This window comes from Butyrivibrio hungatei, assembly GCF_900101605.1.
Lineage (GTDB): Bacteria > Bacillota > Clostridia > Lachnospirales > Lachnospiraceae > Butyrivibrio > Butyrivibrio hungatei_B.
In genome coordinates this window covers 1-55,856 of the sequence record NZ_FMUR01000023.1, presented here as the reverse complement: position 1 = coordinate 55,856, position 55,856 = coordinate 1, and the positions used below count along the sequence as shown (strand labels likewise).

The 55,856-nt window shown below is 41.0% G+C and carries 45 protein-coding genes, 2 tRNA genes and 1 other annotated feature; of the genes, 34 read left to right on the top strand and 13 right to left on the bottom strand.

Features of this window, described 5'->3' with window-relative positions:
- Positions 1-12: 12 nt before the first annotated feature.
- Positions 13-162 (top strand): hypothetical protein, encoded by a 150-nt coding sequence (locus BLP87_RS16615; RefSeq protein ID WP_420314847.1) that lies wholly within the window; start codon positions 13-15, stop codon positions 160-162.
- A 485-nt stretch (positions 163-647) separates the two neighbouring features.
- Here BLP87_RS16615 and BLP87_RS15905 read toward each other — a convergent pair whose 3' ends face one another.
- From BLP87_RS15905 to BLP87_RS14905, 6 genes are all read right to left on the bottom strand, one after another.
- Positions 648-1,418 (bottom strand): hypothetical protein, encoded by a 771-nt coding sequence (locus tag BLP87_RS15905; protein ID WP_074463386.1) that lies wholly within the window; start codon positions 1,416-1,418, stop codon positions 648-650.
- A gap of 63 nt (positions 1,419-1,481) precedes the next feature.
- The gene (locus tag BLP87_RS14930) at positions 1,482-2,003 is read right to left on the bottom strand and encodes a hypothetical protein (RefSeq protein WP_074463385.1); all 522 of its coding nucleotides are present in this window, start codon (positions 2,001-2,003) and stop codon (positions 1,482-1,484) included.
- A gap of 189 nt (positions 2,004-2,192) precedes the next feature.
- Positions 2,193-3,506: a plasmid recombination protein gene (locus BLP87_RS14925; RefSeq protein ID WP_074463384.1), complete on the bottom strand. Its 1,314-nt coding sequence runs from the start codon at positions 3,504-3,506 to the stop codon at positions 2,193-2,195.
- 295 nt (positions 3,507-3,801) lie between these two features.
- Entirely contained in the window at positions 3,802-4,146 is a 345-nt protein-coding gene (locus BLP87_RS14915) for a hypothetical protein (protein WP_074463382.1), read from the bottom strand.
- Positions 4,147-4,169: 23 nt separating this feature from the next.
- Positions 4,170-5,099 carry a ParM/StbA family protein gene (locus BLP87_RS14910; protein ID WP_074463381.1) on the bottom strand — a complete coding sequence of 310 codons (930 nt, stop codon included), beginning with the start codon at positions 5,097-5,099 and terminating at the stop codon, positions 4,170-4,172.
- 33 nt (positions 5,100-5,132) lie between these two features.
- A complete protein-coding gene (locus BLP87_RS14905) occupies positions 5,133-5,879 on the bottom strand; it encodes a helix-turn-helix domain-containing protein (protein WP_074463380.1) in 747 nt (248 codons plus the stop codon).
- Between the two features lie 595 nt (positions 5,880-6,474).
- On the opposite strand from BLP87_RS14905, the gene BLP87_RS14900 reads away from it, so the two are divergent.
- The 6 genes from BLP87_RS14900 to BLP87_RS14875 all read left to right on the top strand — a co-directional run bounded on the left by BLP87_RS14900 (position 6,475) and on the right by BLP87_RS14875 (position 14,994).
- A complete protein-coding gene (locus BLP87_RS14900; RefSeq protein ID WP_074463379.1) occupies positions 6,475-8,310 on the top strand; it encodes an ABC transporter ATP-binding protein in 1,836 nt (611 codons plus the stop codon).
- On the top strand, positions 8,310-10,103 hold the full coding sequence (locus BLP87_RS14895) for an ABC transporter ATP-binding protein (protein ID WP_074463378.1): 1,794 nt from the start codon (positions 8,310-8,312) through the stop codon (positions 10,101-10,103). Before BLP87_RS14900 ends, BLP87_RS14895 begins: the two co-directional genes overlap by 1 nt.
- A gap of 247 nt (positions 10,104-10,350) precedes the next feature.
- Positions 10,351-10,668 (top strand): hypothetical protein, encoded by a 318-nt coding sequence (locus BLP87_RS14890; protein ID WP_074463377.1) that lies wholly within the window; start codon positions 10,351-10,353, stop codon positions 10,666-10,668.
- A gap of 141 nt (positions 10,669-10,809) precedes the next feature.
- Positions 10,810-11,733, top strand: a complete 924-nt coding sequence (locus BLP87_RS14885) for an AAA family ATPase (protein ID WP_074463376.1) — start codon at positions 10,810-10,812, stop codon at positions 11,731-11,733.
- On the top strand, positions 11,730-12,800 hold the full coding sequence (locus BLP87_RS14880; RefSeq protein ID WP_074463375.1) for a DUF58 domain-containing protein: 1,071 nt from the start codon (positions 11,730-11,732) through the stop codon (positions 12,798-12,800). Before BLP87_RS14885 ends, BLP87_RS14880 begins: the two co-directional genes overlap by 4 nt.
- Positions 12,727-14,994, top strand: a complete 2,268-nt coding sequence (locus BLP87_RS14875) for a transglutaminase-like domain-containing protein (RefSeq protein WP_074463374.1) — start codon at positions 12,727-12,729, stop codon at positions 14,992-14,994. The genes BLP87_RS14880 and BLP87_RS14875 overlap by 74 nt, the downstream gene beginning before the upstream one ends.
- Before the next feature lie 72 nt (positions 14,995-15,066).
- Here BLP87_RS14875 and BLP87_RS14870 read toward each other — a convergent pair whose 3' ends face one another.
- From BLP87_RS14870 to BLP87_RS14860, 3 genes are all read right to left on the bottom strand, one after another.
- The gene (locus BLP87_RS14870) at positions 15,067-16,380 is read right to left on the bottom strand and encodes a hypothetical protein (RefSeq protein WP_143002160.1); all 1,314 of its coding nucleotides are present in this window, start codon (positions 16,378-16,380) and stop codon (positions 15,067-15,069) included.
- Positions 16,381-16,751: 371 nt separating this feature from the next.
- Positions 16,752-18,308 (bottom strand): hypothetical protein, encoded by a 1,557-nt coding sequence (locus BLP87_RS14865; protein WP_074463372.1) that lies wholly within the window; start codon positions 18,306-18,308, stop codon positions 16,752-16,754.
- Positions 18,309-18,391: 83 nt separating this feature from the next.
- Positions 18,392-18,464, bottom strand: a tRNA-Gly gene (locus tag BLP87_RS14860).
- Positions 18,465-18,617: 153 nt separating this feature from the next.
- Between BLP87_RS14860 and BLP87_RS14855 the strand changes: the two genes are divergently transcribed.
- The 9 genes from BLP87_RS14855 (at position 18,618) to BLP87_RS14810 (ending at position 32,740) form a co-directional block, all read left to right on the top strand.
- Positions 18,618-19,838: a class I SAM-dependent rRNA methyltransferase gene (locus BLP87_RS14855; protein WP_074463390.1), complete on the top strand. Its 1,221-nt coding sequence runs from the start codon at positions 18,618-18,620 to the stop codon at positions 19,836-19,838.
- Positions 19,839-19,985: 147 nt separating this feature from the next.
- Positions 19,986-20,058: transfer RNA gene (locus BLP87_RS14850), tRNA-Gly, on the top strand.
- A 190-nt stretch (positions 20,059-20,248) separates the two neighbouring features.
- Positions 20,249-20,719 carry a GAF domain-containing protein gene (locus BLP87_RS14845; protein WP_074463371.1) on the top strand — a complete coding sequence of 157 codons (471 nt, stop codon included), beginning with the start codon at positions 20,249-20,251 and terminating at the stop codon, positions 20,717-20,719.
- Between the two features lie 20 nt (positions 20,720-20,739).
- On the top strand, positions 20,740-21,810 hold the full coding sequence (locus tag BLP87_RS14840) for a threonine aldolase family protein (protein ID WP_074463370.1): 1,071 nt from the start codon (positions 20,740-20,742) through the stop codon (positions 21,808-21,810).
- Between the two features lie 76 nt (positions 21,811-21,886).
- Positions 21,887-22,137, top strand: a binding site (T-box leader).
- 53 nt (positions 22,138-22,190) lie between these two features.
- A complete protein-coding gene (gene ileS / locus BLP87_RS14835; protein ID WP_074463369.1) occupies positions 22,191-25,382 on the top strand; it encodes an isoleucine--tRNA ligase in 3,192 nt (1,063 codons plus the stop codon).
- A gap of 281 nt (positions 25,383-25,663) precedes the next feature.
- Positions 25,664-27,580 (top strand): flagellinolysin, encoded by a 1,917-nt coding sequence (locus BLP87_RS15895; RefSeq protein ID WP_176756669.1) that lies wholly within the window; start codon positions 25,664-25,666, stop codon positions 27,578-27,580.
- Between the two features lie 115 nt (positions 27,581-27,695).
- Positions 27,696-30,176, top strand: coding sequence for a glycogen/starch/alpha-glucan phosphorylase (locus BLP87_RS14820; RefSeq protein WP_074463368.1), 2,481 nt, complete (start codon positions 27,696-27,698; stop codon positions 30,174-30,176).
- Between the two features lie 183 nt (positions 30,177-30,359).
- The gene (locus tag BLP87_RS14815; protein ID WP_074463367.1) at positions 30,360-31,559 is read left to right on the top strand and encodes a 5-bromo-4-chloroindolyl phosphate hydrolysis family protein; all 1,200 of its coding nucleotides are present in this window, start codon (positions 30,360-30,362) and stop codon (positions 31,557-31,559) included.
- A 26-nt stretch (positions 31,560-31,585) separates the two neighbouring features.
- Positions 31,586-32,740 (top strand): toxic anion resistance protein, encoded by a 1,155-nt coding sequence (locus BLP87_RS14810; RefSeq protein ID WP_074463366.1) that lies wholly within the window; start codon positions 31,586-31,588, stop codon positions 32,738-32,740.
- A 245-nt stretch (positions 32,741-32,985) separates the two neighbouring features.
- On the opposite strand, the gene BLP87_RS14805 is transcribed toward BLP87_RS14810, so the two are convergent.
- Entirely contained in the window at positions 32,986-33,654 is a 669-nt protein-coding gene (locus BLP87_RS14805; RefSeq protein WP_074463365.1) for a hypothetical protein, read from the bottom strand.
- A gap of 111 nt (positions 33,655-33,765) precedes the next feature.
- On the opposite strand from BLP87_RS14805, the gene BLP87_RS14800 reads away from it, so the two are divergent.
- From BLP87_RS14800 to BLP87_RS14785, 4 genes are all read left to right on the top strand, one after another.
- Positions 33,766-35,406: a VanW family protein gene (locus tag BLP87_RS14800; RefSeq protein WP_074463364.1), complete on the top strand. Its 1,641-nt coding sequence runs from the start codon at positions 33,766-33,768 to the stop codon at positions 35,404-35,406.
- 25 nt (positions 35,407-35,431) lie between these two features.
- Positions 35,432-36,412 carry an AIR synthase-related protein gene (locus BLP87_RS14795; protein WP_074463363.1) on the top strand — a complete coding sequence of 327 codons (981 nt, stop codon included), beginning with the start codon at positions 35,432-35,434 and terminating at the stop codon, positions 36,410-36,412.
- Positions 36,413-36,481: 69 nt separating this feature from the next.
- Positions 36,482-36,964, top strand: a complete 483-nt coding sequence (locus tag BLP87_RS14790; protein ID WP_074463389.1) for an Lrp/AsnC family transcriptional regulator — start codon at positions 36,482-36,484, stop codon at positions 36,962-36,964.
- Positions 36,961-38,118: a pyridoxal phosphate-dependent aminotransferase gene (locus BLP87_RS14785; RefSeq protein WP_074463362.1), complete on the top strand. Its 1,158-nt coding sequence runs from the start codon at positions 36,961-36,963 to the stop codon at positions 38,116-38,118. Before BLP87_RS14790 ends, BLP87_RS14785 begins: the two co-directional genes overlap by 4 nt.
- A gap of 59 nt (positions 38,119-38,177) precedes the next feature.
- On the opposite strand, the gene BLP87_RS14780 is transcribed toward BLP87_RS14785, so the two are convergent.
- Together BLP87_RS14780 and BLP87_RS14775 are read right to left on the bottom strand one after the other, a co-directional pair.
- The gene (locus BLP87_RS14780; RefSeq protein ID WP_074463361.1) at positions 38,178-39,125 is read right to left on the bottom strand and encodes a 3'-5' exoribonuclease YhaM family protein; all 948 of its coding nucleotides are present in this window, start codon (positions 39,123-39,125) and stop codon (positions 38,178-38,180) included.
- 26 nt (positions 39,126-39,151) lie between these two features.
- Positions 39,152-40,513, bottom strand: a complete 1,362-nt coding sequence (locus tag BLP87_RS14775) for a S1C family serine protease (RefSeq protein ID WP_074463360.1) — start codon at positions 40,511-40,513, stop codon at positions 39,152-39,154.
- A 127-nt stretch (positions 40,514-40,640) separates the two neighbouring features.
- On the opposite strand from BLP87_RS14775, the gene BLP87_RS14770 reads away from it, so the two are divergent.
- From BLP87_RS14770 to BLP87_RS14705, 14 genes are all read left to right on the top strand, one after another.
- A complete protein-coding gene (locus BLP87_RS14770; protein WP_074463359.1) occupies positions 40,641-43,034 on the top strand; it encodes an endonuclease MutS2 in 2,394 nt (797 codons plus the stop codon).
- Positions 43,035-43,049: 15 nt separating this feature from the next.
- Positions 43,050-43,751, top strand: coding sequence for a response regulator transcription factor (locus BLP87_RS14765; RefSeq protein ID WP_074463358.1), 702 nt, complete (start codon positions 43,050-43,052; stop codon positions 43,749-43,751).
- Positions 43,752-45,188 (top strand): HAMP domain-containing sensor histidine kinase, encoded by a 1,437-nt coding sequence (locus BLP87_RS14760; RefSeq protein ID WP_074463357.1) that lies wholly within the window; start codon positions 43,752-43,754, stop codon positions 45,186-45,188.
- A 9-nt stretch (positions 45,189-45,197) separates the two neighbouring features.
- On the top strand, positions 45,198-45,689 hold the full coding sequence (locus BLP87_RS14755; protein ID WP_074463356.1) for a tRNA (cytidine(34)-2'-O)-methyltransferase: 492 nt from the start codon (positions 45,198-45,200) through the stop codon (positions 45,687-45,689).
- A gap of 15 nt (positions 45,690-45,704) precedes the next feature.
- Positions 45,705-47,210, top strand: coding sequence for a 23S rRNA (uracil(1939)-C(5))-methyltransferase RlmD (gene rlmD / locus BLP87_RS14750; protein WP_074463355.1), 1,506 nt, complete (start codon positions 45,705-45,707; stop codon positions 47,208-47,210).
- Between the two features lie 157 nt (positions 47,211-47,367).
- Positions 47,368-47,880 (top strand): GNAT family N-acetyltransferase, encoded by a 513-nt coding sequence (locus BLP87_RS14745; protein ID WP_074463354.1) that lies wholly within the window; start codon positions 47,368-47,370, stop codon positions 47,878-47,880.
- A gap of 21 nt (positions 47,881-47,901) precedes the next feature.
- Positions 47,902-48,357: a GNAT family N-acetyltransferase gene (locus tag BLP87_RS14740; RefSeq protein ID WP_074463353.1), complete on the top strand. Its 456-nt coding sequence runs from the start codon at positions 47,902-47,904 to the stop codon at positions 48,355-48,357.
- A gap of 9 nt (positions 48,358-48,366) precedes the next feature.
- The gene (locus BLP87_RS14735) at positions 48,367-48,771 is read left to right on the top strand and encodes a GNAT family N-acetyltransferase (RefSeq protein WP_026656389.1); all 405 of its coding nucleotides are present in this window, start codon (positions 48,367-48,369) and stop codon (positions 48,769-48,771) included.
- A 132-nt stretch (positions 48,772-48,903) separates the two neighbouring features.
- A complete protein-coding gene (locus tag BLP87_RS16210; protein WP_207648726.1) occupies positions 48,904-49,614 on the top strand; it encodes a hypothetical protein in 711 nt (236 codons plus the stop codon).
- Between the two features lie 9 nt (positions 49,615-49,623).
- Complete coding sequence (locus BLP87_RS14725; protein ID WP_074463352.1) at positions 49,624-50,094, top strand: LytTR family DNA-binding domain-containing protein; 471 nt, start codon at positions 49,624-49,626, stop codon at positions 50,092-50,094.
- Entirely contained in the window at positions 50,078-50,491 is a 414-nt protein-coding gene (locus tag BLP87_RS14720) for a DUF6608 family protein (RefSeq protein WP_074463351.1), read from the top strand. Before BLP87_RS14725 ends, BLP87_RS14720 begins: the two co-directional genes overlap by 17 nt.
- A gap of 37 nt (positions 50,492-50,528) precedes the next feature.
- On the top strand, positions 50,529-51,527 hold the full coding sequence (locus BLP87_RS14715) for a sensor histidine kinase (RefSeq protein ID WP_074463350.1): 999 nt from the start codon (positions 50,529-50,531) through the stop codon (positions 51,525-51,527).
- 113 nt (positions 51,528-51,640) lie between these two features.
- Complete coding sequence (locus BLP87_RS14710; RefSeq protein ID WP_074463349.1) at positions 51,641-52,336, top strand: ABC transporter ATP-binding protein; 696 nt, start codon at positions 51,641-51,643, stop codon at positions 52,334-52,336.
- Complete coding sequence (locus BLP87_RS14705) at positions 52,333-54,912, top strand: ABC transporter permease (RefSeq protein WP_074463348.1); 2,580 nt, start codon at positions 52,333-52,335, stop codon at positions 54,910-54,912. Before BLP87_RS14710 ends, BLP87_RS14705 begins: the two co-directional genes overlap by 4 nt.
- Before the next feature lie 333 nt (positions 54,913-55,245).
- On the opposite strand, the gene BLP87_RS14695 is transcribed toward BLP87_RS14705, so the two are convergent.
- Positions 55,246-55,722 carry a hypothetical protein gene (locus tag BLP87_RS14695; protein WP_330390090.1) on the bottom strand — a complete coding sequence of 159 codons (477 nt, stop codon included), beginning with the start codon at positions 55,720-55,722 and terminating at the stop codon, positions 55,246-55,248.
- Between the last annotated feature and the right edge of the window lie 134 nt (positions 55,723-55,856).

Genomic DNA, 55,856 nt, shown 5'->3' with positions numbered 1-55,856 from the left:
AATTGGGTTTCAATTTTCAAAGATCAAACGATTGCAGATGCGGTCTTGGACCGCATAGTGCGCAATGCGTATAGGTTCGACCTAAAAGGTCCTTCCCGCCGTCCTACGATAGAACATATGCCGGCTGACGCCGGAGATGACAATAAGACGGCAAGCGAGTAATATAAAAAATAGATGTCATCTTGTCCACTTGATACAGGAATCTTGTCCGGATATTAGTAGAAACCTTGTCCGGATAATTGCGGAACTAACGTCCGAGTATTACAAGATGCTTGTACCAAATAGACAAGAATCATCATGAATGAAGGGCTTAAGAATGGTTACTATGAACAGTATATGCATTATTTAACAATATTTAATGCAATAAAAAATCGTGCCGGTTCATTTTGAACCGACACGATTTTTTATCTCACAGTAACTATTTTTTCTCTTATAACTCAACGATTGTAGCAACCTTACCTGATTCAACTGTACGTCCACCCTCACTGTTCAGACCAATGTTAATCCTAATGACAAATGGCGCTCTTACAGTATTTCCTTTAAGACAATTATTAATATTCGCATCATTTATTATGTTTTTGATGATTTTGGGTACCAAACAGGTACCAGAAACTCATTAAACACGCTCACTAATACAAACCACTTTTTCATTCACCAGCATTTAATATAATTTCACCTTCAAAAACATCTCCTACTGTGTTATCTTCCAACGATACCGTAATTCGGCTTTCATATGTTTTCCATTCAAACTGAGACCAGTCAACACCTTCTACGTTTCTTTGATGAGTATAGGTGTTATAATCGCTCCTCATGCCTCCCTGTTTTTCTTGATTTTTTGACATCGCCTGAACACTCATTGCCATTGCATATAATTGTGGATCAAATTTCATGAGTTTTTGAGCCTCACTACTTGTTATTGCTCTGCCACTTGATATTTTCGCAGCAATTTCGAAAGCATCTGATGATTCCTCTGCTGCTTTTTTCCATGCTTCTCTTTGCTGCTGAGCTACAGCCAGTTCATGTTGCATAACATAGTCGTTAAAAGCTGCCATTCTATCTGCTTCAGCTTGTTTGTCAGTTTCTATAAGCCTTTTCTTAATATCATCCGACAATTCTATTCTACTTCCATTAACAGTAATATAGCCACGAGAAACTGCTCTACTCACCATTGCAGAATCTGCAAAGTGAATTACAAAAGTATTCTCTTTATCTCCCTTTGATATTCCCAATGTATCTTTTCCCGAAGCTGCAGTCATTTGACTATCTTGCTGTGCTGAATACGCTTCTTTTGATATTTCAATGGTATCCCTATCTTTATTTGATGCGCCTTTATTAGCGTACGAGTTACCCACTTTATTTTCAGTTGAATAATACTCTATTTTACCAATTTTTTCTCTAAAAATACCATTTATATTCATTAAAACATATCCTTCCTAATACCCAATTGACGCTTACAATTTATTCCTGTTTTAAACACAACATCAATAGGTATCATCCCAATATATAGTAATATAGGGATTAGTATATGTTTTTGTTCCAATATTTGATATCCTTCCCCCTAAAATTGCACCACCAATACAAGTACTGTTAAACGATAATAAATACGTTCCATTTGCTGGTGAAGCTATAAAATTACGCGCAGTTAATGTCGTATTTCCTGCACCGCCCCACGATATTCGCTCAGTCCTACCATTAGAACTTGTTATAGTTAAATAATTTGTGGCCACACCACCTTGAAAACTCAATGACCCTGTATTAACTTCTAGTTTTGTAATCACTGCGTCTGACGGCAAGCCTGATACCGGAATTGATACTATATTCGAATTACCTGTTGTCCCTACATTTAGTGCCACGCTCATTTTTCCCGACGTATTAACTTTCTTCTTCCCTGTTGCAGCATAAACATCTATTGTCGTTACCAAAGACATAACAACAACCAACAATATGGGCAAAATCCAACTAACAATTTTTTTCTTACCAAGTAGTGCTACTTTTGTTCTCATAACTAAATCCTCCTTGTTATATTAAATGTTTTTTGCATAAATTGTATCGACATTTTATCCCCAAAAATTAATTTGTCATACATAGTATATAATTGTAATTCCGTTTCTATATTTTTCACTAAAAACAATGTAATTATATCTGCAATAGCAAACATTTTCAAGTATTAACACGTTCCTGTTAATGTAGGTTTATCTTTCAATATTGTGCTTTCTTGAAGTTTCTTCTTTTTTCTCTCTATTATTTGCAGCCTGCTTTGCCTTATACTCACGAATATATTCCCTAATACTCTTAGGTTCTAAGAATTTCCTAAAAGCTTCAGCAAATCCTTTCTCTTTAATAAATCGTTCAAGTGCTGAATTCCTTTCTTTTAATGCATTTTCACCTTCTTGAAGTTTTACTATCTGCTTATTAGCTAATGCTAGTTCTGCTTCTTTGCGATAGAACAGTTGCTTGAAACTACTGACAGATTTGCATATCTTAATGAGCTTGTCGAAAGATTTTTTTGAAATCTTTATCATTGGCTCGTTGCCAAACAAATTCGGAACACCTATTGCTTCTTTGTTGATCTTAGCCAATTCATTACTGATTTTTTTATCATCATCTGCAAAGTCTTGAATTCTTTTTTCATTATCAATCCTTAGCTTTTCAGCTTCTTTTATCCTTTTCTCGATATCTTTTAACTTTTCTTCTTTATCATCGATTCCGACAGCCAAACCATGCGCCTCATAATTTGCCATCTGAATAAACTGATTTAATTCTGCTTTTTCTGACTTAAGTATTTCAATTTCAGCTTCCGCTTCTTCTTTAGCTTTCATAGCCGCTTTATATTCAGGAATTGTATAATCATCACGATCCACACCCAGCGTCACAATTTCAATACCTCGTTCTTCACATAAACCTTTAAGATAATCTCGTTCTCTTTCCTGCCAATGAACTGTCTCGTTATCTATCTTAGAAGTGGCTTTTTCTATTCCCATCTGTTGTAAGCCCTTTGTAAGACTGTTTCTGGTTTTCATTCCGGTCTTATAATTATGTGCAACCGGTATATAATCAAGGTGCAGATGTGGCGTTGCTTCATCCATATGCAAAACAGCATTAAACAGGTAAAGATTGGGATTTCGCTCTTGGAATGTTTTTGCATATATATCAAGAATCTCTTTTGCAAGCAGGGCATTCTCGGTCACATTGCCATTTTCATCCACAACTCCAAAATCCGTCATTCTTCCTATCTGGACTACGTTCTCATAAAAAATCTTTTCATTGTTCTTAGAATTTTTTATCTTTGTAATATAATTGTCAATTTTACGGTCTTTTCGCGTCTGCTTTGCATTATATTCATCAATTGCCTGTCTAAACATTTTATCGTAGGCATCTTCTAAAGATTCCTGCTTATAGAATTCATCCAATTCTATTCTTTCTTCAATGACATTTTCTGCAATAAATGTCCTGTTATTATGAGACAAGCTCCCTTTTCCTGCTACAAAAGAAATTGTTGTAACCATATAAACTCACTTCCTTTCCTTTTATATTTCTGATAGATTATTTATAATTGAAATTATCAATGTTCCGTCGGATTTTCAGGTCTTGTTACTTCTGCCAGAAGTAACTCCTAAGTAGTTTTGACACTTCGTATCAAAACCACACGGAGCTCTTCCGAGGGACTCCTGGGCGGAGAGCCCCGCTGCCAAAGAAGCGGCAGCTCTATTGCTGAAGGTGATAGCTTCAGCAATCTTAGTTTTCCTTAATGTGGCATTAAATTGATGCCACAAGTATTTCTCGGCATCATTCTGATGCCATTCAAAATCCATCGAGAAAACTAAGGACTTCCTCACTGATAGGTCTTAGTTCGGAATTCTGCGGCTCCTGTATATTTTCATCTTCAGGAACCTTTGTGGTTGTATCAATAGTTTCTCTGTTATTGGCAGATACGGAAATCTTACCAGCAATCAGTTCAGCTATTTTTTCTGCTATAGCATCCAGCGAGCAAAACTCATTCTTTTCTGCTCCCTCGCAGATAAGCCTGAGAGCGATAGTGTTCTTGGATGTTTTTTCTTTCATGGCCATTCTCTGGAGATTCTCCCAGGCTTTTCTATCAAGTTCATTATCCATTCGAAATCTAATGCTTAGTCTTTTTTCATCCATGACATTACCTCATGGAAGAGAGCTTAAGCTCCCTTCCCCCTTAAATGCTGAGCCATGTACAATTCTTCATAGCCCTTTGCTGTTGCACAAATGTCATCAATGATTTCAACACTCGCCTCATCATATTTTCCAAAGTTTCTGATGAGGCATCCTCCACCTCCGATGATATGAAGCTTAACAAGCTCCGGATCATATTCATATTCGCTGAGCCTATCAAATATCATCTTCGTATATCTGACTGCTTCTCTGCGCATTACATTCTGTATTCTCTCTGAAATCTCGGCATTTCCATTGATGAGAAAATCCTCAATAATGCTTTCTGCAGGAATTTTTCCACATTCGGCCTGAACCTCGTTCATGATATGCTTTACGCACTCATGAACCCCAATTTTATCTGTAAACTTCTTATCAGATAGCGGGCGCCCGTTCGTGATCACTAGGGTGTTCATAGTGCCATTGCCTATGTCAGCCAGCATATGCACTCCCTTGTAATCACCAAGAGAAGCTGCTATGGCAGCATATCCCTGTGGATAGATTGCTACGTCACATATTCTGATGTGATAATACTTACCGCAGTACCTGTAACTGATTTCAGATTTTCTCATCAGGTAATCTCTGAATGAGCTTTTCTGCTTAGACATCCAGTGAAGGGGAAGCCCTACTGCAAGTATCAAGTCAGATGATCTTAAGCTTCTGATTTCAAGTTCTTTGGCAATTGCTGCCAAGGTGAGAATATAGTAGTCATTATCCTCATCTTTATTGGCAATGAATACTTTATGGCTCTCGCCTATAACGTAGTAAATACCATCAAGTTGCAAAACATTTGTTGCAACAGCAGGCTCTTCGCTATAGGTTTTAACGCCACTCTTAAAAACTGAATTTCTTGTTTTCATGTTTCCATATCCGTGGTCAATTCCGATCACTAACTTTCCATCTACATATAAATCTTTCATACTTTTAATTCCTCCATGTTGTTTGTTTGGTTTTTAGTTGCATAAGAGCTGTCTTTCAAGCTCTTCAAAGTCATATTTGTTCTGTTGAAAATTGCAGAAGGTATTAGTTTTGGGTGGCGAATTCTGAAAAGTGGCGGGCCTGTCAAGCCGCTCCCTACACCAGGTCTTTACGGTATTGTAATTAAGGCATCCCTTATAACCACGATTCTTGATTCGCTGTATCTGATAATCAACATTTCCCTTGCCAAATTTTGAAACCAAATCTTCATATTCGTTGTTAGTGAGCGTGTCTTCCTTACACACTTCTTGAATAATAGATTTATAGTTATTAGATTTATTATTAATATATTGTGGCGAATTATCCGGATGCGGTTTTCTCGTATCCCGATTTCCCGCATCCGGATTTTTAGGACACGGTGAAGATTCTGGTTTTATGGAAAAATCCTTAATTACCTTTATGTCCTCAGCATCAGGTGAGGGTGATGTGATAGGAGATTCGTGAATCTCAAGGTTAGTTGAATCAAATTTGCCTCCACTATCCCTATTTTGTTCTCTAGTGATATAGCCTTTTTCAATTAGACTGTTAAGGGTATTAGAAATTTTGGCCTTTCCATCTGGGAGTATTTGACAAAGGCCTTTTATCGTAAAATTCCAATTATCTGGTAAAGAAAGAAGAGTCAAAAGCATACCACGTTCTGTTAGTGATAAGTTCCTGTCTCTCATAATGTTTTGGGAGACTATGGTATAGTTTCCCTGAGTTTTATTTTTTAATACTGCCATTCATTTGCTCCTTTTATTTTCAGGTAATTAAAAAGCTTCTTGAGATTTCTTATTGAAAGACTCTCAAAAAGCTTTTTTGTTCTAACTTTTGTTCTAACCAAAATGCTTTATTTATTTTTTATTACGCTTTATCCTGTGTTATATTGGATATAGGCTCAAATAAAAGTGCAGTAGATAAGCCGATTTGGGAAATAATGGTAAAAGATAAAAAATCGCCCTCAATATTCGGGACGCAGAGGCCGCAGGTTCGAATCCTGTCATTCCGACTCAGTATTTTCAAGGGTTTGCAGATTTGCAACCCCTTATTTTTTATCTCAGTTCTACCATTTTTCTACCAGATTCAATTTATTTATTGAATAATCATCTGATAACACAAAAAGCTCTCTATAGTATTGTTATTTTTACTTGTCAGGATAATCTTTCAATGATATGATTCCAGTCATTGCATCCGAAATCTCTTTTTTGGCCTCTTTATCCTTGACTTTTGCATATAAAAAACAAAAGATAAAAAATAAGTACCTTTACCAATTAAGCCCCAATTTTTTACTATAAACACAAGCTATAAGACTAAAATATTTGTACTGAGGAGATAAAAATGGCTGAAAAAAAGAAGCGGGAAATATCCCGCATGAGGGCAGTTAAGAACAACCTGTACGCATGTAAACTTCTATCAAAGATCTGTCCTTCGCAGGTTGCCCACAGCGCTGTTATACAGTTCCTGGGTTATTTTGAATGGCTTTTTTACAGTGCGTTTTTTATGCGCTTTGTTGTCAATTCTTTGGAGGCTGGAGACGGCTTTTTTCACATTATGACATTTGTAATAATAGTGGCAGTCGTGATGTGTTTAATGAGCTTCTACGGAAGGTGTCTTGTAGGATATATATATCCAATAAACGCCGCAACCATCAATAAAGGTCTTTATACAAAGTTATTTAAGAAATCCAGAAATGTGGAACTTGAATGCTTTGAAAACAATGAATTCTACGATAAATATACCCTTGCCATGGAAAAAGCAGATACCCGTCTTGATGAAACAGTACAGGCTGTATTTAAGACGATCTTCGGCGCAATAGCAAGCGTATGCGCTTTTGTTTTCATGTTCCAGGTTGATAAGATATCGGTTCTTTTCATTATTTTCCCCGTTATCGGAAATTTTGTTTTTAACAGAATAATAAGTCATCTTGATTATGCAAGGAATAAGGATATGGCGCCCCATAACCGCCGTATTGCTTATATCAACCGTGTTATGTATCTTCCCGAATACGCTAAGGAAATGCGCCTTACGGATGTGTTCTCCTTAATGAGAAGGCAGTACAAGGAGGCTATCACAGGGCTTGCGGATGTTACCAAGAAATATACGAAGAAAGCAGTAGTACTTCACTGGTTGTATGTAATGTTCACATTCACCTTTATCTTTGAAGGTTTATTGATCTACGGAGCCTACAGAACCATTGTAAGTAACTCCATGTCCCTTGCTGAATTAGCGGTCATCACCAGCATGATGGTATCCACCACCTTTATCCTTATCGGCTTTACGGAGTCTTTAACGGCTATCTTTAAGAATGGTCTTTTTATTGAATATCTTCGTACCTTCCTTGAATATAAGGAGCGCATTCCGGAGGATTACGAGGGAGACGATCCGGGAAAAGAGATAAAGTCCCTGGTATTTAAGGATGTGTCTTTTTCCTATAAGGATAAAGAGGTTCTTTCCCATGTGAATATGGAATTCATCGGAGGCAACACCTACGCCCTTGTAGGTCATAACGGCGCAGGAAAAACAACACTTATAAAGCTTCTTTTAAGATTCTACGATCCCACACAGGGTGAGATCTTACTTAACGGACGCAACATTAAAGAGTATGACTTAAAAAAGTACAGAGCTCTTTTTGCTACCGCATTTCAGGATCATCGGATGTTCTCTATGTCCGTTATGGACAATGTAATAATGGGTGAAGATATTCCGGAGGACAAACGAAAGGAAAGAGTTGAAGAGGCTCTTAAGCTATCCGGTGCATACGATAAGGTGATTAGCCTTAAGAATGGTATGGATACCACACTTACCCACGAGTTTGACGATGAGGGGGCTGTGTTATCGGGCGGCGAATTCCAGAAGATTGTTGTTGCCAGAGCCTTTGTAAAGGAATGTCCCTTCAAGGTATTTGATGAGCCAAGCAGTGCACTTGACCCAATAGCTGAGGCAAAGCTTTATGACAATATATACGAGACTTGTAAGAACAATACTCTTGTTTTTATTTCTCACAGGCTCTCTTCTGTTCAGAACGCGGATAAGGTATATCTTTTGTCCGGCGGTACCGTAAAGGAAGAGGGAGACCACAGGTCGTTAATGGAGTTAAAGGGCATATACGCCGATATGTATACCAAGCAGGCGAAAAATTACCTCGCCCTTTCAGAGGAAGGAGGTATTGCCTGATGAAAAAAGTGATAAAGAATCAGTGGTTTCTATGGAAACTTTGTTTTAAAGTCTGTCCCGGTTATATGATCTACCACCTCTATGATGGTTTCAGATATCAGGGCATAATATTCCTTGAGCATGTATTGGGAATAAGGTATGTGCTTCATTGTGCAGAGTTTCATGAGCCCTTTTGGAAGGCATTTGCATATATAGGAGTAATCCTTTTGATCAATATGATACAGATCATTCCCGATGGCTATTTCATTCACGGCTGGACTTACAAAGCCAAGCCCATGCTTTACCGCTCGTTAAAAGAGAAGATGTATGAAAAAGCGGCTGAGATAGATCTTTCCTGCTACGACAATCCAAAGTATTATAACGATTTTGTTTTAGCTGTGGCAGAGGCGGAAAGCTCCATCAACAGATTTCTTAAAATGTGTAACATGATGGTGCAGGGCATAACGGTCATTGTCACCACAGGTGCTTTCTATATCATGACGGATGCTACCGGCATACTTTTTGTTCTTGCATCTTTTGTATTAAGATTTTTGGTTTCACGAGTCCTTAACAAGTTAAACTTTGACGTGCGTCTTAAGGTCAATCCCCTTGAGAGAAAGCGTAACTATGTAAGCCGTGTCTTTTACCTGAACGATTATGCCAAGGAATTGAGGCTTCATCCAAAGGTTGGGGACAAACTTGAGAAAGAATTTGAAGAAACAAACGACGAGATCGCAAAGGAACAGAAGAGGGTGGGCTTAAAGAGAACTTTCCTTAACTTCACAAGGGATTATGTGGTGGGAGATTTTATAATGGACGGCCTTTACATCACATACCTTGTTTTTAAGGCTACGGTACTTAAGACTCTTGCCTACAGTGACGCGGTGGTGCTTTTCAACCGTACATCAAGCTTAAGACGAGGCTTTGCCAATATTGCGGATGTTGTTCCAATGGCACAGGAAAACAGTCTTTACATCGATAAGATAAGGGCATTTCTTGATTACAAGCCCAAGATGGAATTAAATGTGGGCGAAACAGTGCCTTCCAACAACGCGGAACTATCCTTAAAACATGTAAGCTTTAAATACTCGGAAGATGCGGATGAGACGTTAAAAGACATCACGCTTAAGGTAAAGCCCGGAGAGAAGATCGCCATTGTAGGCTACAACGGCGCAGGCAAAACAACACTTATCAAGCTCCTGATGCGCCTTTATGACCCTACAGAGGGCACTATTACATATCACGGAAAAGATATTAAAGACTACAAGCCCTGCGACTACAGGCGACGTATAGGTGTTGTTTTCCAGGATTATCAGATGTATGGGGCAACCTTACTTGAAAATGTTTTGATGACGGATTCTAAGGCCGGAGATTATTCAGAGGAGGCAGCGAAAGAGGCTTTAGAGAGGGCTGGTTTTTCCAAGCGTTTACAGACTCTTCCACATAGCCTTGACACACAGGTTACCACCGAATTTGATAAGGATGGTATTAACTTCTCAGGAGGAGAGAGCCAGAAGATTGCCATTTCCAGAGCTTTTTACAAGGATGCGGACATTCTCATCATGGATGAGCCAAGCAGCGCTCTTGATCCCATCGCTGAATATGAGCTTAATAAGGCAATGGAATCAGCTGCAAAGGGAAAGACGGTATTCTACATCTCCCACAGACTTTCCACTACCCGCGACGCAGACCGTATCATTCTTCTTGAAAAAGGCTGCATAGTAGAAGAAGGCACTCACGAAAGTCTCCTTGAGATGAACGGGAAGTATGCTGAAATGTGGCGTGTTCAGGCGGGAAGATATGAAACTGCATAATGGAGATAGTATATAAAAAACTTAAAGGGGGCTGTGAAAAAATGAGAAATCATTTTTTCCAGCTCCCTTTTATTGCTATTTTTTATGCGGGACTATTAAGAATCAATAACGGGCAAAAACTGACGATTTATTGATAAAAACGCCCTATTGTAGTATTATATAGTCTGCAGGGGGTGTTTTTTCTGTCTTTTTTGAAAAAATGCATCTAAATGATAGTGTCTTTTTTTGTAGAAAGGGAGGACCTAGGATGAATTTGGAAGGAACAGAAAGAATAGATAATTTATGCAGACGATTGCGAAGGGCGAATATAATAGCATTTACATTTACTTTTCTCGTTATCGCTGCGGTATTCACGGGAAGTCTTTTGTACAAAAAGACTGAGCAAAAGATCAAAAGCGTAAGGATTAATTACGCAACAGAAGAAGAAATACAGGATATTATAGGTTTTGAAGAATTTGAAGACGGAAAATGGTTTAAGGGAAATCTTAAGTATGACCATTCCGAAGAGCTTGACTACGGTATGAAGTGTGCAAACTATACCGGAGTTTTGTATGAGACTAAGTAAGAGCTGGGAGTACAAACTCCCGGCTTTATTTATATCATTGAGTAATTCTTCTCTATGATATAAATAAAGCACCGCTGTAGATGCGTGTATCAATTAACGTTATAATACTTATATAGGTCAAGTCTTGGGAGGGCGCGCACTATGAATGAATCGGCGCAGAAGTTGAAGGACAGCATAGAAAAGAGAATAGTCGGAAAAGGCGATGTGATCGAGAAGATCATGATCGCACTTTTGGCAGGAGGACATGTTCTTTTGGAAGATGTGCCGGGAGTCGGCAAGACTACGCTTGCAAAGGCACTTGCGGATTCAGTGTCTCTTTCTTTTGCAAGGATTCAGTGTACCCCTGATACAATGCCGTCAGATATAACGGGCATTTCAATCTATGATTCAAAAAAAGGTGAATTCTCAGTGATGCCGGGACCGGTTGTCAGTAATATCGTTCTTGCGGATGAGCTTAACAGAACTTCGCCCAAGACGCAGTCGGCTCTGCTTGAAGTAATGGAGGAAAATAGGGTTACAATAGACGGTAAGGCTATTGATGTTCCGCAGCCTTTTATGGTGATCGGAACGCAGAATCCTGTGGATATGGCGGGAACATACCCGCTTCCCGAAGCACAGCTCGACCGCTTTATGATAAGGCTGTCTGTGGGCTATCCCGACACGAAGGCATCGGAAGATATGGCGGAGAGATTTCTTTTGGGCAGTCTTCATGAAGAGACGAAGGCTGTTCTTTTGGGAAAAGATATCCTTGATATGAGAAAAGATGTTGCATCGGTCACTGTAAAAGATAATCTGCGAAGCTATGCGGTGAATATTATCGATGCGACCAGAAATAAGCCGGAGATCGCTGTCGGTGCTTCGCCGAGAGCTCTTTTGGCCATGTTAAGGTGCGCCCAGGCCATAGCATATCTTGCGGACAGAGATTATTGTATTCCAGAGGATATCGCAGATGCAGCAAAACTCACGCTTCCTCATAGACTGATACTTACGAAAGAAGCAAGGCTAAGTCATATAACAAGTAATGACTTGATCAAGACCATCGTTGGAAAAGTCAGCGTACCATGAAGATAACAATTATTAAAAAAGGACTGATCGTATATCTTGCAGCACTTACAGCCGGCATAGTTTTTGCGAGTTTTTATGGCGGTCCTGTTGCTTATGCGCCGCTTTTTGCGCTTTTATCGATCATTCCCGTTTCAATCATATATATTTTCTTAAATTATGCCTTCCTGAGAGTCTATCAGGAAGTTGAAGTTCACAAGCTCACCAAGGGTGAGGATCACAAGTACCGTGCGCTTATCGAAAATGCGGGGGTTCTCCCCATCCACAATATGGAGATCGGCACATTCAAAAGCCGCTGTAATCTCTATGAAATTCCTGATAAAACAAAACTTTCCCTTGATATCCATGAGAAAAAAGAGCTGTTTTCGGGTGTAAACTGCCTCTTTGCGGGAGTTTATGACGTCGGGATCGAGAATGTATCTTTTACCGACCCGTTTCATATTGTTTCCGCAACATTCAACATTCCGTATTCGTTTCGTGCTGTCGTAAAGCCAAGGATAACTGAAATCGCGGGGAAAACCCTGGACCTTGAGAATCTGTACAGTAGTCGCGGACGAAAGAGTGAGAGGCTTTTTGAAGACACTCCGGGAAATGACATACGCCCGTATGTAAAAGGAGACAGTCTTTCGGCTGTTAACTGGAAGGTCTCGGCAAAAGCGTCAAAGCTCATGGTCAGAGTTCCCGACAAGATGGAAAAAAGAACGCTGTCTATCCTGATGAATGCTGACAATACGCCTGAGAGCGAGCAGGATACGGATTTTCTGATAAAGCGTGATTATTTTCTTGAGTTTGTGGTTTCGGCGGCATGGCTGTTCGGAAATCAGGGAATTCCCGTAAACATTGTTTATCCTGCGGGGGTAGTAAGAGAGCAGTTTGTCGATTCCCGCGAAAGTTTTATGGAGTTTTACAACACGGTTTCAGACGGAGTGTTCTATTCATCGGACTTGGAATATAACAAAATCTGTGATCTGGAAAAAGCTTGCAGGAGTAATAAAAATGACAGAGAAACATGGATCGTTATCACTGAAAATCCCGGGGCGGGAGAAAATTTTATCAGTATTTGCGATTGAGGCGGTATGTACACTATTTGCCTTTGCTTTTGTTGCGGTTTTTGCGGAAATCTGCGGTATTGTCATGGGTGATGGTTTTGCTGCCGGAGATAATTATTTTTCGTTTTGGACGACCTTGTTCTTTATGCTGTTTACTGCACTTTACTATATATTCCGTCTTTTTGTTTCGGGAATTGCCGCAGCGGTATTTTCGACTGTACCTGCGCTTTTCTTATTCTTTTTGCTAAAAGATCTGTCTGCGCTTCCGGTTCTTCTTCCGGCAATGATCTTGGGAGTGGTCTTGAGACTGGCAATTCATTTCATCTCGAATAGGGAAAAGAAACTGCTATATGCTGCACTGATCTTGGATATCATTGCACTGGCACTTTTTATTGGAAGGAGCAGCTTTACGGGCGATAATCCGGCTGAGAAAGTGATGTGCATATGCCTTGTTGCGCTGACGCTTTCGGCTGTTCAGACATTTTTTTACGAAAGGAACAGATTTCCGTTCCCAATATATTATTTCCTGATAATTGCGATAATTACACTGATAGTTCCGATGAAAAAAGAGCCTATAGACTGGACTAAAGCGGTGGATCTGGGGCACAGGTTTGTCTATAGGATTGAGAGCATTGCTTCGGATATATCTTATCGCTTTTCGTTTGCTTTTGGAGACAGTTATACGGCAGGCTACAGTTCTTTTACCTCAACCGGAAAAAAGATCACAGAGGGCGAAAGAACGCAGCTTATTATCGAGTCTATAGACGCGCCTTATTATACATATTTGGATGAGGAGACGGGGAAAAATACAAAGCTTAGAAAGACGCTGTATCTTGCGGGCGGAATAGGAACAGATAAGGCGCAGTTTGCCGAATTTATAGCTTTTTTGTATGCAAATGGGACAGACAGGGAAAGGGCGCTGACGTTTACTGAAGTTTTGAACATTGACCTTGAGTATGCTTATATAGACACAAAGGATGTGATAGTGCCGTCGAGAGCGCTACTTGTGACCGAGGGCGAGAAAAAAGTTCGGGAAGGCGTCAGCGAAAAAGCTCACAGAAAGGGATATAGAATAAGTGTAAAGTATCTGGATATAGACTACGCAAGTCCTGAGCTTACCTCGATGTTAAAAGATGCACCCACAGAACTTCCAAAGCTCACATATGATGAAGTATGCGACTATGTTAGTGGGCTATGGGGAATACAATTTACCGAGATGATGAGCCGTGATGAGTATGAGGAGGCTTTGGCTGAGATTGGGAACGGCGCAAAAAGCGAGTATCTGGATGTGACGGGAGTCACCCCGGAACTTAAGGAGCTTGCGGATAAGGTTACTTCAGGAGCTGAATCAGACTATGATAAGTGCAGGTTTTTGGAGGAATATCTCAGACAGTATCCGTACAGCAAGGATGCAGTCGGAGGATATAATTCCGAATCAAATATGAGTACGGCGGAGGGAATGGCGGATATCGCGGAGAGATTTCTTTTTGATACGAAAAAAGGATATTGTGTCCACTATACATCTTCCATGATAATGTTACTGCGACTTTTGGGGATTCCTGCAAGGGCAGCAAGCGGATTTAGATATGCATTTCCTTTTGACAGGAAAGATAAATATGAAGTCAGTTCAGGGTGCGCACATGTCTGGCCTGAGGCCTATATTGAGAATGTGGGATGGATCCCGTTTGAGCCGACAGCGGCATATTATGCCTTATCCAATACGTCATGGCATAGAAGCAGTAATGATGCGGATAATAAGTGGACTTCGGAATATCATAGCGGAATCAATCCGTATGATTCATCAAAAGCTTCCGTTAAGGTTGATGAAGATGAAGAAGAGGAGAAAGTCTCCGTACTTTTGGCAGTTAAGGTGTTCTTGCCGACTGTGGTATTTACCGTTGCTGTCATAATCATGCTGGTCCTTGGAATCTATCTGATAAAGGTTTTGCGCTACAGATACGGAACGCCAAGGCAAAAGCTCTTTTATGATGTTGAACAGATAAAAAGAATCCTTATAAAGCGCTCGGGAGGGAAACTTACAGACAGAGGACTGTTGTCTGACTTTAAGGAAGCCGCACCCGAGGATATTCGGGAGGAACTTGGCAAAGTATTTGATGTCTTTTACCGCGTGGTCTATAGAAACGGGGATAGCACAGAGCCAACGGCTGAAGAAAATGAGCTTGCTTTTGAAATGCGAAAGAAACTTATGCGATAGAGTTTAAGGCTACAAGATAGATATATTGAGGGATAATCAAGCATTTAGATAGTTTGATTATCCCTTTATATATTATTTGACTTCTAATTTCCAGATATTGTCAGTAAATTCGGTGGCTTCAATATCATGTTTTGAAATCTTTTTAAGATGTGTAATGATCATGTTTCGCTTATCTTCCGAATCGCAGTGAAGAAAGACGGGTTTCTGGCTGATAAGTGCGGTCATTGGATTATCAAAACCATGTTCATGCGCAGAATGTAACGCTGTAGGTGATGGCAATACCCAGTTTCCGGCGTAGCATGAATTGCTGAATAAATTATTCCATTTTGCATAAGTGAGCGATGCGGGATTATTTGTTACATAAAAATCAGTCAAAATATAGAAATTTTCCGGATTTTCAACAAATGTTTCCAAACGTCCGGATATATCCGCTTCATGTTCAACAATATGCTTGTCCTTGACGTATCTCCATTGGTATGTCATGCCTACTGAGTAAGCACCGAAAAGTATTACCGCAACACATAAAAACAAAATTTGTTTTTTCTTGGACGGTACACGGATAATGTCTTGCTGCGTCATTGACAGGTAGAACCCAGAAAGAAATACAGCCGATAAAAATACTCCTATTTCAACTCGCCACATAAACCTGTTAATGCAGGCAAAGTACCAATACATCATTAACGTGCAGCCCAAAATACCTAATCCGAAAAGCTTGTCGGTATATTTTTTTCTAAACAATAAAAATATAATGAAAATCCAGGTAAGGAATACAGGGCCTAAGCTTTCGAAAGGATTTCGAGTGTGAATGTCAAATAAACTGATGAACGTCAGCTTTATAATATCGCTGCTAAGCCTTATCTTGCGATTGTTGAAAGGCTGTTCGATGGAGTATACATTCTTAAGCCAGGAAATATCATAAAAATCAATATCACCAAACAACCAGTTGCTGTAAAGTGCAATATCATTTTCATCAGTATCGATCAAATCATATGCTGAGGGATTGTGTTGGTAATCCAGCCCCATATAATCGCGCAGGTTAACGCTGGCCTTATCGTATTCCCAGTATGCTTTCCATTCGGGATGAAGTGCCCTAAAGGAGTGCTCGGAAACCAATAGAATAATAATTCCAAGTACAAGCGCAATTACCGGTTTTATAATGACTTTAAATTTTGGAAGATTCTGCTGTTTGTAATTCGCTAAATAGAACACTGTTATAAATACTGCGAAAAAAGGGAGTGCCATTAACATACACTTAAAGCGTTCCGAGGTTCCATATACAAAGAGCAATGCGCCCCATATCCAATGCAGATTCTCTTTGCATATCGAATGAAATATGATGATAAAGCCGGATATAATCCACAATGAAGCGGATTTGGTGTACTGCACCGCGATATAGTAGTCTCTCGCAAGTATGATATTTATAAAGACGGTTATTGCTTCAGCTAAAAAGAGATCGCATTTTTCAAGACATATGCTGCAAGATGCAGATATAGAAATTACACTGAGGCCGACCATGATCCAATAATACCAATTGATCTGCGGGAGTATCATATTTAGAAGATAAGCAGGTACTCCATAGAGTATATTGCTGTATGGCATATAGAAGTTGAAGATATCTCCGAACGCCCCGGCGCTGATAAGATTTCTAAAAGTATCATCATTTCCGGCGTAGTCAAGGCAACCGCCCATAATGCTGAAACAACACATTATTACTGTTGTAATGAAGATTAATAGAGATTTATGCTTGAAGAGGGTTTTCATTGCTTTTGCTCCAAAAGTTCAGTGTTGTCTGTGCTGTATTTTTCAATCCATTCGGGTCTTGGTATGGATCTGCAACTGTTTTTTCCGTAAAAATCGGAAGTCATTTGGCTGTTAACATTATCGGGATCCGAATTTACAGGCATATGCTGGAGCGGACCCTGCTCATAATTCATTTCGGGAACAACTACATCAGTGACGTTGGGATCTTCCATAAGCTGTCTTTGCAAATTCATTTGATCCCTGTAATCAGCTGCTTGTCCCGAGAGATAATAGTCAAGGCAGATATAATCGGTATACTCTTTTACGCCGTGCCTTCCGATGACAATGATAAACATGATGGCAACAACGCTAAGTATCGTTCCGATTGTTTCTGCATATTCGGGAAGTCGAAGCTTAATGCTTTTTACGGTATAGATCCAACCGCATAAATATATGACTGTTGCGATCATACATGAAAAAGAAACCCACATATTAAAGTTCAGATAGCCTGAAGACGCGGAGTTTCCTGTATAAATTCTGGGAGCGTATACGGCGGCATTTAGAAGGAACAATGTTAAAACAAACAACCAAGGATGCGCAAATACATGATTGTTTATATTAAATCTGTTTTGTTTAAAAAATGCGCATGTAACAATTGCGATTATGATAAGAGCAATGAGCATATAACTCTTTTCCGCAAAGAAGTATGTTACGGCTTCTTCCACTGAAAAGGCTATGCTTTTTACTACGGTTTCAATAAAACCGCCGGCAGGTTCAGCGCCTTCGAGCAAATCAGAGGCTGCCCTGATAGCATTTCCCGGAGCGGCCATGCTGATCCCGAGACCGATTAATTCCAAAACGTACGGAATCACAAGGAAAAAATCTTTTTTACTGCTTTTTTTCTCTATCACGTATTTAACGAGCAGAAGGAGAAGTCCCGACAAAAAAACCAGGATAGCAGCGGGATATGTGGAGCCTCCCAATAAGGTATATCCTACTGAGATCCATACCAGATCGGATATATTGTTATGAGTTAAAAAACGATCGGTCAGTATGATCGTTACAAGAGATAAGCAGAACGGCATACAGTAATGTATGCAACCAACCCACCAGAAAAAAGCTGATTTTTGTGAAGGAACAAGCTGGAAGCTGAAAAGAAGGAAAGTAACGGCGATCATTAACCAGTAATAGCCGTCAATTTTCCATTTTATCTTTAGGAAATAATAAGAAAAGCTGCATACGGAAATAATCTGCATGAACATAAAGATATATGGAACAATCACGTATGCGGTCTCGGAAAAAACTTCCGGATGAAGACCGAAAGCAAAAACATCAAACCATGTTCCCTGCCAACCATGCCAAATATCTACTGTAGTTTTGCATGCTGCGGAAATTGCCGCAAATACCGAACCGGAAGAAAGGTAAGCCAAGTGGGGAGCTGCTCCGTATTTATAATCGTCTCCGGCTGCACAATCATATCCGGCAACAATGCATATCGGGATAACAGAAATAAAAAAAGCTGAGATAAGTAGGGACAGTACCAATTTCTGATGCTTGTAGATCCAATTAAACATAGTTTCCTCACCGTAATTGCGCGTATGGTTATTTTGATAAAAAAGGGCAAAAAAAATCCCGGAACACTTTCCGGGGTTCAAAGAGCGATAGACGGGGCTCGAACCCGCGGTCTCCACCTTGGCAAGGTGGCGCTTTACCAACTAAGCTACTATCGCGTTTACGTAGCCATCACAACTGTGACAACGAATTGATTTTAGAATAAATTTACAGCATTGTCAACATGTATTTGCAAAAATGTGGTATATTATCTTGCGTTGATAGAATTTTGATTATAAAAATATAGTGAGGACATAGATTTGGAAATAAAGATTTCTGATGCCAAAGTATTTTTGAAAAAAGGACAGGGACGAGAGCTTAAATCCGGCGGACTCTGGGTTTACGATAATGAAATAGAAAAGGTGGAAGGCTCTTTTGATAACGGAGATATTATAGAACTTCACGACTTCGACGGTTATTTCATGGGATATGGCTTTATCAATACTGCATCTAAAATCAGAGTCAGGATGATGTCCCGTAAGAAAGATCATCCGGTGACTAAGGAACTTATAGAAAAGAGAATCCGTGACGCTTGGGAATATCGAAAGGCTGTTATGGCAACGAACGAGCCGATTGAACAGCTCTCTTGCAGACTTGTCTTTGGAGAAGCAGATTTCTTACCTGGAATTACAATTGATAAATTTTCAGATGTCCTTGTAATTGAGTCATTAGCTCTTGGAACAGACAGAATGAAAGAGCTTATCGTTGAACTTTGCAAGAAGGTTCTTCTTGAAGACGGAGTTAAGATTCGCGGCGTATACGAAAGAAGTGATGCAAAGGTAAGAGAGCTTGAGGGGCTTGAAAGAATTAAGGGCTTCATCGGAAATCCTTTTGACACAAAGGTTATCATTACCGAGAATGGTGTTAAGTATTACGTTGATGTTGAAAATGGCCAGAAGACAGGGTTTTTCCTTGACCAAAAGAATAACAGAAAAGCCATAGCTTCTTTTTGCAAAGGTAAAAAAGTGTTGGACTGCTTTACACATACAGGCTCATTTGCTCTTAACTGCGCAGCAAACGGCGCGGAATCGGTTCTGGGTGTCGATGCATCAGATCTTGGATGCAAACAGGCGGAAGAAAATGCAGAACTCAACGGACTTGAGAATATAGTAACATTTCAATGTGCTGACGTATTTGAACTTCTTCCGGACCTTGAGAAAAAAGGTGAAAAGTTCGATGTCGTTATTCTTGATCCTCCTGCATTTACAAAGTCCAGAGCTTCTGTAAAAAAAGCTACAACCGGATACAAAGAGATCAATATGCGAGGAATGAGGCTTGTTAAGGATGGCGGATATCTCGCAACATGCTCTTGCTCACACTTTATGGATGAAGAGCTATTTCTCAAAACAATTCAGGACGCGGCACGAGATGCGCACAAAAGGCTTAAGCAGGTTGAGTTTAGGCAACAGGCTGCAGATCATCCGATTCTTGTTGGCGGAGCGGCGTCATATTATCTTAAGTTTGTGATATATCAAGTCTGTGATGAGATGTAAGAACACCGGGAAAATGAAAAAAGATTTTCAAAAAGCGCTTCGATAAAAAGAAGCGCTTTTGTCTTTAGAAATAAGCATTTATAGTTGACATATTTTTCTGATTGGTATAACATAACAGTTGCTGTTGCGCAAGCAACTTTAAAAAATGCGATAGTAGCTTAGTTGGTAAAGCGCCACCTTGCCAAGGTGGAGACCGCGGGTTCGAGCCCCGTCTATCGCTCTCTGGTTTAAATTCCGAAAAGCCTGGTAAATATGGTTTTTCGGAGTTTTTTGTTTTTCCAAGTATTTTCTTTATCAGTGTATAAAAGCACTGCGGGAATAGATTGTGCACAAGATAAAAAGATGTTAGAATCGTGGATATGGATAAAAATCATATCCACGATTTGTTTTAATAAGGAGTACCAAGATTTATGACAGATTACAAGTTACTTGCTAAGCAGATAGAGGTTCTGGCAGAAGATGAGCCTAATTTCATTCCGGTATTGTCCAATGCCTCGGCACTTTTATATGAGAATATGGAAGACCTTAATTGGGCAGGATTTTACCTTATGGATAAGGGATCTCTTTTGCTCGGGCCATTTCAGGGAAAAGTCGCATGCATCAGAATAGAGCTTGGAAAGGGTGTATGTGGAACAGCGGCGGGAAAAGATGAGACGCAGCTTGTTGCAAATGTTCACGAATTTGCAGGACACATCGCATGCGACAGCGCATCCAATTCGGAAATTGTTGTGCCGATCCACAAAGATGGCAAAGTAGTAGGGGTACTTGATATAGACAGCCCCAGTATTGGCAGATTTAACGAAGATGACAAGGCGGGACTTGAACTGTTTGCAAGGACTTTGGAAGAAGTAATAGATTTTTCAGCAGTTTCTTTTAACTGAAGCATAAAGAGGATAAGAGTATGGATAACAGAATTTCTTTTTCAAGTGACTATACAAAGGGGGCGCATCCGCAGATCTTAAAGCGCCTTACGGAGACTAATTTTGAGCGGATTGACGGATACGGAACCGATGAATACTGCAAGAGCGCTGCGGATAAGATAAAGAAAGTGTGCGGATGTCCCGACGGAGAGGTCTTTTTCCTTGTAGGCGGAACGCAGACCAATCAGACAATAATCGACATGCTCCTTCAGCCATATGAGGGAATTGTTGCTGCTGAAACAGGTCATATTGCGGCTCACGAGGCAGGAGCGATAGAGCATGCGGGACACAAAGTTCTGACTGTTCCCGCGCATGGTGAGGAGAAGGATACCGAGAACTACGGTTCGGATGTAGGTAAGATCTCTGCGGAAGATGTGGATAAGCTTATCTCGACTTTCTATGGGGATGCGAATCACGAGCACATGGTATTTCCGGGCGCTGTGTATATTTCACATCCGACAGAATACGGAACACTTTATACGAAAAAAGAACTTGAGAATATCTCAGGTGTTTGCAAAAAGTACAATATCCCGCTGTTCATCGACGGCGCAAGGCTTGGATACGGTCTTATGAGCAAAAGAACCGATGTGACAATAGAGGATATTGCAAAATATGCTGATGTTTTCTATATCGGCGGAACAAAGGTCGGTGCGCTCTTTGGAGAAGCCGTAGTATTCACAAAGGGAGTTACGACCAAGCATCCGATTCCCGTTATCAAGCATCACGGCGCGCTTCTTGCGAAGGGATGGCTTCTCGGACTTCAGTTTGATACTTTGTTTACGGACAATCTCTATTTTGAAATAAGCAAAAAAGCTATTGAGGCAGCGGAGCTTTTGAAAGAGGGACTTAAGAGTAAAGGATACAAGATATTCCTTGATTCACCTACGAACCAACAATTTGTTGTGGTTTCAAACGATAAACTTGAGGAACTTAGCAAAAATGTCCGTTTCGGATTCTGGGAAAAATATGACGACGATCATACCGTGATCCGTTTTGCTACAGATTGGGCGACGGAAAAAGCCGATGTGGAGAAACTACTTAACTATTTATGATGAGTTATATTATCAGGCTAAAAATCAGACTTGCTTATTTAGGAGATTAGTAGTAACATATAGCATTATTAAGAAGATAAAAGCTATGACGAAGACAGTACGTGGTATTTGAAAGCTATCAGAGAGCCGATGGTTGGTGTGAATCGGTGCGAGTAGGAACTTACAGAAAATCACTTCTGAGCTGCGAAATTGAACTTACAGTAGATTTCGACGTGTGTCCGGGCGTTAACGGGAAGCGTATTCAACCGGGATGTTGTTTGACAGATCTTGGCGCGTATGTGTAAACAGGTGGTATAACGAGAGTACATTAATTGCCTCGTCCTTTTTACAAGAAGGACGAGGCTTTTCTATTTTATTCTGAGAAAGAGAGGAGTATTCAAATGTATAACAAAGTCGAAACTGACATGAACTTTGTCGGCAGAGAAAAGAAGATTGAAGAGTTCTGGAAAAAAGAAGACATTTTCAAGAAAAGTGTAGATACCAGAAGTAAGGGTGAAATGTATATGTTCTATGACGGCCCTCCGACAGCTAACGGAAAGCCGCATATCGGACATGTTCTTACACGTGCCATCAAGGATATGATTCCAAGATACCGCACAATGAAAGGTTATACGGTTCCTCGTAAGGCAGGATGGGATACACACGGTCTTCCCGTTGAGCTTGAAGTTGAGAAACTCCTTAATCTTGACGGCAAAGAGCAGATTGAAGAATACGGAATGGAGCCTTTCATTCAGAAATGTAAGGAATCCGTTTGGAAATATAAGGGAATGTGGGAGGATTTCTCAGGCACAGTAGGTTTCTGGGCCGATATGGAACACCCCTACATCACATATGACGATAACTTCATTGAGTCCGAGTGGTGGGCTCTTAATGAGATCTGGAAAAAAGGACTTCTTTATAAGGGCTTCAAGGTAGTTCCTTATTGCCCTCGTTGCGGAACCCCTCTTTCATCACATGAGGTTGCTCAGGGTTATAAGCTTTTGAAAGAGCGCACAGCGGTAGTTCGTTTCAAGGTTAAGGATGAAGATGCTTATTTCCTTGCATGGACAACAACACCTTGGACACTTCCTTCAAACATCGGTCTTTGCGTAAACCCTGATGAGAAATATATCAAGGTTAAGGCTGTTGACGGCAATGTATATTATCTTGCCGAGGCACTTGCAGATAAAGTGCTTGGTTCTCTTGCAAAAGAAGAGGGAGAGAAGGCATACGAAGTTCTTGAAACATATGTAGGAACAGATCTTGAGTACAAAGAGTATGAGCCTTTATATCAGTGTGCGGCTGACGAAGCTCAGAAACAGCACAAAAAGGCATTCTTTATCTATTGTGATACATATGTAACCATGTCAGACGGTACAGGTATCGTACATATCGCTCCTGCATTCGGTGAAGATGATGCCCGTGTTGGACGTAAGTATGACGCTCCGCTTGTACAGATGGTAGATTCAGAGGGTAAATTAAAGCCAGAGACACCCTTTGGCGGTATGAGATGTAAACCTACTCAGAAAGAGATGGATGAGGGCGCTGTAAGTGCGGATCCCGAGGTATTAAAAGACCTTGATAAGAGAGGACTTCTTTTCTCTGCACCTAAGATGGAGCACGATTATCCTCACTGCTGGAGATGTGGAACACCCCTTCTTTACTATGCTCGTTCATCTTGGTTCATCAAGGTTACAGAAGTTAAGGACGACCTTATCCGCAACAACAAAGAGATCAACTGGATTCCTGAGTCAATCGGTAAGGGACGTTTCGGTGACTGGCTTGAGAATATTCAGGATTGGGGTATCTCACGTGACAGATATTGGGGAACACCTCTTAATATCTGGGAGTGTGATGACTGCGGACACCAGCTTTCAGTTGGTTCAAGAAAAGAGCTCGCTGAGCTTTCCGGAGATCCTTCAGCTGAGACTACAGAACTTCACAGACCTTATATTGATAAATTTGAGATTACTTGTCCTAAGTGTGGCAAGAAGATGCATCGTGTAAAAGAAGTTATCGACTGCTGGTTCGATTCGGGAGCAATGCCTTTTGCTCAGCTTCACTATCCATTTGAGAATAAGGAACTTTTTGAGAAGCAGTTCCCTGCTCAGTTCATTTCAGAAGCTGTAGATCAGACAAGAGGTTGGTTCTATTCACTTCATGCTGAAGCAACACTTCTTTTCAACAAGCCTGCGTTTAAGAATGTTATAGTTCTCGGACTTGTACAGGATGAAAACGGACAGAAGATGAGTAAGTCCAAGGGAAATGCGGTAGATCCTTTTGATGCACTTGCAAAGTACGGCGCAGATGCGATCAGATGGTACTTCTATGTAAACAGCGCGCCTTGGCTTCCAAGCCGTTTCTCAGGCGATGCGGTTCAGGAAGGACAGCGTAAGTTCCTCGGAACACTTTGGAATACATATGCATTCTTCGTGCTTTATGCAAATATCGACGGATTTGATGCGTCTAATTACAAGCTTGAGCCCGATAAGCTCACTGTAATGGATAAATGGCTTCTTTCAAAACTTAACAGCTGCGTAAAAGCGGTTGATGAAAACCTTGAAAATTACAGAATCCCTGAGGCAGGAAAAGCCCTTGATAACTTTGTTGACGAGATGTCCAACTGGTATGTTCGTCGCAGCAGAGAGCGTTTCTGGGCAAAGGGAATGGAACAGGATAAGATTTCTGCTTACATGACTCTTTACACTGCACTTGTAACAATCTGCAAGGCTGCAGCACCGATGGTTCCTTTCATGACTGAGGAAATCTATCAGAATCTTGTAAGAAACAGCTTCGCTGATGCTCCGGAGAGTATCCATCTTTGCGACTTCCCTGCCGTAGATGAGTCATTCATCGATCAGAAGCTTGAGAAGGATATGGAGGAAGTTCTTGATATCGTAGTTCTCGGACGTGCGGCAAGAAATGCTGCAAATATCAAGAACCGTCAGCCTATCGGAACAATGTATGTTAAGGCAGAAGAGACTGTTGGCGAGTTCTACAAAGAGATAATCAGAGAAGAGCTCAATGTTAAGGAAGTATCTTTCACAGATGATGTAAGAGACTTTACAAGCTACAGCTTCAAGCCTCAGCTTAAGACACTCGGACCTAAGTACGGCAAGAATATCGGAGCGATCAAGGCATATCTTGAAAAGCTTGACGGTAATGCCACAATGGACGAGCTTAATACAAACGGAAGCATCAAGTTCAACGTAAATGATGTTGATGTAGAGCTTGTTAAGGATGACCTCCTTATCGAGATCGCGCAGAAGGAAGGGTTCATTTCTCAGGAGAACTGGGGAATCACTGTTGTTCTTGATACAAACCTTTCAGAAGAGCTTATCAAAGAAGGATTTGTACTTGAAGTTATCAGTAAGATCCAGACAATGCGTAAGGATTCCGGCTTTGAAGTAATGGATCACATCAAAGTATCACTTAACGGAAACGATAAGCTTGCAGCAATCGTTAAGGATAACAACGACAGCATCGCAACAAAGGTTCTCGCTAACGAAATCGTATTCGGTACAGACGTTGCCAATGCAAAAGAATGGGATATCAACGGCGAGAAAGTTACTATCGGTGTTGAGAAAGTATGAAAAAATTTTTTGAATAAGATTTGATTCGGAGCCCTCGGAAAGCACTGCTTTCCGAGGGCTTTTTGCATATATATACATGCATTCTTGAATCACTTTCTCACGAAATCCGCAGCTAGTGCGGATTTCTGTAATTTCATTTAAGATGTCATATCTTTTTAAAATTGCTAAGATAACGCATTTTATAAGCCGATATAATGTATGAACGCAAGGATGCGACTACTTTGCATGGATGCAAAAAAAGTTGTTGATGACATCGTTTTTTGTAATGAGAAGGATGCAGCATGGTAGTACAGCATAACTTAGCGGGAATGAATTCGAATAGACAGCTTGGAATAACAACCAATGTTCAGGCAAAGTCTTCAGAGAAGCTGTCTTCGGGATATAGGATAAACAGAGCGGCGGATGACGCGGCAGGCCTTGCGATATCTGAAAAGATGAGACGTCAGATCCGCGGCCTTACTCAGGCGTCTGCTAATGCACAGGACGGAATATCTTTTGTCCAGATAGCTGACGGTGCGCTTAATGAAGTTCATGAAATGTTGCAAAGAGGAAGCCAGCTTGCGGTGAAGGCTGCAAACGGAACCCTCACAGACACCGATCGTGAATATATAAATGCTGAGGTTTCCAAGCTCAAAGAAGAGATAAATGCAATAGCGGGAAAGACAACCTTTAATGAAATACAGATTTTCCCTTCAAACGGATCTTCCGCGACGGAAATGAGTGCTGCGCAGAAAACGCTCGCAGCTAAGATAGCAAACGAGTACATTCCGACAGCAGTCAGTCAGATTGTAAGTAAATTGTCCGGCTCTCTTGGAGGGAAGCTCAGTGAGCTTGCGGCAAATTCGGCCGTAGAGGATGCCTATGGCATGAAGCTTGATATTTCAAATATAGACGGTCCTTCAAATACTCTTGCATACATGCAGTCGTCTTTCTATAACGGAAATCCGGGATATGATGAGTTTGTAGCGGGAAATTTACTGATGAAAGTGGATTCGGCTGACTTTAGTTCTGTAAATCTTACTGCGAAGCAGCAACAGGAGCTTGAGTCTACAATTGCACACGAGCTTATGCACGGTGTTATGGATATATTGCTTTCTGAGGGAATGAGTACAGGTTACGACCCGGCGGATGACAGCAAAGGAAACCTTCCTAAGTGGTTCAAAGAAGGCACGGCACAACTTGTCGGTGGCGGATTTACAACAGGTTGGAATAACTATATTGCTGATATTGTAAAAAGTTCTTCAGAAGAAGCCGATAAACTCGCTGCGGTGAGAAGTTATCTCAAGAACGGAACTTTTCATGTTGATGGCAAAAGGCAGCTTAAACCAAAGGAAGGTATGACTGTGGAAGACAGACCATATGGACACGGATATCTTGCATGTGCATATCTTTGTCAGCTTGCAAGCGGTCAGACTGATGTAAGTCAGGGAAGCCTCATAAACGGAGCAGATAAGATATTTAACGCGCTGATGGCAAATGAGCAGAATTATAAGAATGGATCTGCAAATATTAAATCGTTTGAAGGCGTGATAAATTCTGTGATACAGGGAAGCGGAAAGCAGTTGAGCGATGTTATAAGCGAAGTTAACACCGGCGGAGTTGATGCGGCGGGGTTTGTGCTTAAACTTGCAAATGCGTGTAACCCCGGAAGCGGAGAATTGTTTGGTGCAGGATCATTAATTGCCTCGAGCTTAAGTTCATCGAGTGTTTTGGGATCGACGGTTTCTTCCAGGCAGGCAATGTATGTTACAAATATTGATGCCGCATCTACGGAGGAAAGTACCGAGGATAGCGATGAAACAATTCTTTATCTTCAGGTGGGAGCAGATTCTACGGAAGAAAACAGGATAGGGCTCAAGAGGTTTGCTCTGTCTGCTTCCGCACTCGGAATACAAGAGACAAATACACGAACCGCTCAGGATTCCCGAGAAGCAATCGGTCAATTCAAAGGAGCGTTGTCAAATGTGAGCGCGATGCGTTCGTACTATGGCGCAATGCAGAACAGATTGGAGCATACCATCAGAAACCTTAACAATGTGGTTGAGAACACAACGGCATCGGAATCACAGATTCGTGATACGGATATGGCTGATGAAATGGTAAGATTCTCAAATAACAATATACTTGCACAGGCAGGTCAGTCAATGCTTGCACAGGCAAATCAGACCAATCAGGGAGTTTTGGCATTATTGCAATAAGGAAAGGCTGCATATAGAGAGTTACTAAATATTATAGAAAAGTGTACTTTTTTGCGGTAAAATTAAAGAGTATACTTTTTTATTATGGCAAAGTTTTCATTATGAGGAGGGTCATATGAAGAAGAAACAGCTCCCATTCGATAAAGAGTTATTTACACGTAGCGTGCTATACAATGTTAAGACACTTTATAGGAAAACCATGGAAGAGGCTACTCCGCAGGAAATATATCAGGCTTCGGCGTATGCTATAAAAGATGCGATCATAGATCACTGGATGACTACTCAGAAAGCTGCGGCAGAGCAGGATCCTAAGATAGTTTACTATATGTCCATGGAATTTCTCATGGGTAGGGCATTTGGAAACAATCTTATAAATCTTCAGGCTTATAAAGCGGTAAAAGAGGCTTTGGATGAGCTTGGAATAGACGTTAATGTCGTTGAAGATCAAGAACCCGATCCGGCACTTGGAAACGGTGGTCTCGGAAGACTTGCCGCATGTTTCCTTGATTCTTTGGCAACTCTTGGATATATGGCATATGGATGCGGTATTCGATACAAGTACGGAATGTTCAAGCAGACAATCCGCGACGGATATCAGGTCGAAGTACCTGATGCATGGCTTGAAAACGGAAATCCCTTTGAACTTAGAAGAAGTGAATATGCCAAAGAGGTTAAGTTTGGCGGATATGTAAATGTCTATACCGATGATACCGGAAGGACAGTATTTAAACAGGAAGGATATCAGGTTGTAAGAGCAATTCCGTACGATCTTCCTATCCTCGGATACGGAAACGGTATGGTCAACACCTTGAGAATATGGGACGCCGAGCCTATACAGTGCTTCCAGCTTGACTCTTTTGACAAGGGCGATTATCAGAAGGCTGTAGAGCAGGAAAATCTTGCAAGCCAGCTCTGTGAAGTCCTTTACCCGAACGATAATCATATTGCGGGAAAAGAACTGAGATTAAAACAGCAGTATTTCTTTATATCCGCATCTGTTCAGACTGCGCTTAAGAGATATTTAAAGGATCATGACAATATAAAGAAATTCTACACCAAAGCGGTATTCCAGCTTAACGATACGCATCCGACTGTTGCGGTCGCAGAGCTTATGCGACTTCTCATGGATGAATATTATCTCACCTGGGATGAGGCTTGGGAAGTGACGGTTAAGACATGCTGCTATACAAACCACACCATAATGTCGGAAGCGCTGGAAAAATGGCCGGTTGACCTGTTCCAGAGACTTTTGCCCAGAATATATCAGATTGTTGATGAGATAAACAGAAGATTTGTGGATCAGATCATGAGACAATATACTAATTCTGCAGGAATTGATGTGCAGTCAAAGATAAGAAGCATGGCAATTCTTTACGACAATCAGGTTAAGATGGCGCATCTTGCCATTGTCGGAGGACATTCGGTAAACGGTGTTGCGCAGCTTCACACAGAAATCCTTAAAAAGAGAGAGCTTAAGGATTTCTATGAGATGATGCCTGAAAAATTCAATAATAAGACAAACGGAATAACTCAGAGGAGATTCCTTCTTCACGCAAATCCTCTTTTGGCAGACTGGATTACGGCAAAGATCGGAGATGGCTGGATAACCGATCTTTCACAGATGGATAAGCTGAAGAGTTATGCGGATGACAAGAAGGCTCAGGATGAGTTTATGGAGATCAAGCACAAGAATAAAGAGCGTTTGGCGAAATATATTCTTGAGCATAACAACATAGAAGTTGATCCCAATTCCATATTTGATGTTCAGGTAAAAAGGCTTCATGAATATAAGAGACAGCTCCTTAATATTCTGCAGGTCATGTATAAGTATCATGACATCAAGAGCCATCCGAATAAGGACTTTTATCCCAAGACATATATCTTCGGAGCAAAGGCTGCAGCAGGCTACTTAACTGCTAAGCTAACAATTAAGTTAATTAATTCAGTGGCTGATGTCATCAACAAAGATGCCTCTATCGGAGGTAAGATAAAAGTAGTATTTATCGAGGATTACAGAGTATCAAATGCTGAGCTCATCTTTGCTGCGGCGGATGTTTCCGAGCAGATCTCGACTGCAAGTAAAGAAGCTTCCGGAACGGGAAACATGAAGATGATGCTTAACGGAGCGGTTACGCTTGGAACTATGGACGGTGCCAACGTTGAGATTGTAAATGAAGTTGGAGAGGACAATGCCTTTATTTTCGGTCTTTCTTCTCAGGAAGTAATGGACTATGAGAAGAACGGCGGATACAATCCTATGGACATTTACAACAGTAATCCCAACGTAAAAGCAGTTCTGAACATGCTGGTTGACGGAACTTTTTCCAAGAATAAAGAGCTCTTTAGACCGCTGTATAACTGCCTTCTTAACACTAATAATTCTTCAAAGGCCGATCAATATTTTATATTGAAAGATTTTGAGGCATATCTTGAGGCGCAGAGGAGAATATCTGAAGCTTATGCGGATAAGAAGCGCTGGGCCAGGATGGCGCTTATGAATACGGCATGTTGCGGAAAGTTCTCGTCTGACAGAACAATTCAGGAATATGTGGATGAAGTATGGAAGCTCGACAAGGTGGAACTTCCCGTAAAATAAGAAAACGGCATGAAATATGCATGAATAGTGGGATTCCGAAGATACAAGCGATTCTTTGGAATCCCTTTTTTGACGTATTTTTGAGAAGCGTTCTTTTGTGATATAATACTCTAAGATTATATGTACGCTTCTTTTTTATTTGATAATTGTCAAATAAGAAATGGTGGGCGTATGGAGGAACAGATGGCAAAAAATTTACCCGATGAGCTTGCGGACATGGGCAAAGAAATTTTGCGTGATGTCTCAACAGCGATTGAAAAGAATGACTACAGTAAACTTGCTTCTGACATAGCAAATACGGTTAAGGCGGTTACTGTCACATCAATAGACAGAAGAACAACATATGCGAGTGGAAGGCAGAATAGACCGAACGGTCAACAATATGGCTATCAGCGACAGACCGGATATGTGCCTTATGCAAAAGCAAAGCCGTTAAAGCCGGTTCCTTTTTTAATGAAAAGAGTTTCCAGGTATAACGGAGCCGGTTCGATAATATTTGGCAGTATAGGCGCGGTATGTCTTATGCCGATGTCGCTTGCAGCTTTACTCGTTGCGGGAGCGAATCCGCTTGTCGCGATTCCGGCTTTTCTTTTTTTGTTTTGTGTTTTTCAGATTATAAAAGGGACAAAAAAGCTTAATCTTACCAAGAAATTTTATGAGTACGGACAAATGGTCGGGGAAGCCGAGTATTTTGAAATAAGTAAGCTTGCTTCAAGGTGCCTTAAGACAGACAAAGAGGTGATTAAGGAACTGAAAGCCATGATAAAAGCGGGATATCTTCCAAGAGCCAGATTTGATGCCACGGAGAAAAATCTGATGATCACCGATAATGCATATAATCTTTACATCGGTGCGGAAAAGGACAAGCTTGAGAGAGAAAAGAAAGCTCTGGAGCAAGATGCCGCAAAAAAAGCAGTCCTTGACGGAATGTCTTCTGAAGTCAGAAATATTCTGGAAGAAGGCGATGACTATATTAAATTTGTGAGAAAGATAAATGATGTAATCCCCGATACCGAGGAGATGTCCGATAAGCTATACCGACTGGAAGAGATAATGAACAGGATTTTTACTCAGGTAAAAAAGGACAACCAGAGCGCGGATGAGCTTCACAAGCTGATGAATTATTATCTTCCTACGACCAGAAAACTGCTTTCTGCTTATGTTGAACTTGATAAGCAGCCCGATGCCGGGGAAAATATAGTTCAGACCAAGAAAGAAATAAGCCAGGCCATGGATACCATAAATATGGCTTTTGAGAAACTGCTTGACAGTATGTTTCAGGATATGGCATGGGATATTTCGTCAGATATATCAGTCATGAAAACAATGATGGCACAGGACGGATTAACCGAGAGTGGTGTTGCCATGCAGATGAAAGAATAATCAATGTTATGATCTAAGGAGGATTTATGAGCGAAGAATTAAATTTCGATGCAGCACCTGCTGCACCTACATTGTCTTTTGGCGCGGAAGAACCGAAGGCAGCCGTTGAAGAGCCCAAAGAAAAAGTCAAAGACAACGGTAATATAGCTATGGAAGCACAGCTTTCAGCCGAAGAACTTAAGCAGGTTGAGGAATTCAGTAAGCAGATAGATATCTCAAATTCATCGGGAATCATGAATTACGGCGTAGGAACGCAGAAGAAACTTGCAGATTTTTCCGAGAAAGCGCTTGATAATGTAAAGACTAAGGACATGGGTGAAGTTGGTGGAATGATCACCGATCTCGTTACACAGCTTAAGGATTTCGAGATTGCAGAGGATGAGAAAGGCCTTAAAGCGCTGTTTAAGAGAAGTGCAAATAAGTTCGAAGCCATCAAGGCTAAATACAGCAAAGTTGAGACAAATGTTCAGACAATAAGCAATGAGCTTGAGAAACATCAGGTTACCCTTATGAAAGATGTTGAGATTCTCGACAGAATGTATGAGCTCAATCTTAATTATTTTAAAGAAATCTCTATGTATATTCTTGCAGGTAAGAAGAAACTTGAAGAAGAGAGAAACACTACACTCGTAGACCTTCAGAAAAAAGCAGCGGAATCCGGACTTCCGGAAGATGCAGAGAAGGCAAAAGATTTTGCTAACTTATGCGACAGATTTGAGAAAAAGATCTATGATCTGGAGCTTACAAGAACAATTGCAATGCAGACAGGTCCGCAGATCAGAATGGTACAGAGTTCCAATACAGTTATGGCTGAGAAGATTCAGTCGACCATCGTAAATACAATTCCTCTTTGGAAAAACCAGATGGTAATCGCAATCGGAATCGAGCATTCAACGCAGGCTGCAAAGGCTGAAAGAGAAGTGAACGATATGACGAACAAACTTCTTAAGAAGAATGCAGATGCCCTCAAGGTCGCTACAATTGAGAGTGCAAAGGAAGCTGAGCGAGGAATCGTTGATATCGAAACACTAAAGCATACAAATGAATCTCTTATTTCGACACTCGATGAGGTACTTAAGATTCAGACAGAAGGAAAAGAAAAACGTAGAGAAGCCGAAGCGGAACTTGCACAGATTGAAAATCAGTTAAAAGATAAACTACTTCAGGCAGCTAAAAATTAATCGAAATATAGATTAACGTTATTTAGAGAAAAATAAAAACAGAAAAAGCATTTTTTCAGATTGCCATCAAAGGCATCCGAAAAAATGCTTTTTTGTTATGCGTAATTTTTTGAACGAGAAAAAACGTTTAATCTACCGTGAGTTAAAATTAAATAAATGACACTAATATTAATTAAAATGGTAAAAAATGAATGTGTTTCTTCTTATTAATATAGTGTTTTAAAAACATAAAAGATTGTAATCTGTCATGTGGCATTTATTTTATGAGTAGAAGCGTGCTTTTCATTTTGCGTCTCATTGCATCCGAGAAGTTTAAGTATTGTTAGTCTGCTAAGCGAGTTAAGATTATCTGCTATGGGAATTAATGAATTAATCTTCTTTTCAATCTCGGGAGCGCTGAGCAGTAGCTTGGTCTTGTACATGTCGATCAGGAGTTTGTAAGTTGCGGTGATATCCGTTCTCGTTTTCACGGCAAACTCAAGAACTTTGGTGGCGTCTTCGTAGCGGCCTGCGTCGTATAGAGCCTTGCCCCAGCTTTGAAGTGCGCGGACGAGAGTTGTATAGTTCTGGTCGTAGGCTGAAAGCTCTGTAATATTGGCGGTTCCGTACTCGAGCTTTAAGTCGGTATTGGATATTCCGGTGAGATTAACAATCTTTTCATTTTTCAATGCGAGCACATTTTGTTCAGAATTTTCCAGTTCCTTGTTGTTTCCGTGTGTTCCAAACGGAAGAACGTCAACGGGAATGCAGATATAATCAAGGCTTTCGAGACTTTTTCTTCTGACGTTATTGGATTTACGTTCTTTTTCCCAAAAACTTATCTCGCGAGCCTCTTCTTTCCTGCTTACTCGGCGCATGCTAATATTAAAAAAAAATGCGACAATAATAATACTTGCTAAAAAGGGAAATTTCATCTATAATTACCTTCCATAAACACATTTGATAGTTTTTCACGTACAATTTTAGCACAAAATAACGCTTATAGGACAATTTAGGACAAAAGGAAAGTAGGAAGTGGAAGTATTATGAAGAGATTTTTTTGCGGACTCGCTCTTTCTGTACTCACTCTGGCAGCCGTTCCCGTGGGACAGGTATCTGCTGCAGGCAACACGATAGCAAAGGGCGTAAAGATCGGGGACATTGACGCGTCTGGAATGACGGTCGAGGAAGCTAAGGAGGCTGTTGAGAAAAAGGTAAGAGAAGTAGCTGAAGGCGAATTGATTCTTACAGGTGGAAATGGAAAAAAGATACCGGTTAAGGGCTCTGAATTGGGGATAACATGGAGCAATCCAAATGTTATCAAGGATGCGTATGCCATCGGACACGAAGGAAACGTTGTCGAGAGATACAAAGAAGGCAAGGATGTTGAAGAAAGCACTGTAAAGTTTGATATCGAGTATGGTATTGACAAGGAAGCACTTTCAAAAGTACTCCGTAAGTGTAGTACTGAATTTAACAGCGACCTTGAAAATGTTAACCTTGCTAAGGAAAAGGCCAAAGAGGAAAAAAATAAAAAGGGCACAAAGGAAAAGAGAGAAAGAGCTCTTAAAGAGGGCGAAGGCGATCAGGCAACAGGTATAACGGGATATCTTGTAAACATGGAAGAGTCTAAAGCAATCCTTAAGGATTTCATTGCTAATTCATGGACTCCCGAGAACAACGAAGTTGAACTTGCTGTTAGGACTGTTGATGCCTTCAAGAACGAAGAAGCATTGCAGAAGATGAGTGATGTTCTCGGAACATACACTACAGGATATAGGGATTCAGGTGCCGCAAGAAGTGCAAATATTGAAAACGCTTGCGGACTTTTGAACGGAATAACACTTGAGCCCGGTGAAGAACTTTCAATTCTTGATACAATCACACCATTCAGTGAAGAAAATGGTTATTATCCGGCCGGTTCATACTTGAACGGTCTTGTTGTTGAGAGTATCGGTGGTGGTATCTGTCAGGTATCATCAACTCTGTATAACGCAGTACTCTTGGCAGAACTTGATGTTATTGAGAGACATAATCATTCAATGATCGTGTCTTATGTTGAGCCTTCCGCAGATGCAGCTATAGCGCAGTCAGGCGGAAAGGATTTCAAGTTTAGAAACAATACAGATTCGCCGATCTACATTGAGGCTATCTGCACACCTGATAAGCATGTTACATTCACAATTTATGGACATGACAACAGACCTGCAGGAAGAAAAGTTACTTACAAGAGCATTATTCTTGATAAGACACCTGCATCAGAAGATAAATACATGACAGATCCTTCACAGGCACTTGGCTATGTAGGAATGCAGTCTGCTCACCTTGGATACAAGTCACAGCTTTGCAAGGTTGTTGAGGAGAATGGTGTTGAATCTGCAACAAAGATAATCAATACCAGCACATACAACATGGTTCCCAGAATTATCATGGTTGGAACAAAGGGTGCAACTGAGGCTGATATTGCTGAGCTTAAGACAGCAATGGATACAAAGGAAATTAAGACTGTAAGAAATGTTGCACAGGAACTTGGTAAGAAGAAATCTGTTGCAGCAAGCCTAAATACAGACTCAGAGGCTGATCAGAAGAAGACTGTTACTACTGATTCAGATCTTGAGGGCGCAGAGGCAAGAAATGATAAGCCTGAGAATAAAGAGAAGAAAAAGGGCATATTAAGCGAAGGCTAAAAACTGATCAGGACCCGGAGAAGGCATGAAAATAGGCAAAATTTCAGAGAACATTCTTAAGAGATCTGTTTTAAAGTTGATAAAAACTGAACATAAAAAAGATATTAGCGCAGCTGTAGGGACAGACTGCGCTTTTTCTGAACCTAAAAAAGTGTATTCTGCCGTTGCTCCCGTAACTGAAAAAGTTGATAATGCCGGATATTATGCGGTTATGAAAGCGGTTGGAAATCTTGTTATCCACGGGATAGAGCCTGATCATGTGACAGTGTCCATTCTTCTTCCCGAAGAAACGGAGGAGAAGCAGCTTAAAGCTATTGTCAGAGATGTAATAGCTGCATGCAATGAATACGGAGTTACATATGCCGGCGGGCATACCGAGGTGACAAGTGCGGTAACAAGGCCCGTTATTACGGCAAACTGCATGGGAACTGCGGAAAATGGCGGCTTTGACATTGGTAAAAATAAAAAGCTTAAATCCGGTCTTGCTCTTGTTATCACTAAGTGGATAGGGCTTGAAGGAACGGCAATGCTGGCGCAACAGGGAAGGGAAGAGCTATGCTCCAAATATCCGGTTCCTTTTGTCAGAGATGCCATTGAATTTAAGGATTATCTCAATGTGGCGAAAGAGGCCGCAGTCGCCATTAAGTCCGGAGCTGTCGCTGTTACCGATATCTCGAACGGAGGAGTATTTGCTTCACTTTGGGATATTGCAGAGCGAGCCGGAACCGGACTTTGCGTAGATTTAAAAAGTATTCCGATAAGACAGGAAACGGTAGAAATCTGCGAGTTTTATGAAATCAATCCATATCAGCTTTTGTCGGGAGGTGCGCTGCTTATCGCTTGTGAAGACGGTGATAGGCTTGTGGCAGAATTTGAGAAAGAGGGAATACCCGCGAAAGTTGTTGGATATTTAAAAAACGGAAACGATAAGATAATCACAAATGCAGATGAATCAAGGTTTCTTGAGATGCCGGGATGCGACCGGATACATAAAATACTCGGATAAATGCTCAGAAAACGTTTTTTGTAGTATTATATATATCGGGATGATAATCAGGAGGATGGAGATATGAGCATCAGAGAAGAAATTTTAACAATTATTGAGAAAAACAGCCGAATCAATGTACAGGAACTTAGTGTACTTATCGGTTCAGAAGAAATAACAGTCGCAAATGAGCTTAAGGCCCTTGAGGACGAAGGCGTAATCTGCGGTTATCATACAATGGTTGACTGGTCAAAGACAAGCATTGATAAGGTTAACGCCCTTATTGAAGTGAAGGTTACACCGCAGAGAGGCATTGGCTTTGATAACATAGCTGAGAGAATATACAAATACCCTGAAGTAAAAAGTGTCTATCTTATGAGTGGAGGCTTTGACCTTATGGTAATTCTTGAAGGAAAGACTCTGCAGGAAGTAGCGGGCTTTGTTAACAATAAACTTGCTACACTTGATACTGTGCTCAGTACCGCGACACACTTTATTCTCAAGAAATACAAGGATCACGGAACAATACTGACCAGAAAGTACGAAGACACAAGGGAGAAGATAACACCATGAAAAATCCGATAGGAAAGAAGATTGTTGATATAAAGCCCTCGGGGATCAGAAAGTTTTTTGACATTGTTCAGGAGACAGAGGGAGCTATATCTTTGGGTGTGGGCGAGCCTGACTTTGACACACCTTGGCATATAAGAGATGAGGGAATCTACTCACTGGAGAAGGGAAGGACATTCTATACTTCCAACTCCGGACTGAAGGAGCTTAGAACAGAAGTTTCTGAGTATATAAAGAGAACTCAGGGAGTGAGCTACGATCCCTTAAAAGAAATTTTTATAACGGTAGGAGGATCGGAAGCAATCGATCTTGCGCTTAGAGCAATGATAGATCCGGGTGACGAGGTGCTTATTCCTCAGCCCAGTTACGTATCATATGAGCCTTGTGCAATACTTGCAGATGCAACTCCTGTAATAATTGAGCTTAAGGAAGAGAATCAGTTCAGACTGACTGCTGAGGAAGTTCTTGAGAAAGTAACTGACAAGACCAAGATTCTTGTACTTCCATTCCCCAATAACCCGACAGGTGCGGTTATGGAAAAAGAAGATCTTGAAAAGATCGCAGCAGTTGTAAGAGAAAAAGATCTCTACATAATTTCCGATGAAATTTACGGAGAACTCACATACAACGGAAAGCATGTGTCTATTGTTTCGCTTCCCGGTATGAAAGAGAGAACCATTTTGATAAACGGTTTCTCTAAGGCGTATGCAATGACAGGTTGGAGACTTGGATATGCTTGCGGACCCGAAGAAATCATGACACAGATGGTCAAGATTCATCAGTTTGCGATCATGTGTGCACCTACAACCAGCCAGTATGCTGCTGTGGAGGCGCTTAAAAACGGTGATGAAGATGTCAAGATGATGCGTGAGCAGTACAATCACAGAAGAAGATATCTTTTGAATGAGTTTAAGCGCATCGGACTTCCGTGTTTTGAACCATACGGAGCGTTTTACGTTTTCCCGTGCATAAAGAAGTTTGGAATGACCAGTGATGATTTCTGTACAAGGCTTCTTAAAGAGGAAAAACTTGCAGTTGTTCCCGGAACGGCGTTTGGCGATTGCGGAGAAGGATATATCAGAATTTCGTATGCATATTCGCTTGATAATTTGAAAACTGCAATGGAAAGACTTGAAAACTTCATATCAAGATTATAAAAAATACCCCGGAGGAATCAATCATCCTTCGGGGGTTTGCTTTTCGATAAATCATTAAATCAGAAATCCAACTTTGAATCAAAAAGATTTGTTTCAAACAGTTTGTTGTATCCCTGCCATCCGGGTTCTGTGATGTTGTTGAGGATTTCGGTAAATGTCTCCATCTTGGCATCGGTATTGTCTGCCATATTAAGGGCAACAGCCTCGATAATTGAAGGCTTTTTGGGTGAACCGTATTCGTATTCTCCGTGGTGAGCAAGGATGCAGTGTATGAGCTCCTGCTTTAAAAGAGTGGGGAAGCCGTTGATGTTCTTAACCTTATCGTTTATCATCTCGGCACCGATAACGATATGTCCGAGAAACTGACCTTCATCCGTGTAATCATTTGTCGGGAAAAGACTAAGTTCTCTAGTTTTGCCGATATCATGGCACATTGCGGCGGTAAGCAGAAGATCTCTTTTGAGAACGGGATAAGATTTGCAGTAATAATCGCAAAGCTTCGTTACGCTGAGGGTGTGTTCCAAAAGTCCGCCTATAAATCCGTGATGCACAGTTTTTGCGGCGCTTGATTTGCGGAATTTATTTATAAAATCTTCGTCCTGTACGAAGAACTCTTCAAGGAGTTTCTTGAGATAAGGATTTTCAACAGTTCCTATTATTCCGAGAAGTTCTTTGTACATCTGGTCGTTATCTTTTGATGATACGGGAAGATAAAGCGCAGGATCGTATTCTCCTTCATGGCACTTTCTGGCACGTTTAACATTGATCTGAATTGCACCGTTAAAACTTGTAACTTCTCCGAAAATATCAAGATAATCGGCATCATCGAAGTCATCAATACCTTCGCTGTTGGGCTCCCAGATCTTGGCATCTACGGTTCCCGTTTTATCCTGAAGAGTAACGGAAAAATATTCCTTACCATTCTTGGTCGTGGCGCTGAGCTTGTGTTTGCACATATAGATGTCTGCTATTCTGTCGCCGGGTCTTAAGTCTTTTAAAAATTTCATTGAAATCCTCTTTCTAAATCTGAAAATTAGTCGTGTGTAGCGCTTTCAAGCGTAACCTGCGTTTTAATCTCTGTATAACCTTTGTTAGATTGTCTCATTACAGTAACTGATATTATATCATCAGGAGAGTAATCGGCAAGTTTTTTAACAAATGCGTCAAAAGAAATAATATCATTGTCATCAAGTTTTGTGATGATGTCGCCGCTTTGGATCAAGGCCTTTCTTGCGGGTGATGTTTCTTCCGTGGAAGTTACAAAGGCTCCCTGAGGCATGTTCATCTCATCGCGTATTGCTGCCGGGATATTTTTGCCGTAGATTCCGAAATATGCGCGTTGAGTCTTGTTTGAGAGATCTTCAATAAGATTTCTTAACTCTGTTATCGCTATCGCGGATATATGATTTTCCAGGCCTTTGCGATTTTTCTTGTTCTCATCGCTGTTATAATTCATATCTATTATGCCGAGAAGTTTGCCGTTTAGGTCGATGAGGGCACCTGTGCTGTCACTGCTTCCGGGCATATCGGTCGTAATGATCTTGTAATTGGAGTCTGCAAGATACAAAGGAGACTTGTCCGAAGTTATCAATCCGATAGAAACAGAACGCTGAATACCTGTCGGGCTTCCAATCGCGATGACGGGAGTGGCCGTCAGATTGGTAAAATTTGTATTTGCAAAATCCGCAGTTTTAATTGTTTCTTTGGTGGATTCTTGTATTGATGAGAGCTTGACGGTGATAACGCAAAGCTTTGTGATATTGTCCGTAAGGCACATTTCAGCTTCTGCCATCGATTCGTCGTTAAATGTAACTCTTATATTCTTTGCATTTTTTACGGCAGATGACGGAACAAGGATAAATAGAGCAGCTCCGTTGTCTGCGACGATAACACCTGACGCACCGTTGTTTTCAAAAGAGTCGTTGAACCAGTCGGTGTTGTTTGCCACGCCTGTCACTCTTACAATGCTCTTAGATGCTTCATCGGCCACATCCTTAAGAGAAGATGTCATTATTTTGGCAAAATCGGATCCGTTGAACGCATAGGAAGCAAGCGCTTCATCCAGCTGATTTTTTTGATTTTCTTCATTTTGCTGTGCTTCATTTTCGGCAATTTCAGTGTCGTCGGCAAACATTTCTTCGGGAGTGAGCTCATCGCTGGCAGATTCCTCAGGAAGAGAGATTTTCTCGGGCTGACTTTCGGGGTACAATCTGTCGCTTAAAAGAGGCTGCAACAGAAGGAATGTAAGACAAGACACCAACCCAAACACGACAGCCATTGAAGCGGTTATTATGGTTCTTCTGAGAAGCTTTTTTCTGTTTATAGGGCGCTGTTTTATCTTTTCACTTATAAACGAGGTATCTTTTTTGTTCTCGTCCTGATCGTTAAAAGGCATATCATTTCCTCCGTTTTACTATCCAATTATAGCCGCTTTTTGGGCTGAATACTAGCCACAAGGTCTTATAAATGATAAACTGTAGTTTGGATATTTGTGTAAAAGATGTGGTATTAAGGGATATAAGATGAATCAAAAAGCACTTCACGTACTTGAGTACGATAAAATAACAGAGAGACTTACAGAACATGCAAGTTCGGAGCCGGGAAAGAAGCTTTGCAGAGAGCTTGTTCCGTCATCTGATATAAAAGAGATCAGAAAAAATCAGCAGAAGACAAAAGACGGAATTGACAGGATATTCAAAAAAGGCTCGATTTCTTTTGGCGATAACAAGGATTTTACAGGTGTTCTTAAGGCGCTTAAAATAGGCAGCTCTTTGGATGCGGCAAATCTTCTTAGGATTGCGGCTTTTTTGGATAACGTAAACAGAGTAAAGTCATACGGAAGACCGCAGAGAGACGGCGAAGCAAGGGATTCTCTTTCAGAAAGTTTTGAGCTTTTGGAGCCGCTTACTTTTGTTTCTCAGGAAATCAGAAGGTGCATTGTTTCCGAAGATGAGATCAGCTCTGACGCAAGTCCGGCGCTTAAGCACATAAGGCGCGACATTATGCTGACCAATGACAGAATACACGAGCAGCTTGGCAGGATGATAAACGGATCTATGAGGACATATCTTCAGGATGCGGTTGTTACCATGCGTGGAGACAGATATTGTATTCCGGTTAAGGCGGAGTATAAGTCGCAGATAAACGGACTTGTTCACGACCAGTCGTCTTCCGGTTCGACTCTTTTCATCGAGCCTGCGGCGGTTGTTGAGCTTAATAACAAGTTAAAAGAGCTTATGCTACATGAGAGTGCCGAGATTGATAAGATACTCGCGGAGCTTAGCGTAAAGGTTTCTGAGCACGTAAACGATATCAAATACAATTCGGAGATAATGACCGATCTTGATTTCATTTTTGCGAAGGCTTCTTACGCACTTGAGATCAACGCGATACCGCCGGTGTTCAATGACCGTCACTATTTCGATATCAGAAAGGGCAGACATCCTCTTATCGACAAGAATAAGGTAGTGCCGATAGATGTTTATGCCGGAAAAGATTTTGGAATGTTGATAATCACAGGTCCCAATACGGGTGGTAAGACTGTAACCCTTAAGACTGTAGGTCTTTTGACCATAATGGGACAGGCGGGGCTTGCGATACCTGCAGGCGACAGATCTGAGCTTTCCGTATTCGATGAAGTATATGCGGATATCGGAGACGAGCAGAGTATCGAGCAGTCTCTTTCAACATTTTCATCGCATATGACAAATACGGTTTCTATACTAAAAAATGCAGATGAGAATTCACTGTGTCTTTTTGATGAGCTTGGTGCGGGAACCGATCCCACAGAGGGAGCGGCTCTTGCCATTTCAATACTTAACGATCTTCATAAGCGAAATATCAGGACGCTTGCAACAACGCACTACAGCGAGCTTAAGGTTTATGCGCTCAATACTGCCGGTGTGCAGAATGCAAGCTGCGAATTTGATGTGGAATCATTGAAACCTACATACAGGCTTCTTATCGGCATTCCCGGAAAAAGTAATGCTTTTGCAATCTCTTCAAAGCTTGGACTTTCGGAAGATATAATCGATGCGGCCAAAGAGCAGATAAGCACCGAGGATAAGAAGTTCGAGGATCTTCTTGCAGATCTTGAGATGAGCAGAAAGACAATTGAGAGCGAGAGACTTGAGATTGCCGAGTATAAAAAAGAGGTTGAAGAGCTTAAGAAGAAGCTTGAGGAGAAGACCGATAAGCTCAACAGGCAGCGTGAGGAAATCCTCAGAGAAGCTAACGAGCAGGCAAGGGATATCCTTCAGGAAGCCAAAAATGTTGCGGACGAGACCATAAGAGTATTTAGAAAGGCAGGTCCCGGCGCGTCAATGCAGGATCTTGAGAGAGCCAGAACAGGTGTCGGCCAGAAGATTTCTGACAAGAATAAAGCAATATCGGTAAAAAAAGAAAAAGCAAAAGAGACTCATCCGATCTTGAAAGAATCGCAGCTTAAACTTGGAGAGTCTGTAAAGATAGTGTCCATGGGACTTAAGGGCACGATCAGTTCAAAACCTGACAAGGACGGAAATCTCTATGTTCAGTGCGGAATAATGCGTACCAAGACAAATATCAGAGATCTTGTTCTTGTAAAGGAAGATGACGGCAAGGCTGCAATGAAGAAGTTTTACGGAAGAGCCTCAGGAAGTTCGAAGATGGATCTTTCACGTGCCGCAAATATAAAGACCGAAGTTAATCTTATCGGCAAGAACAGTGATGATGCGATTGCAGCTCTTGATAAGTATCTTGACGATGCCTACATGTCGCATCTTAACAATGTCAGAGTTGTGCACGGAAAAGGTGCGGGAATATTAAGACAGGCTGTTCATGCACATCTTAAGTCGGTTCCGTATGTAAAATCTTTTAAACTCGGAGAATTTGGCGAGGGAGATGCAGGAGTTACCATAGTGACGTTTATAAAGTGAGGGAAATAATAGGATATGGTTAGTAAACAGAAAATTCTGATAGTAGATGATGATAATAATATTGCGGAGCTCATTTCGTTATATCTTGTAAAAGAGTGTTTTGAAACAAGAATATGTAACGACGGTGAGTCTGCGATCAATGCTTTTGACAGTTTCAAGCCCAATCTGGTGCTTCTTGACCTGATGCTTCCGGGAATAGACGGATATCAGGTGTGCAGGGAGCTTAGGGCAACTTCTCAGGTTCCGATAATCATGCTTTCGGCAAAAGGAGAAGTTTTTGATAAGGTTCTGGGGCTTGAGATGGGCGCCGACGATTATATGGAGAAGCCTTTTGATTCAAAAGAGCTTGTTGCAAGGGTAAAAGCGGTTCTCAGAAGATATAAACCGCAGGCACAGGAGCAGGCTGAGTCGGACGATAAGGTTGTGAGATATCCGAATCTGGAGATCAACATGACCAATTATTCAGTGACATACATGGGGGAAAGAGTGGATATGCCGCCTAAGGAGATGGAGCTGTTGTATTTCCTTGCAGCTTCGCCCAACCATGTTTTTACAAGAGAGCAGCTTCTTGATCAGATCTGGGGATATGAGTATGTCGGCGATACCAGAACTGTAGACGTACATATCAAGAGACTCAGAGAAAAAATAAACGATCATGATAACTGGAGAATAGCAACGATCTGGGGAATCGGATACAAATTTGAGGTGCAACAGTAAATGAAACGGACACTTTATTTAAAGTTTCTTTTGGCATATTTGCTGTTTGGTATTTTCGGATTTATTGTTGTTGCGACATTTGTATATGATATGACCTATGAGAGATTAAGGCGTGATAAGGCCGATAACATGTACCGTGTTGCAACACAGATAGCAAATACGTATGCAGCTGATCTTTATACAAATATGGCTTCGCTTGAGACGGTTCATCAGCAGCTCGTGTCGTTGTCCATGTATATGGATGAATCTGTTATCTGGATAGTTAATCCGTCGGGAAGACTTGTCCTTGATTCCTCAAGAGTTTTTAAGCAGAATGAGGAAATTGCGATAAAGGACTTTGATCCCACTGTTATAGGGAATTCTTATTATACGATAGGAAATTTCTGGGGACAGCTGAGTGAGGAGAACTTAAGTGTTTTTGCGCCGATAACCGCAAACTGGAAAGTTCAGGCATATGTTGTTATTCATGAGCCTTTGTCGGCGATAAAAGCATCGGCAAATACGTTTCTGGATATTTCGTATCTGATGCTTCTTGTGCTGTTTCTTTTGTCGCTCATAATCCTTATCTTTTTCACGGAGCTGGTATATTTGCCGCTTAGGAAGATCACAACCGCGACAGAGCAGTATGCTGTGGGAAATATGAGCTACGAGTTCTCGGTTGAGTCTGAGGATGAGATGGGATATCTTGCGGCTTCTCTTGCATATATGGCGGGCGAGATAGCAAGGCAGGAGGACGATCAGAGGAAATTTATAGCCAACGTTTCGCATGATTTCAGGTCTCCGCTTACATCCATAAAAGGATATCTTGTTGCGATGCAGGATGGAACTATTCCGCCAGAGATGCATGAAAGGTATCTTGGAATCGTAATAAATGAGACCGATAGGCTTACAAAGCTCACAAATGAGATGCTTACGCTCAACAATTTGAATACAAAAGGAATGCTCCTTGATAAGAGCGACTTTGATATAAACAGTATTATCAGGACGGTTGCGGAATCTTTTGAAGGAACATGCCTTAACAAAAATATTGCGATAAATCTGGTGCTTACAGATGACAAGATGCTTGTAAATGCAGATATGAGTAAGATACAACAGGTTCTTTACAATCTTGTGGATAACGCAATCAAATTCAGCAATAAGAATTCAGCGATCAAGATTGAGACAACCGAGAAGCACAGCAAGGTATTTGTTTCCGTAAAAGACAGCGGAATAGGAATACCAAAGGACGATCAGAAGCTTATTTTTGACAGGTTCTACAAATCCGATCTTTCAAGAGGTAAGGACAAGAAGGGAACAGGACTTGGACTTGCCATTGTAAAAGAGATAATTAAAGCGCATGAAGAAAATATAAATGTCATCAGCACAGAAGGCGTCGGAACGGAATTTATCTTTTCCCTACCGAAGGCCAAGGCAATGGATGTGGATGACGAGGAGTAATAGAAAGTTATGCATATAGTTTTACATCAGCCGGAGATTCCGCAGAATACAGGAAATATCGGAAGGACATGTGTTGCGACGGGAACTTCGCTGCATCTTATAGAGCCGCTTGGATTCAGGCTCAATGAAAAAGAGCTTAAGCGTGCGGGAATGGACTACTGGGACAGGCTCGACGTCGCAAGATATATGGATTTTAATGATTTTAATGAAAAGCATCCGGGAGCAAAAATCTGGATGGCTACTACAAAGGCAAAGCGCTCCTATACCGAAGTTTCTTTTGGCATGGATGATTTCATCATGTTTGGAAAAGAGAGCGCGGGGATTCCTGAAGAGATTCTTGTGGAAAACGAGGAGAATTGCATCAGGATTCCTATGGGAAATGACATCAGGTCTTTGAATCTGTCCAATTCTGTGGCGATTGTTTTGTACGAGGCGCTTAGACAGAATGATTTTAAGGGACTTGAGAAAGAAGGCGAACTTCACAGGCTTCATTGGAAGTAAAATCAGGTGGGATATATGAGTGGTAAAAAAGATATTGCGACTGCGGGCTACAAAAAGGATGACATCCTGACAGTCGATATAACCGATATTGGAAATGATGGAGAGGGCATAGGCAAAATAAATGGCTATACCCTTTTTATTAAGGACGCAGTTATCGGAGATAAAGTTAAAGCGAAGATAATGAAGGCGAAGAAGAACTATGCCTATGCGCATCTAGAAGAAGTTATTGAGCCTTCGGAGCATCGCATAACGCCGAAGTGTCCGGTGGCAAGGCAGTGCGGCGGTTGTCAGATTCAGAGCATGTCCTATGAGAGGCAGCTTGAATTTAAGCAGAATAAAGTAAGAAACAATATCGTAAGGCTCGGCGGATTTGATGCGGAATTTGTTGATAGTGTGATGAATCCTATCATCGGAATGGATGAGCCTTGGGAATACAGAAATAAAGCGCAGTTCCCTGTTGGATGTGACAAAGAGGGCAAGGTTGTTACGGGCTTTTATGCGGGAAGATCGCACAATATCATTCCAATGACATCCTGCTGTATAGGTGTAAAAGAAAATGAAGAGATCATGGAGATTGTAAGGTCTCATATGATCGATAATCATGTGCGCCCATATGATGAAGTGTCGGGAAAAGGGCTTGTGCGCCATGTGCTTATCAGAAAAGGCTTTGCAAGCGGCGAGATAATGGTGTGTCTTGTTATCAATTATCGCGCGGCTTCAGACACTTCGAAGAAAGCGAAGGCAGGGGCAGGTGGTGCGCAGGTTGAGTATATCGGCGGACAGAAGGCGCTTGTTGAGAAGCTTTCTAAAGTTAAAGGCATGAGCAGTATTTCAGTCAGTATCAATACAGAAAAGACCAACGTTATCATGGGGCTTGAAGTTCATACTATCTGGGGAAAAGATACAATAAGCGATACTTTGTGCGGACTTAAATTTGAGATATCGCCGCTTTCTTTTTATCAGGTTAATCCTGTGCAGACAAAGAAATTGTATGAGCAGGCGATTGAATATGCTTCGCTTACGGGAAAAGAAACTGTGTGGGATCTTTACTGCGGAATCGGAACAATCACGTTGTCGATGGCAAAGACTGCAGGCAGAGTCTACGGTATCGAGGTTATTCCCGAAGCAATCGAGGATGCAAAGCGAAATGCCGAGCGAAACGGAATATCTAATGCAGAGTTCTACTGCGGCAAAGCTGAAGAAGTCCTTCCTGAGTTCTATGAGAAAAAGAGAAAGACTGTATCCGGCGGAGACGACGGCTCCAGCCTTCACCCTGACGTGATCGTAGTCGATCCGCCCAGAAAAGGCTGCGACTTGGTCTGCCTTGAAACAATGCTTAAGATGCAGCCTGAGAGGATCGTGTACGTAAGTTGCGACTCCGCAACACTTGCAAGAGATCTTCGCATTCTTGCAGACGGCGGGTATGAGATTAAGGCGATTCGTCCCTGCGATATGTTCCCTTGGACTGTGCATGTGGAAGTCGTGAGCCTTTTGCAGAAAAATGGGTTTTACTGTTCGTAACGATTTGATTTATCGAAATAAAGCTTTGGTAGAAATGGTTAGAATAGATACATAAATTTAGTAAACGCAGGAATGATTTCCGGTGAACCATATATTATTCAGGGCAGAAGCATTAGTAAATTATGTGATGTTGGAGAAGTGTGTAGAGGTTGCGAAGATGATAGAAACGGAAAGACTTATTCTTAGAGAATATAAAACAGATGATTTTGACGCCCTGTATGAGATAATGTCGGATGTTGAAACAATGCAGCACTATCCGGCACCGTTTGATGAAGTAAGAACCAGACGTTGGATCGAATGGAATCTTGAGAACTATGCCCGGTATGGGTTTGGCTTATGGGCAATTGTGCTGAAAGAAACAGGGAAATTCATCGGGGATTGCGGCATTACAATACAGAATATTGATGGAGAAAAATTGCCGGAGATAGGATATCATATTCATAAAAAGTATTGGAGACAAGGATATGCAAAAGAAGCTGCTAAGGCTGTAAGAGATTGGGCTTTTGAAAATACTGATTATTCGTCATTATATTCGTACTGTAAATATACGAACGAGGCATCATACAAAACAGCAGAAGCAATAGGGATGCATTTTGAAAAGGAGTATCCTGACGAGGTAAACAAGATTACGCATGTTTCCGTAATCCATAGAGTAGCAACAAAAAAATAGGCAATCATAGGAGGGACACAATTGGAGTACAGAGTTGCAACATTGGAGGATCTTGATTTATTGACGACCTCCCGTATTGAGGTTTTAAGAGCGGCAAATAAGTTGGATGATTCGGTTGATATGACGTTAGTAGAAAAAGAATCTTACAAGTATTACAAGAAGGCTTTGGCCGATGGTACACATTTTGCGATTCTTGTAATGGAAGGGGATAAATTTATAGGGGCCGGGGGCGTCAGTTTTTATACTGTAATGCCGACTTACCACAATCCCGATGGAAAAAAGGCTTATATTATGAATATGTATACGAATCCGAATTATAGAAGGCAAGGGATTGCATACAAAACATTAGACATGCTTGTAAATATTTCTAGAGAACGAGGAATAAACCAAATATCATTAGAGGCGACAGAAATGGGACGACCGCTATATGAGAAATATGGCTTTGTTAAGATGGAATCTGAAATGGAACTGATTTAGGAGGCACCGTTGGACATTAAATATACAGATAAACACGATTTTACTAAAAATGAACTGGAAGAATTATTTCTTTCAGTTAACTGGTCATCAGGTCATTATCCGGAGAAATTATGTATCGCAATGAAAAACTTTAATACCGTCTTTTCTGCTTATGACGGGGATAAACTGGTTGGTATGGTATGTGCTATGGATGATGGAATAATGAATGCATATGTGCATTATCTGTTGGTGAATCCTGAATACCATAATCAAAAGATTGGCAGAACACTGATCGATATGATTAAAGAGAAGTATCATAGCTATCTTAGAATAGCAGTAATTGCCTATGACAAAGAAATGCATTTTTACCAAAACTGCGGGTTTGAGAAAAGTGATGATGCATCGCCAATGTTTATAACATCTTTATGGACATAAGGAATGCACTACTAAATTCTTGCAACTTATACACCTATGAGTGCAACTTAGCACCGAAAATATTGTAACGAAGCTCCTTTTTCAGTAAGGTATGCATAGAAACGCGATAACTACTGAAAGGGGCTTTTTTTAATGAAAACAATGACTTATACAAATGGCAAAAACAGATTTTTAAGCGGTTTTACTTTTTTGAGTTATTCTTTGGAGGCGTTCGGTGTGATAGGCTTTGAATTCCTGCTGGCATATGCGATCGAATTTAATGTATATGGCTATGACTTTGGCAGCTTTAATATGTGGCAGAGTATTTTACACTGGACGATGACAATGATTGTGTGGATACTTGGCGGGCTGTACGTCATCAAAGAATGTGCACGCAAATCCGGAGTCGATTTTGTTAAGAACTGTAGAGAAAAGAGCTTTATCAGCGGAGCAAAAGAACTGTCTTTCGGCAGATGGATACTTTTAATCTCAGGAACCGTAATAAGCCTGATAGCGTCATGGATCGACTGGGACGGAAGTAAGGTTTTAAGAGAGCTTAGAAGTAGAGGAATAATTCTTTTTACATTCCAGTATCTGTACTACTTTGTTGAGGTCTTCCTTGTGCTTCTGGTCATTGTTTTCGGGCAGTATGCATTTGAAAAGTGGTTTAAAAATGATAAGATTCCCTATGGAGGAATAGTTGTGGCGCTTACATGGGGGCTTGGCCACTGGATTACAAAAGGCTCTTTGGCGACAGGAATATACATTGCCATTGAAGGATTTGTGTTCGGCGGTGCGTACCTTCTTACAGAAAGAAACTTAAAACTATCCTATTTGTTCCTCTGCATCATGTTCATTTTATAAGGGGGGAAGATGAAACTGATAAAGACCAGAGAGGAAAATCTGGAAGAGAATTACCTTGAACTGCATTATGAAGACATAGATGGTGAAACAGCCGCAGTTCTGGAAAGACTGCGGCTGGCACTTAAATATATTGAGGGAATGGCAGATGGGAAGAAGCTGACATTTCCGCTTTCTGCCATATTTTACTTTGAATCTGTTGACAGAAAGACGTTTGCCTATACTCAAGATACCTGCATTGAGATAAAAGAGACTTTGCAAGGCATAATATCCGAGCACAAAGATGTAGGCTTTGTGCGGATCAGCAAATCGAGCATCGTAAATCTGTACAAGATAAAGCGCCTTCAGGGTGATCTTAACATGAGAACACGCATTTTTCTAAAGAACGATGAGTGTCTGGTGATGAACAGAGGATACAGGGCAGAATTCTATGAAGCACTAAAGAAACTCCGGGGGAGGCAAAAAAATGAAACTGATCAATAAGAATAATTTTTTTTCCATAGTTTGTACCACCTTCACAATTATAGTTTGCGGAAAACTGCTTTTTGAAAAGTGTATTGGATTCGTAGATAAGAATTATTCCGATAACATTTTTCTTTGCCTGGGGATATCGGTTCTGGCGATATTTGTTCTTTCGCTCCATAATTATTTGCAGCGATTTCCGTTTGTACCGGTGGCTATTGGCCAGTATATTGTAATTATAGGAATTGTCCTTTTAGGGGTATGGATAATGGCGCATTTTTCTGAGGTTTCGCCGTCGGCGTACAGGGATATGTTTATTTCTGTCACGATTCCCTATGTTATCGGTGCGGTAGTGTATTACATCAGTTTTTTTGTAGAAATAAAAAAAGCTAACAAATTTTTTTCGGGCTTAGAATGAATATAGAGAGTCGTACAGCGATTGGGAGGCATTTGATATGCTGAAAAATAAAGAAATCAGATATATGATCTGTGCAGCAGCTGTATTTACGGTTGCTGCGTCTGTATGCGGATATGTTTTATGTGGCATAGCCGCTTTTATTTTATTGGTAATATTGGGAATTGCTTTGGGGAGCGGATTTATTTTTTTCACAAAACGCAGGTATAACGATATAGACAAACTCAATTCGTACTTGGTAAGAGTTCTTGCGGGAGATGAAACAGTGGGAATCCTCGATCAGGAAGAAGGAGAGCTGTCGCTTCTTAAAACGAACATCTATAAAACTACGTCTACGCTCAGCTACCAGAAAGATCTTTTGGCAAAAGACAAAGTGGCGCTGGCAGATGCCATTGCGGATATAAGTCATCAGTTAAAAACTCCGCTTACGTCCATGATAGTAATGAACGATCTGCTCAAAATTGAGGATGATAAGAATAAGCGCGATGAATTTCTTACGACACAATCAAATCAGTTGGATAGGATGAACTGGCTGATCCAGACTCTTTTAAAGCTATCTAAGATCGATGCCGGAACAATAATCATGAAGCCTGAAGAAACAGAAGTTGACGAACTTATCAGAGAAGTCATAAAACCTTTTGAGATACAGATGGAGCTTAAGAATATAAGCTATACACACGACGTTTTTAATATGTCTGTTAAGTGCGATAAAAACTGGACCATAGAAGCCATTCAGAATATTGTAAAAAACTGCATTGAACATATGGAGAGCGGCGGCACGCTTTCAATAAAAACATCCGACACAAACATCTATAAGGAGATATCCGTTGAAGATACGGGCTGCGGAATAGCGGAGGAAGATCTGCCGCATATTTTTGAACGTTTCTATAAAGGGAAAAATGCAGGAAAAGACAGTGTAGGCATAGGACTTGCTCTTGCAAAGACAATCATTACGGGACAGCGCGGAGATATTGTCGTAGAAAGCACTGAAGGCGTGGGAACGAGGTTCTGTTTGAGATTTTATAAAACACTTATCTAAAATGACAAATCTGTAATTGTATAGTCACTTGATTGTAAGATGGAAGCTATATTCTATTCTCATGAATAAGATATTCGACATGTTTTTTGCATGAGAAGGGAGACAAAAGAAAAATGAACATTCTGGAAATCAGAAATCTTTGTAAAGTATATGGAACAGGGGAGACAAGAGTTGATGCTCTTAAAGATGTCTCTTTTGACGTGGAACAGGGAGAGTTTGTGGCAATAGTAGGACCTTCCGGTTCGGGAAAATCGACGCTTCTTCATATCCTCGGAGGAGTGGACGTTCCGACATCAGGTACTTGTACAATTGCAGGAACAGACATCGGAAAGCTTGATGAAACAAGGCTTGCAATATTTCGCAGAAGAAACATCGGTCTTATTTACCAGTTTTACAATCTTATTCCAATCCTGAATGTGGAAGAGAATATGACACTTCCAATTTTACTGGATGGAAAAAAGGCTGATAAAAAGCTTCTTAATGATCTGGTTGAAAAGCTTGGATTAAAAGAGAGAATATCTCATCTTCCAAATCAGCTTTCAGGAGGCCAGCAGCAGAGAGTGTCGATAGGAAGGGCGCTTATGAATCATCCGGCGCTGCTTCTTGCAGATGAGCCTACGGGTAATCTGGACTCAGAGAACAGTAAAGAAATAATAGCGCTACTTCGAAAGTTTAACAAAGAAAACAATCAGACGGTTATCATCATCACTCATGATGAGAGAATAGCTCTTTCCGCCGACAGAGTCATTACGATCGAGGATGGCAAGATCATCCGCGACAGTAAGAAGGAAGGGGTGATGGTGTCATGAATATTATAGCGACTTTGACATTAAGGCACCTCCTTGGAAAAAAGAAAAGATCCATCGTAACAATGCTTGGAATTGCGGCATCTACAGCACTTATAAGTGCCATAGTTCTGGGCGTTTTTTCTTTCTTTAAGTTTTTTGGATCTATGGCTATACAGTCAGAAGGAAATGTACATGCGCAGTTTAGAGAGATTACGCGCGAGCAGTATGTTTCTTTGACGAAAGATAAAAGGATAGCTTCGGTGGGAATCTGCGACGCAGAAGAGAAGGTGACGGGCGTCAGACTTTTAAATGATAAAGAAGACAGATTCCGAACCGGAAATATCGACCATGTGGATAAAAACTATTTATCCATGAGGGTGATATCGGATTATGACGGAGTGCTCCCAAAAAATTCTTCTGAGATAGCGGTCGAAGAGCAGTTTCTTATTGATAACGGGCTGGAAGATCTTAAGGTGGGCGATTCCCTCACCTTTGAGCAGGGATACAGATATATTGATGATGAGATTGAAGGACTTTCATATCTTGGCGGTGATTACAAGTCGGAAGAGCAGTTTAAGGCTGAGTCGACGGAAACCTGTACAGTGACGGCAATACTGCATGGAAACAGACCGACAGGTGACTGGGATATTCTTCGGGGACTGGATGAGGATTACTTTCCTGACAGAGAAAAAGCGCAAGTGCTGATCACGCTTAAGAAATGCGATCATACTGCCATTAAGCAACTTAACAGTATAAAGGCAGAGTATGGGATTGATAAGAGTGAATACAACACAGAGTATCTGATCAGCTGCTTTGCCTATGAAGACAGTGAAGGTACATACAGGTCATTTTTTGTTATGATGGCTGTTGCCCTTGCAATAGTCATAGTTACTTCGGTTATCCTGATATTCAATTCCATAGGAATGTCCCTTACAGAGAGGATGCGTTATCTTGGAATGCTTGCAAGTGTCGGAGCAACAGCTAAGCAAAAGAGATTTTCAATATACTATGAGGGCTTTGTTCTGGGAGCGATAGGAATCCCTTTAGGTCTTTTGATTGGCTATATCGGAACGAAGATAACGCTGGAATTTCTTGGCAACAGGATTATTGAGGCTAATATATTTGCGGGTGTCGAAGGGGTGAGCGGAGGCGTTCCTATAGTATGCAATCTTTATGTGATGGCCGCCATCGTATTTTTTGCCACACTCACAATATTCATTTCTACATTTGTTCCGGCAATAAAGGCGTCAAAGGTTATGCCGATTGAAGCTCTGCGTCAGAATAATATTGTAAAAGTTAAGGCGAGAAACCTTAGGGTAAACCCCGTAATAAGGAAAATCTTTGGATATGAAGGAGAACTTGCGTACAAAAACTTAAAAAGAAATGGCGTAAAAGGCAAAGTTATAACTGCAACCTTGGCGGTTTCGGTGATCATGTTCCTGACGACCAACTATTTTTGCAATTCGGTAGCAAGAGCCAATAAATTTGAGCTGGATTTACCTTATCAGATCGTGGCATCCTGTTCTCTTTCGGAGAGCTATAAGCTGCGCAATGCCATTGGTGAGATGGATGGAGTTGATAATGTATATGGCGTGAGTATGATCCAGTTTTTGTTTAAAAAGGCGCCGGAATCTACAAAGGAGCTTGCCAATACGGATATTGCGGACCAAAAGTTTCTTTTACCCGAGTTTGCGGATTTAAGCCTCGCGGGAATGGACGTATGCATAGTGGATGATAAGGAATTTGACAGGATACTTGAAGATAACGGACTGGATAAAGGTGCCTATTATGGGGATACATTGCGCGGAGTGCTTTTAAATGATTATTTTCACGAGAGAAAGCCCAGTGAAGTCTTTAATGACGGGATAATAGGGCAGGCCCTTCACTACGACAATGCTATGGAAAATCCTCCGGCAATAGAGATTGCGGGATTGATCAAATATGACGGAAAAAACAGTATTCTGGACCTTACGCCTAAAGGCGATATTGCAGTGTATGTGCCAACATCCATGTACTATGCTAAGGCAAAAGAAGTGCTTCCCGAAGATAAACTCACGGTCGATCTGGGAGTTGAAACCACAAGGCATAAAGAAATCCATGATAAGATATATTCTCTTTTGGAAAATGACGGATATCACAGTTACTATTGCAACGATTTTGCGGATTCTTTGCAGGTGATGGATACGATCACAATTATGCTGAAAACTGCAATGTATGGTTTTACCGGCCTCCTTTCGCTCATTTCTGTTGCGAATATCGTAAATACAATTTCGACCGGAGTGCTCCTTCGCAGAAAAGAGTTTGCCATGTACAAATCGGTGGGGCTTGAGAGCGGAGGATTTAAGAAGATGTTATGGCTTGAAACGCTTCTGTACGGAATGAAAGCGCTGATATTGGGAATTCCGATATCTCTTTTGCTGAGCTACCTGATGTACAGGACGTTTGATTCGAATCTGCACATCTTTGATCCGGACCTTATCATGTATGGAATCGTCATGGCTTCCGTATTTGGAATCCTTGGTATATGCATGGCACTTAGCGTAAACAAGATCAAAAATGAAAATATTATTGATGCTCTTAAAGAGGACGCTGTGTAAAGAGTGAGGCATGATATGATACGACTTGAAAAGGATATGGGAAAGAAGCCGTAAAGCTGGCATTAGAGTTTATAAGAACGTATCCGTGCGGAGAGGCAGAGTATTGCTGGCTTTCGTATGAGCCGGAGAATATAGTGGCTTCAAAACTTTATAGTTCATTTGGATTCAAAGAAAACGGAGATAAGGACGGCGAAGAGCTTATTGCAATATTAAAATTGTGAAAAAACATAGATATTCCGATACGCGTATATGTAAGTCAGTTCCACTCAGAAGAAAAAGAATTCTTTTTCTTCTGAGTGGAACTTTTTTAAAAAGAAGCAGGATGAGATCGATTTATAGAGATAAATTGCCTTTGCGATATCGCCCAAACAAAATACCGTCGTCAACAAATTGATCTGTTTCTGAGACCCACATGGGGAATTTTTCAGTAGCTACAGCAGTTTGTCCATTAAGCATTCCGGTATGGAAGGACAGGTGCCTGTATTGGCGAAGTACAAGTTCCATGCGAGTATAGATGCAGTTTTCCGGTTTTTCATACAACATATTATCCGTAAGGAAAGCCAGATAATTCATGGTTTTCTTTTCTATCAGATCAAGATATGACAGGAGCTGGGCATCGGATAAAATAACGCTTGTCGGATTTTCGGGATTGTCCATTCCGTTTTCGTGGAAGATAGGCTCTTCGTAAACGAATGGATTGATAAACCATTTGTCGGCTGAGTGAAGAGCGTGATATGCCCATCTCCAGCAAGGAGCTCCGCAGCATAGGGCGTCTCTGTCATAGGTACGTAAGGAAGTGCGAATATTCAAAAAGTTTGGCTTTACTGTATCTTTAATTATTTTACATAGGGAAGATTTGCAGGGTAAGTGCAACGCTTGTGTTGCGCTTACTTTTTGAAGGTGGCAAGTAGGTTACTCAGGGCTTCTTGTAGAATTTAAAGATA

What these genes read in the sequence shown, in the direction of transcription:
- BLP87_RS15905 (WP_074463386.1), bottom strand. Translation starts at nt 1,418, where the DNA reads ATGAATATAAATGGTATTTTTAGAGAAAAAATTGGTAAAATAGAGTAT.
- BLP87_RS14930 (WP_074463385.1), bottom strand. Translation starts at nt 2,003, where the DNA reads ATGAGAACAAAAGTAGCACTACTTGGTAAGAAAAAAATTGTTAGTTGG.
- BLP87_RS14925 (WP_074463384.1), bottom strand. Translation starts at nt 3,506, where the DNA reads ATGGTTACAACAATTTCTTTTGTAGCAGGAAAAGGGAGCTTGTCTCAT.
- BLP87_RS14915 (WP_074463382.1), bottom strand. Translation starts at nt 4,146, where the DNA reads ATGGATGAAAAAAGACTAAGCATTAGATTTCGAATGGATAATGAACTT.
- BLP87_RS14910 (WP_074463381.1), bottom strand. Translation starts at nt 5,099, where the DNA reads ATGAAAGATTTATATGTAGATGGAAAGTTAGTGATCGGAATTGACCAC.
- BLP87_RS14905 (WP_074463380.1), bottom strand. Translation starts at nt 5,879, where the DNA reads ATGGCAGTATTAAAAAATAAAACTCAGGGAAACTATACCATAGTCTCC.
- BLP87_RS14900 (WP_074463379.1), top strand. Translation starts at nt 6,475, where the DNA reads ATGGCTGAAAAAAAGAAGCGGGAAATATCCCGCATGAGGGCAGTTAAG.
- BLP87_RS14895 (WP_074463378.1), top strand. Translation starts at nt 8,310, where the DNA reads ATGAAAAAAGTGATAAAGAATCAGTGGTTTCTATGGAAACTTTGTTTT.
- BLP87_RS14890 (WP_074463377.1), top strand. Translation starts at nt 10,351, where the DNA reads ATGAATTTGGAAGGAACAGAAAGAATAGATAATTTATGCAGACGATTG.
- BLP87_RS14885 (WP_074463376.1), top strand. Translation starts at nt 10,810, where the DNA reads ATGAATGAATCGGCGCAGAAGTTGAAGGACAGCATAGAAAAGAGAATA.
- BLP87_RS14880 (WP_074463375.1), top strand. Translation starts at nt 11,730, where the DNA reads ATGAAGATAACAATTATTAAAAAAGGACTGATCGTATATCTTGCAGCA.
- BLP87_RS14875 (WP_074463374.1), top strand. Translation starts at nt 12,727, where the DNA reads ATGACAGAGAAACATGGATCGTTATCACTGAAAATCCCGGGGCGGGAG.
- BLP87_RS14865 (WP_074463372.1), bottom strand. Translation starts at nt 18,308, where the DNA reads ATGTTTAATTGGATCTACAAGCATCAGAAATTGGTACTGTCCCTACTT.
- BLP87_RS14845 (WP_074463371.1), top strand. Translation starts at nt 20,249, where the DNA reads ATGACAGATTACAAGTTACTTGCTAAGCAGATAGAGGTTCTGGCAGAA.
- BLP87_RS14840 (WP_074463370.1), top strand. Translation starts at nt 20,740, where the DNA reads ATGGATAACAGAATTTCTTTTTCAAGTGACTATACAAAGGGGGCGCAT.
- ileS (WP_074463369.1), top strand. Translation starts at nt 22,191, where the DNA reads ATGTATAACAAAGTCGAAACTGACATGAACTTTGTCGGCAGAGAAAAG.
- BLP87_RS15895 (WP_176756669.1), top strand. Translation starts at nt 25,664, where the DNA reads ATGGTAGTACAGCATAACTTAGCGGGAATGAATTCGAATAGACAGCTT.
- BLP87_RS14820 (WP_074463368.1), top strand. Translation starts at nt 27,696, where the DNA reads ATGAAGAAGAAACAGCTCCCATTCGATAAAGAGTTATTTACACGTAGC.
- BLP87_RS14815 (WP_074463367.1), top strand. Translation starts at nt 30,360, where the DNA reads ATGGCAAAAAATTTACCCGATGAGCTTGCGGACATGGGCAAAGAAATT.
- BLP87_RS14810 (WP_074463366.1), top strand. Translation starts at nt 31,586, where the DNA reads ATGAGCGAAGAATTAAATTTCGATGCAGCACCTGCTGCACCTACATTG.
- BLP87_RS14805 (WP_074463365.1), bottom strand. Translation starts at nt 33,654, where the DNA reads ATGAAATTTCCCTTTTTAGCAAGTATTATTATTGTCGCATTTTTTTTT.
- BLP87_RS14800 (WP_074463364.1), top strand. Translation starts at nt 33,766, where the DNA reads ATGAAGAGATTTTTTTGCGGACTCGCTCTTTCTGTACTCACTCTGGCA.
- BLP87_RS14795 (WP_074463363.1), top strand. Translation starts at nt 35,432, where the DNA reads ATGAAAATAGGCAAAATTTCAGAGAACATTCTTAAGAGATCTGTTTTA.
- BLP87_RS14785 (WP_074463362.1), top strand. Translation starts at nt 36,961, where the DNA reads ATGAAAAATCCGATAGGAAAGAAGATTGTTGATATAAAGCCCTCGGGG.
- BLP87_RS14780 (WP_074463361.1), bottom strand. Translation starts at nt 39,125, where the DNA reads ATGAAATTTTTAAAAGACTTAAGACCCGGCGACAGAATAGCAGACATC.
- BLP87_RS14775 (WP_074463360.1), bottom strand. Translation starts at nt 40,513, where the DNA reads ATGCCTTTTAACGATCAGGACGAGAACAAAAAAGATACCTCGTTTATA.
- BLP87_RS14770 (WP_074463359.1), top strand. Translation starts at nt 40,641, where the DNA reads ATGAATCAAAAAGCACTTCACGTACTTGAGTACGATAAAATAACAGAG.
- BLP87_RS14765 (WP_074463358.1), top strand. Translation starts at nt 43,050, where the DNA reads ATGGTTAGTAAACAGAAAATTCTGATAGTAGATGATGATAATAATATT.
- BLP87_RS14760 (WP_074463357.1), top strand. Translation starts at nt 43,752, where the DNA reads ATGAAACGGACACTTTATTTAAAGTTTCTTTTGGCATATTTGCTGTTT.
- BLP87_RS14755 (WP_074463356.1), top strand. Translation starts at nt 45,198, where the DNA reads ATGCATATAGTTTTACATCAGCCGGAGATTCCGCAGAATACAGGAAAT.
- rlmD (WP_074463355.1), top strand. Translation starts at nt 45,705, where the DNA reads ATGAGTGGTAAAAAAGATATTGCGACTGCGGGCTACAAAAAGGATGAC.
- BLP87_RS14745 (WP_074463354.1), top strand. Translation starts at nt 47,368, where the DNA reads ATGATAGAAACGGAAAGACTTATTCTTAGAGAATATAAAACAGATGAT.
- BLP87_RS16210 (WP_207648726.1), top strand. Translation starts at nt 48,904, where the DNA reads ATGAAAACAATGACTTATACAAATGGCAAAAACAGATTTTTAAGCGGT.
- BLP87_RS14725 (WP_074463352.1), top strand. Translation starts at nt 49,624, where the DNA reads ATGAAACTGATAAAGACCAGAGAGGAAAATCTGGAAGAGAATTACCTT.
- BLP87_RS14720 (WP_074463351.1), top strand. Translation starts at nt 50,078, where the DNA reads ATGAAACTGATCAATAAGAATAATTTTTTTTCCATAGTTTGTACCACC.
- BLP87_RS14715 (WP_074463350.1), top strand. Translation starts at nt 50,529, where the DNA reads ATGCTGAAAAATAAAGAAATCAGATATATGATCTGTGCAGCAGCTGTA.
- BLP87_RS14710 (WP_074463349.1), top strand. Translation starts at nt 51,641, where the DNA reads ATGAACATTCTGGAAATCAGAAATCTTTGTAAAGTATATGGAACAGGG.
- BLP87_RS14705 (WP_074463348.1), top strand. Translation starts at nt 52,333, where the DNA reads ATGAATATTATAGCGACTTTGACATTAAGGCACCTCCTTGGAAAAAAG.